At 62.8% G+C, this 52,076-nt stretch carries 63 protein-coding genes, 1 tRNA gene and 1 pseudogene; 35 read left to right on the top strand and 30 right to left on the bottom strand.

Annotation, left to right across the window (positions count from 1 at the left end):
• Window positions 1–223: 223 nt before the first annotated feature.
• From AC0L2P_RS27160 to AC0L2P_RS27150, 3 genes are all read right to left on the bottom strand, one after another.
• A tRNA-Glu gene (locus tag AC0L2P_RS27160) sits at window positions 224–298 on the bottom strand.
• A gap of 90 nt (window positions 299–388) precedes the next feature.
• Window positions 389–796 carry a VOC family protein gene (locus tag AC0L2P_RS27155; RefSeq protein WP_473505688.1) on the bottom strand — a complete coding sequence of 136 codons (408 nt, stop codon included), beginning with the start codon at window positions 794–796 and terminating at the stop codon, window positions 389–391.
• The gene (locus AC0L2P_RS27150) at window positions 793–1,170 is read right to left on the bottom strand and encodes a fimbrial protein (protein ID WP_473505686.1); all 378 of its coding nucleotides are present in this window, start codon (window positions 1,168–1,170) and stop codon (window positions 793–795) included. The genes AC0L2P_RS27155 and AC0L2P_RS27150 overlap by 4 nt, the downstream gene beginning before the upstream one ends.
• Before the next feature lie 25 nt (window positions 1,171–1,195).
• Between AC0L2P_RS27150 and AC0L2P_RS27145 the strand changes: the two genes are divergently transcribed.
• The 3 genes from AC0L2P_RS27145 to AC0L2P_RS27135 all read left to right on the top strand — a co-directional run bounded on the left by AC0L2P_RS27145 (window position 1,196) and on the right by AC0L2P_RS27135 (window position 4,338).
• Window positions 1,196–2,281: an RluA family pseudouridine synthase gene (locus tag AC0L2P_RS27145; protein ID WP_473505684.1), complete on the top strand. Its 1,086-nt coding sequence runs from the start codon at window positions 1,196–1,198 to the stop codon at window positions 2,279–2,281.
• A 187-nt stretch (window positions 2,282–2,468) separates the two neighbouring features.
• Window positions 2,469–3,380, top strand: a complete 912-nt coding sequence (gene rpoH, locus AC0L2P_RS27140; protein ID WP_352613498.1) for an RNA polymerase sigma factor RpoH — start codon at window positions 2,469–2,471, stop codon at window positions 3,378–3,380.
• 424 nt (window positions 3,381–3,804) lie between these two features.
• Window positions 3,805–4,338: a hypothetical protein gene (locus AC0L2P_RS27135; protein WP_473505682.1), complete on the top strand. Its 534-nt coding sequence runs from the start codon at window positions 3,805–3,807 to the stop codon at window positions 4,336–4,338.
• Between the two features lie 180 nt (window positions 4,339–4,518).
• Here AC0L2P_RS27135 and AC0L2P_RS27130 read toward each other — a convergent pair.
• The 4 genes and pseudogenes from AC0L2P_RS27130 to AC0L2P_RS27115 form a co-directional block, all read right to left on the bottom strand.
• Window positions 4,519–5,456: pseudogene (locus tag AC0L2P_RS27130) on the bottom strand (MBL fold metallo-hydrolase).
• 84 nt (window positions 5,457–5,540) lie between these two features.
• Window positions 5,541–6,200, bottom strand: coding sequence for a peroxiredoxin (locus AC0L2P_RS27125; protein WP_473505681.1), 660 nt, complete (start codon window positions 6,198–6,200; stop codon window positions 5,541–5,543).
• A gap of 283 nt (window positions 6,201–6,483) precedes the next feature.
• Window positions 6,484–6,849: a cell division protein ZapA gene (locus AC0L2P_RS27120; protein WP_473505679.1), complete on the bottom strand. Its 366-nt coding sequence runs from the start codon at window positions 6,847–6,849 to the stop codon at window positions 6,484–6,486.
• A 4-nt stretch (window positions 6,850–6,853) separates the two neighbouring features.
• Window positions 6,854–7,126 (bottom strand): DUF4164 domain-containing protein, encoded by a 273-nt coding sequence (locus tag AC0L2P_RS27115; RefSeq protein WP_006200774.1) that lies wholly within the window; start codon window positions 7,124–7,126, stop codon window positions 6,854–6,856.
• Between the two features lie 259 nt (window positions 7,127–7,385).
• Between AC0L2P_RS27115 and tkt the strand changes: the two genes are divergently transcribed.
• From tkt to AC0L2P_RS27100, 3 genes are all read left to right on the top strand, one after another.
• On the top strand, window positions 7,386–9,377 hold the full coding sequence (tkt, locus tag AC0L2P_RS27110; protein WP_473505677.1) for a transketolase: 1,992 nt from the start codon (window positions 7,386–7,388) through the stop codon (window positions 9,375–9,377).
• 158 nt (window positions 9,378–9,535) lie between these two features.
• Entirely contained in the window at window positions 9,536–10,546 is a 1,011-nt protein-coding gene (gene gap, locus AC0L2P_RS27105) for a type I glyceraldehyde-3-phosphate dehydrogenase (RefSeq protein WP_473505675.1), read from the top strand.
• 217 nt (window positions 10,547–10,763) lie between these two features.
• Window positions 10,764–12,653, top strand: a complete 1,890-nt coding sequence (locus AC0L2P_RS27100) for a potassium/proton antiporter (RefSeq protein WP_473505673.1) — start codon at window positions 10,764–10,766, stop codon at window positions 12,651–12,653.
• A gap of 172 nt (window positions 12,654–12,825) precedes the next feature.
• Here the strand turns inward: AC0L2P_RS27100 and AC0L2P_RS27095 are convergent, their stop codons facing one another.
• The gene (locus AC0L2P_RS27095; RefSeq protein WP_473505671.1) at window positions 12,826–13,743 is read right to left on the bottom strand and encodes a polyprenyl synthetase family protein; all 918 of its coding nucleotides are present in this window, start codon (window positions 13,741–13,743) and stop codon (window positions 12,826–12,828) included.
• 79 nt (window positions 13,744–13,822) lie between these two features.
• On the opposite strand from AC0L2P_RS27095, the gene AC0L2P_RS27090 reads away from it, so the two are divergent.
• The 3 genes from AC0L2P_RS27090 (at window position 13,823) to AC0L2P_RS27080 (ending at window position 15,505) form a co-directional block, all read left to right on the top strand.
• Window positions 13,823–14,581, top strand: coding sequence for a transglycosylase domain-containing protein (locus tag AC0L2P_RS27090; protein WP_473505743.1), 759 nt, complete (start codon window positions 13,823–13,825; stop codon window positions 14,579–14,581).
• A 139-nt stretch (window positions 14,582–14,720) separates the two neighbouring features.
• Entirely contained in the window at window positions 14,721–14,903 is a 183-nt protein-coding gene (gene rpmF / locus AC0L2P_RS27085) for a 50S ribosomal protein L32 (protein ID WP_006203806.1), read from the top strand.
• A gap of 200 nt (window positions 14,904–15,103) precedes the next feature.
• Window positions 15,104–15,505: a hypothetical protein gene (locus AC0L2P_RS27080; RefSeq protein WP_473505669.1), complete on the top strand. Its 402-nt coding sequence runs from the start codon at window positions 15,104–15,106 to the stop codon at window positions 15,503–15,505.
• A gap of 10 nt (window positions 15,506–15,515) precedes the next feature.
• Here AC0L2P_RS27080 and AC0L2P_RS27075 read toward each other — a convergent pair whose 3' ends face one another.
• From AC0L2P_RS27075 to AC0L2P_RS27065, 3 genes are all read right to left on the bottom strand, one after another.
• On the bottom strand, window positions 15,516–15,947 hold the full coding sequence (locus tag AC0L2P_RS27075) for a GlcG/HbpS family heme-binding protein (RefSeq protein WP_473505668.1): 432 nt from the start codon (window positions 15,945–15,947) through the stop codon (window positions 15,516–15,518).
• Between the two features lie 95 nt (window positions 15,948–16,042).
• Window positions 16,043–16,273: a hypothetical protein gene (locus AC0L2P_RS27070; protein WP_023678501.1), complete on the bottom strand. Its 231-nt coding sequence runs from the start codon at window positions 16,271–16,273 to the stop codon at window positions 16,043–16,045.
• Window positions 16,274–16,349: 76 nt separating this feature from the next.
• A complete protein-coding gene (locus tag AC0L2P_RS27065) occupies window positions 16,350–16,874 on the bottom strand; it encodes a winged helix-turn-helix transcriptional regulator (protein WP_473505666.1) in 525 nt (174 codons plus the stop codon).
• Between the two features lie 97 nt (window positions 16,875–16,971).
• Between AC0L2P_RS27065 and AC0L2P_RS27060 the strand changes: the two genes are divergently transcribed.
• Both AC0L2P_RS27060 and AC0L2P_RS27055 read left to right on the top strand, forming a co-directional pair.
• The gene (locus tag AC0L2P_RS27060; RefSeq protein WP_473505664.1) at window positions 16,972–17,823 is read left to right on the top strand and encodes an alpha/beta fold hydrolase; all 852 of its coding nucleotides are present in this window, start codon (window positions 16,972–16,974) and stop codon (window positions 17,821–17,823) included.
• A gap of 62 nt (window positions 17,824–17,885) precedes the next feature.
• Window positions 17,886–18,542 (top strand): glutathione S-transferase family protein, encoded by a 657-nt coding sequence (locus AC0L2P_RS27055; RefSeq protein WP_473505662.1) that lies wholly within the window; start codon window positions 17,886–17,888, stop codon window positions 18,540–18,542.
• A 146-nt stretch (window positions 18,543–18,688) separates the two neighbouring features.
• On the opposite strand, the gene AC0L2P_RS27050 is transcribed toward AC0L2P_RS27055, so the two are convergent.
• The 3 genes from AC0L2P_RS27050 to AC0L2P_RS27040 form a co-directional block, all read right to left on the bottom strand.
• A complete protein-coding gene (locus AC0L2P_RS27050) occupies window positions 18,689–18,976 on the bottom strand; it encodes an ArsR/SmtB family transcription factor (RefSeq protein ID WP_473505660.1) in 288 nt (95 codons plus the stop codon).
• A gap of 31 nt (window positions 18,977–19,007) precedes the next feature.
• Window positions 19,008–20,255 (bottom strand): MFS transporter, encoded by a 1,248-nt coding sequence (locus AC0L2P_RS27045; protein ID WP_473505658.1) that lies wholly within the window; start codon window positions 20,253–20,255, stop codon window positions 19,008–19,010.
• A 95-nt stretch (window positions 20,256–20,350) separates the two neighbouring features.
• Window positions 20,351–20,545, bottom strand: a complete 195-nt coding sequence (locus AC0L2P_RS27040; protein WP_473505656.1) for a DUF1192 domain-containing protein — start codon at window positions 20,543–20,545, stop codon at window positions 20,351–20,353.
• Window positions 20,546–20,669: 124 nt separating this feature from the next.
• On the opposite strand from AC0L2P_RS27040, the gene AC0L2P_RS27035 reads away from it, so the two are divergent.
• From AC0L2P_RS27035 to AC0L2P_RS27025, 3 genes are all read left to right on the top strand, one after another.
• Window positions 20,670–21,680 carry an NAD(P)H-quinone oxidoreductase gene (locus tag AC0L2P_RS27035; RefSeq protein WP_473505654.1) on the top strand — a complete coding sequence of 337 codons (1,011 nt, stop codon included), beginning with the start codon at window positions 20,670–20,672 and terminating at the stop codon, window positions 21,678–21,680.
• 131 nt (window positions 21,681–21,811) lie between these two features.
• A complete protein-coding gene (locus AC0L2P_RS27030) occupies window positions 21,812–21,952 on the top strand; it encodes a DUF1127 domain-containing protein (protein ID WP_473505652.1) in 141 nt (46 codons plus the stop codon).
• Between the two features lie 340 nt (window positions 21,953–22,292).
• The gene (locus tag AC0L2P_RS27025; RefSeq protein ID WP_473505650.1) at window positions 22,293–22,988 is read left to right on the top strand and encodes a DUF1013 domain-containing protein; all 696 of its coding nucleotides are present in this window, start codon (window positions 22,293–22,295) and stop codon (window positions 22,986–22,988) included.
• A 61-nt stretch (window positions 22,989–23,049) separates the two neighbouring features.
• Here AC0L2P_RS27025 and AC0L2P_RS27020 read toward each other — a convergent pair whose 3' ends face one another.
• From AC0L2P_RS27020 to AC0L2P_RS27010, 3 genes are all read right to left on the bottom strand, one after another.
• Window positions 23,050–23,769 (bottom strand): helix-turn-helix transcriptional regulator, encoded by a 720-nt coding sequence (locus tag AC0L2P_RS27020; RefSeq protein ID WP_473505648.1) that lies wholly within the window; start codon window positions 23,767–23,769, stop codon window positions 23,050–23,052.
• Window positions 23,770–23,787: 18 nt separating this feature from the next.
• Window positions 23,788–24,192, bottom strand: a complete 405-nt coding sequence (locus tag AC0L2P_RS27015; RefSeq protein ID WP_473505646.1) for a hypothetical protein — start codon at window positions 24,190–24,192, stop codon at window positions 23,788–23,790.
• 140 nt (window positions 24,193–24,332) lie between these two features.
• Complete coding sequence (locus AC0L2P_RS27010; protein ID WP_473505644.1) at window positions 24,333–24,500, bottom strand: hypothetical protein; 168 nt, start codon at window positions 24,498–24,500, stop codon at window positions 24,333–24,335.
• Between the two features lie 203 nt (window positions 24,501–24,703).
• On the opposite strand from AC0L2P_RS27010, the gene AC0L2P_RS27005 reads away from it, so the two are divergent.
• Window positions 24,704–24,865: a hypothetical protein gene (locus AC0L2P_RS27005; protein ID WP_473505642.1), complete on the top strand. Its 162-nt coding sequence runs from the start codon at window positions 24,704–24,706 to the stop codon at window positions 24,863–24,865.
• A gap of 43 nt (window positions 24,866–24,908) precedes the next feature.
• Here the strand turns inward: AC0L2P_RS27005 and AC0L2P_RS27000 are convergent, their stop codons facing one another.
• From AC0L2P_RS27000 to AC0L2P_RS26970, 7 genes are all read right to left on the bottom strand, one after another.
• Window positions 24,909–25,640 carry an SGNH/GDSL hydrolase family protein gene (locus AC0L2P_RS27000; protein ID WP_473505640.1) on the bottom strand — a complete coding sequence of 244 codons (732 nt, stop codon included), beginning with the start codon at window positions 25,638–25,640 and terminating at the stop codon, window positions 24,909–24,911.
• 87 nt (window positions 25,641–25,727) lie between these two features.
• Entirely contained in the window at window positions 25,728–26,468 is a 741-nt protein-coding gene (locus AC0L2P_RS26995) for a DUF899 domain-containing protein (RefSeq protein WP_473505638.1), read from the bottom strand.
• Between the two features lie 150 nt (window positions 26,469–26,618).
• Window positions 26,619–27,644, bottom strand: a complete 1,026-nt coding sequence (locus tag AC0L2P_RS26990; RefSeq protein WP_473505636.1) for a class I fructose-bisphosphate aldolase — start codon at window positions 27,642–27,644, stop codon at window positions 26,619–26,621.
• A 140-nt stretch (window positions 27,645–27,784) separates the two neighbouring features.
• Window positions 27,785–28,981 (bottom strand): phosphoglycerate kinase, encoded by a 1,197-nt coding sequence (locus AC0L2P_RS26985; RefSeq protein WP_473505741.1) that lies wholly within the window; start codon window positions 28,979–28,981, stop codon window positions 27,785–27,787.
• 160 nt (window positions 28,982–29,141) lie between these two features.
• Window positions 29,142–29,996, bottom strand: a complete 855-nt coding sequence (locus tag AC0L2P_RS26980) for a lytic transglycosylase domain-containing protein (RefSeq protein ID WP_473505634.1) — start codon at window positions 29,994–29,996, stop codon at window positions 29,142–29,144.
• 4 nt (window positions 29,997–30,000) lie between these two features.
• Window positions 30,001–31,254 (bottom strand): flavodoxin-dependent (E)-4-hydroxy-3-methylbut-2-enyl-diphosphate synthase, encoded by a 1,254-nt coding sequence (gene ispG, locus AC0L2P_RS26975; RefSeq protein ID WP_473505632.1) that lies wholly within the window; start codon window positions 31,252–31,254, stop codon window positions 30,001–30,003.
• A gap of 201 nt (window positions 31,255–31,455) precedes the next feature.
• The gene (locus tag AC0L2P_RS26970) at window positions 31,456–31,635 is read right to left on the bottom strand and encodes a YdcH family protein (RefSeq protein WP_023678481.1); all 180 of its coding nucleotides are present in this window, start codon (window positions 31,633–31,635) and stop codon (window positions 31,456–31,458) included.
• Window positions 31,636–31,873: 238 nt separating this feature from the next.
• On the opposite strand from AC0L2P_RS26970, the gene AC0L2P_RS26965 reads away from it, so the two are divergent.
• Window positions 31,874–32,077: a YdcH family protein gene (locus AC0L2P_RS26965; RefSeq protein ID WP_023678480.1), complete on the top strand. Its 204-nt coding sequence runs from the start codon at window positions 31,874–31,876 to the stop codon at window positions 32,075–32,077.
• Between the two features lie 32 nt (window positions 32,078–32,109).
• On the opposite strand, the gene AC0L2P_RS26960 is transcribed toward AC0L2P_RS26965, so the two are convergent.
• Window positions 32,110–32,913 (bottom strand): IclR family transcriptional regulator, encoded by an 804-nt coding sequence (locus tag AC0L2P_RS26960; RefSeq protein ID WP_473505630.1) that lies wholly within the window; start codon window positions 32,911–32,913, stop codon window positions 32,110–32,112.
• A 128-nt stretch (window positions 32,914–33,041) separates the two neighbouring features.
• On the opposite strand from AC0L2P_RS26960, the gene AC0L2P_RS26955 reads away from it, so the two are divergent.
• The 14 genes from AC0L2P_RS26955 (at window position 33,042) to AC0L2P_RS26890 (ending at window position 43,471) form a co-directional block, all read left to right on the top strand.
• Window positions 33,042–33,923, top strand: coding sequence for a transporter substrate-binding domain-containing protein (locus tag AC0L2P_RS26955; protein WP_473505628.1), 882 nt, complete (start codon window positions 33,042–33,044; stop codon window positions 33,921–33,923).
• Between the two features lie 67 nt (window positions 33,924–33,990).
• Complete coding sequence (locus AC0L2P_RS26950; RefSeq protein ID WP_473505627.1) at window positions 33,991–34,656, top strand: amino acid ABC transporter permease; 666 nt, start codon at window positions 33,991–33,993, stop codon at window positions 34,654–34,656.
• A 1-nt stretch (window position 34,657) separates the two neighbouring features.
• On the top strand, window positions 34,658–35,308 hold the full coding sequence (locus AC0L2P_RS26945; protein WP_292655692.1) for an amino acid ABC transporter permease: 651 nt from the start codon (window positions 34,658–34,660) through the stop codon (window positions 35,306–35,308).
• 4 nt (window positions 35,309–35,312) lie between these two features.
• Window positions 35,313–36,107 carry an amino acid ABC transporter ATP-binding protein gene (locus AC0L2P_RS26940; RefSeq protein WP_473505625.1) on the top strand — a complete coding sequence of 265 codons (795 nt, stop codon included), beginning with the start codon at window positions 35,313–35,315 and terminating at the stop codon, window positions 36,105–36,107.
• Between the two features lie 34 nt (window positions 36,108–36,141).
• Window positions 36,142–36,603, top strand: coding sequence for a RidA family protein (locus AC0L2P_RS26935; RefSeq protein ID WP_473505623.1), 462 nt, complete (start codon window positions 36,142–36,144; stop codon window positions 36,601–36,603).
• Window positions 36,604–36,629: 26 nt separating this feature from the next.
• Window positions 36,630–37,835 (top strand): aminotransferase class V-fold PLP-dependent enzyme, encoded by a 1,206-nt coding sequence (locus tag AC0L2P_RS26930; protein WP_473505621.1) that lies wholly within the window; start codon window positions 36,630–36,632, stop codon window positions 37,833–37,835.
• 162 nt (window positions 37,836–37,997) lie between these two features.
• Window positions 37,998–38,945, top strand: a complete 948-nt coding sequence (locus AC0L2P_RS26925) for a metallophosphoesterase family protein (RefSeq protein ID WP_473505619.1) — start codon at window positions 37,998–38,000, stop codon at window positions 38,943–38,945.
• A 116-nt stretch (window positions 38,946–39,061) separates the two neighbouring features.
• Window positions 39,062–39,304 carry a cupredoxin domain-containing protein gene (locus AC0L2P_RS26920; RefSeq protein ID WP_473505617.1) on the top strand — a complete coding sequence of 81 codons (243 nt, stop codon included), beginning with the start codon at window positions 39,062–39,064 and terminating at the stop codon, window positions 39,302–39,304.
• A gap of 25 nt (window positions 39,305–39,329) precedes the next feature.
• Entirely contained in the window at window positions 39,330–39,890 is a 561-nt protein-coding gene (locus AC0L2P_RS26915; RefSeq protein ID WP_473505615.1) for a sigma-70 family RNA polymerase sigma factor, read from the top strand.
• Window positions 39,887–40,720, top strand: a complete 834-nt coding sequence (locus tag AC0L2P_RS26910) for an anti-sigma factor family protein (RefSeq protein ID WP_473505613.1) — start codon at window positions 39,887–39,889, stop codon at window positions 40,718–40,720. The genes AC0L2P_RS26915 and AC0L2P_RS26910 overlap by 4 nt, the downstream gene beginning before the upstream one ends.
• Before the next feature lie 122 nt (window positions 40,721–40,842).
• Window positions 40,843–41,340, top strand: a complete 498-nt coding sequence (purE, locus tag AC0L2P_RS26905; protein ID WP_473505611.1) for a 5-(carboxyamino)imidazole ribonucleotide mutase — start codon at window positions 40,843–40,845, stop codon at window positions 41,338–41,340.
• The gene (locus AC0L2P_RS26900; protein ID WP_473505609.1) at window positions 41,337–42,413 is read left to right on the top strand and encodes a 5-(carboxyamino)imidazole ribonucleotide synthase; all 1,077 of its coding nucleotides are present in this window, start codon (window positions 41,337–41,339) and stop codon (window positions 42,411–42,413) included. Before purE ends, AC0L2P_RS26900 begins: the two co-directional genes overlap by 4 nt.
• Window positions 42,414–42,650: 237 nt before the next feature.
• Window positions 42,651–42,776, top strand: coding sequence for a type B 50S ribosomal protein L36 (ykgO, locus tag AC0L2P_RS26895; RefSeq protein WP_006203764.1), 126 nt, complete (start codon window positions 42,651–42,653; stop codon window positions 42,774–42,776).
• A 95-nt stretch (window positions 42,777–42,871) separates the two neighbouring features.
• On the top strand, window positions 42,872–43,471 hold the full coding sequence (locus AC0L2P_RS26890) for a tetratricopeptide repeat protein (RefSeq protein WP_473505607.1): 600 nt from the start codon (window positions 42,872–42,874) through the stop codon (window positions 43,469–43,471).
• Between the two features lie 135 nt (window positions 43,472–43,606).
• Here the strand turns inward: AC0L2P_RS26890 and pyk are convergent, their stop codons facing one another.
• Window positions 43,607–45,037: a pyruvate kinase gene (pyk, locus tag AC0L2P_RS26885; protein ID WP_473505605.1), complete on the bottom strand. Its 1,431-nt coding sequence runs from the start codon at window positions 45,035–45,037 to the stop codon at window positions 43,607–43,609.
• Window positions 45,034–45,480 carry a DUF1036 domain-containing protein gene (locus AC0L2P_RS26880; RefSeq protein ID WP_473505739.1) on the bottom strand — a complete coding sequence of 149 codons (447 nt, stop codon included), beginning with the start codon at window positions 45,478–45,480 and terminating at the stop codon, window positions 45,034–45,036. Before AC0L2P_RS26880 ends, pyk begins: the two co-directional genes overlap by 4 nt.
• A gap of 285 nt (window positions 45,481–45,765) precedes the next feature.
• On the opposite strand from AC0L2P_RS26880, the gene AC0L2P_RS26875 reads away from it, so the two are divergent.
• From AC0L2P_RS26875 to AC0L2P_RS26860, 4 genes are all read left to right on the top strand, one after another.
• Window positions 45,766–46,563, top strand: coding sequence for an N-formylglutamate amidohydrolase (locus AC0L2P_RS26875; RefSeq protein ID WP_473505603.1), 798 nt, complete (start codon window positions 45,766–45,768; stop codon window positions 46,561–46,563).
• Between the two features lie 26 nt (window positions 46,564–46,589).
• Complete coding sequence (locus AC0L2P_RS26870; RefSeq protein WP_473505601.1) at window positions 46,590–46,898, top strand: DUF1244 domain-containing protein; 309 nt, start codon at window positions 46,590–46,592, stop codon at window positions 46,896–46,898.
• Between the two features lie 12 nt (window positions 46,899–46,910).
• Entirely contained in the window at window positions 46,911–47,372 is a 462-nt protein-coding gene (locus AC0L2P_RS26865) for a cupin domain-containing protein (RefSeq protein WP_473505600.1), read from the top strand.
• Between the two features lie 168 nt (window positions 47,373–47,540).
• Complete coding sequence (locus tag AC0L2P_RS26860) at window positions 47,541–48,722, top strand: MFS transporter (RefSeq protein WP_473505598.1); 1,182 nt, start codon at window positions 47,541–47,543, stop codon at window positions 48,720–48,722.
• Here AC0L2P_RS26860 and AC0L2P_RS26855 read toward each other — a convergent pair.
• Window positions 48,680–49,591, bottom strand: coding sequence for a LysR family transcriptional regulator (locus AC0L2P_RS26855; RefSeq protein WP_473505596.1), 912 nt, complete (start codon window positions 49,589–49,591; stop codon window positions 48,680–48,682). The two genes, AC0L2P_RS26860 and AC0L2P_RS26855, sit on opposite strands and share 43 nt — an antisense overlap.
• Before the next feature lie 93 nt (window positions 49,592–49,684).
• On the opposite strand from AC0L2P_RS26855, the gene AC0L2P_RS26850 reads away from it, so the two are divergent.
• Window positions 49,685–50,647, top strand: a complete 963-nt coding sequence (locus AC0L2P_RS26850; protein WP_473505594.1) for an SDR family oxidoreductase — start codon at window positions 49,685–49,687, stop codon at window positions 50,645–50,647.
• 61 nt (window positions 50,648–50,708) lie between these two features.
• On the opposite strand, the gene AC0L2P_RS26845 is transcribed toward AC0L2P_RS26850, so the two are convergent.
• The gene (locus AC0L2P_RS26845; RefSeq protein WP_352564626.1) at window positions 50,709–50,867 is read right to left on the bottom strand and encodes a DUF3309 family protein; all 159 of its coding nucleotides are present in this window, start codon (window positions 50,865–50,867) and stop codon (window positions 50,709–50,711) included.
• Between the two features lie 99 nt (window positions 50,868–50,966).
• Window positions 50,967–52,076 (bottom strand): efflux RND transporter permease subunit (locus AC0L2P_RS26840; RefSeq protein ID WP_473505592.1); only part of this gene is annotated, 1,110 nt, incomplete at its 5' end.

Below are 52,076 nucleotides of genomic sequence, written 5' to 3'. Positions count from 1 at the left end.
ATGGACGCCTTGCGATTGTAGTTTCTGTATCTGGCCCCCCCGCGCGGCATCGACTGCCCTGTTCAGCGCGACGTTCTGCGCGGCGCTAAAGCGGTGCCTCAAGACCCATGATGCAATGCTAATGCAATCGGCTCCGCTGTGCCCAGAAGCGGCAATCAGCCAAACCCGCCGCGACCCAAGGCGATGGATCGGATTGATGGTTTGCCGAGAGCTTGGAGAGACTTGGTACGCCCAAGGGGAATCGAACCCCTGTTCCCGCCGTGAGAGGGCGGTGTCCTGACCGCTAGACGATGGGCGCGTTCAAGAACCGGCGATATAGGCTGACGGCTGGGAAAAAGCAACTAGGCTTAGGGCTGCCTGTCGCACCGGCGAAATATTCGCCGCAAGCCTAGCGTTTTGGCTCGATCAGGTCCCAGAGATTTCCATAGAGATCGGCGAAAACCGCCACCGTGCCATAGCCCTCATGGCGGGGCGCCTCACGGAATTCGACGCCCTTTTCGAGCATCAGCGCATGCTCACGGGCAAAATCGTCGGTTTCGAGGAACAAAAAGACCCGCCCGCCGGTCTGGTTGCCGATCGCGTCCCTTTGCGCATCGCCGGATGCTTCGGCCAGCAGCAGCCGCGCGCCCTGCCCTTTGCCCGGCGTGATGGTGACCCAGCGTTTGCCGCCGCCGAGATCGACATCTTCGGTGAGGACAAAGCCCAGCCGGTCGACGTACCACGAGATCGCTTCGTCATAGTTTCTGACGATAAGCGCGACCGTGGCAATGCTGCGGTGTTCGGCAAAACCGGTCATTTGTTCCTGATCGAAAAACGGCCGACGATGCGGCGCTCGGCAATATCATAGACGAAGATGGCGCGGCTGCCGTCCGCCAACTCGGCATCGATCGAGAGACGGTTGCCGGAGAGCGATTGGCTGATCACTCTGGCGCCGACCGGCAGCACGATGTCGCCGTTGATTGGCTCGCCGATCGGCACCTGGATATCACTGGTTAACGGCGGGACGGCAGGCGGTGCATTGCGGGCTTTGTAGACAAGCGCCCCGATCACCACCATAAGGGCAAGAAACAGCAGGCCGAGATTGATGGCGACGAAGCGGACGAGCTTCCTCCGCACCTTTTCGACCTCGGGGTCGAGCGGCTTTTCCTCGTCTTCGTCGGCAGCAGCCATGGCAAACATTCCGGAACGATTTTCGATGAGCGCTCATAACGAAGAGGTTCCCATATTGATAGAGGATGGATTGATAGGGGATGGATTGATGGAGGGCGGATCGCCAAATAGTGGACCGATTGTGCTGGAGGCGGGCGCCGATGCGGCCGGCCAGCGGCTCGACCAATGGCTGGCGGCCAAGCTCGGCCCCGACATGTCGCGCAGCCGGGTGCAGATGCTGATAAAGCAGGGCGCGGTCAGGATCGGCGGCAGGCCAGCCAGCGAAACGAAGCGCAAGATGGCACAAGGTGACAGCGTGTCGGTCGACATGCCGGAGCCGGAACCGGCGGAGCCGCTAGGCGAAGATATTGCGCTGGATGTCCTCTACGAGGACAGGGAGCTGATCGTCATCAACAAGCCGGCCGGGCTGGTCGTGCATCCTGGCGCCGGCAACTGGACCGGTACGCTGGTCAACGCCCTGATCCATCATTGCGGCGACAGCCTGTCGGGCATCGGCGGGGTGAGACGGCCGGGCATCGTCCATCGCCTCGACAAGGACACCAGTGGCGTCATGGTCGTTGCCAAGACCGATCGCGCCCACAAGGCGTTGTCGGAGGCCTTCGCCGACCACGGCCTGACCGGCGATCTCGAGCGCGCTTATCTGGCGTTGGTCTGGGGCATACCGGCAAGGCCCACCGGGACGGTCGACGCGGCGCTCGGCCGAGCCGCCGACCGGATACGCCGTGCGGTAGTGCCGCAGGGCCGCGACGATGCCCGCCACGCCGTCACGCGTTTCACCGTGGTCGAGCGCTTTGGCGAACAGCAGCAGGAATTCGCCATGGCGAGCCTGGTCGAATGCCGGCTGGAAACCGGCCGCACCCACCAGATACGCGTCCACATGGCCCATATCGGCCACCCGGTGATCGGCGATCCCGAATACGGCCAGGCTTTCCGGACCAAGGCCAATCGGTTGCCCGAGCCGCTAAGGAGCAAGGTAAAGGCGTTTCCGCGACAAGCTTTGCACGCCCGCCTCCTTGCATTTCGGCATCCGGATACCCATCTAACGATGAGGTTCGAAGCACCGATACCGTGGGACATGGAGGAACTCGTCGACGGCTTCCGCAAGCTCTGAACCAACCACCTGAAAACCTGACCGGCCTTGTTCACTTCACCGTGACACACTGTTTCGTGTTGAACAAATGCCTGTCTTTCTGGTTTTGTTCCTATATATGTCGGTTGGCGCGAATGTGCCTTTGGCGTTCGCGCCACATGCCCGCCGCGTTTCGGGGGCATCACTCCAATAGAGAGGGGGCGCTATCATGGCCCAGTCATTACCCAGTATCGTTTCCGGCGAAGGCGGCCTCAGCCGCTACCTGGAAGAAATCCGCCGCTTTCCGATGCTTCAGCCGCAGGAAGAGTACATGCTCGCCAAGCGCTACGCCGAGCATGAGGACACCACGGCTGCGCACAAGCTCGTCACCAGCCACCTTCGGCTCGTCGCCAAGATCGCCATGGGCTATCGCGGCTACGGCCTGCCGATCGGCGAGGTGATCTCGGAAGGCAATGTCGGCCTGATGCAGGCCGTCAAGAAATTCGAACCGGAGCGCGGCTTCCGTCTCGCCACCTATGCGATGTGGTGGATCAAGGCCTCGATCCAGGAATACATCCTGCGCTCGTGGAGCCTGGTCAAGATGGGCACCACCGCCAACCAGAAGCGCCTGTTCTTCAACCTGCGTAAGGTGAAGGGCAAGATCCAGGCGCTCGACGAAGGCGATTTGAAACCCGACCAGATCACCGAGATTGCCACCCGGCTGAATGTCTCGGAAGCGGAAGTCGTGTCGATGAACCGCCGTCTGTCGGGCGACGCCTCGCTCAATGCGCCCATCCGGGCCAGCGAAGGCGAAGCCGGCGAATGGCAGGACTGGCTAGTCGACGACCACGAAAGCCAGGAAGAGATGCTAATCGAGCAGGACGAGCTGGAAAACCGGCGCGGCATGCTGTCCGGCGCTCTTGCCGTGCTCAACGACCGCGAACGCCGCATCTTCGAGGCGCGCCGCCTCGCCGATGAGCCGTTGACCCTGGAAGAGCTGTCGGCCGAGTTCGATATCAGCCGCGAGCGCGTACGTCAGATCGAGGTGCGCGCCTTCGAGAAGGTGCAGGACGCGGTCAAGGCCGCGGCCAAGCGCCAGACGCAGGCGCTGCGCACCATCGAGGCGCAGCCGGCGGCGTAAGGCCTTCCGGTAGAAACAAATAACGGCGGCGTCAGGTAACTGGCGCCGCCGTTTTTTTCTAAAGCGCGTCGCGTTCGACCGGCCTCATGCGACGCGCTTTAGATTCTTGCTTTTATGCATGTCGTTATCGCAAAACCGCTGCACAGTTTTGCGCGACATGCATTAGCCGGGTTGCCGGTTCCGCGGTGCCTTCGCGGATGTCCGATCCGCCCCCATAACTGCTCGATAGCCTTGCCATAGCATCCGCAGACGATCTCATTGATAGCGGCATTACCGCAATTTTCCCCAAGCCCTGAAAACCGTAACGTTGCAAGCTGTGGCGGCAATGTTCCGGCGCCGACCGCGGCATTCCACAACCCGGCGCTCGCGGCAGGCGGCGCGAAAGCTAGCCGGCGGGGCTGCGCCGGGCAGTTGAGTTCGTCTATTGGAAACGAAAGGCAGTGTGACGATGACGACTTCTGCGTTTCTGACCGCTCTCGGATCCGAGGGTCCGCCAGCCGATCGGGCGAAAGACATGGCCCTGTATGGATGGCTAGTTGGAAGCTGGGAAATGGACTCGGTCCACTACCTCGACGACGGCACAATCCAGAAATGGGATGGCGAATGCCATTTTGGCTGGGTGCTCGAAGGCCGCACGATTCAGGACGTTTGGATCAGGCCCAAGCGGCCTGCGCCGTCGACGATGTATGGCACGACCTTGCGCATCTTCGACCCTGGGATCGATGGCTGGCATATCATATGGAACGACCCGCTCAACCGGGATCACTCGCGTCAGATCGGCCGGGCCGAGGGTAAGGACATTGTCCAGCTCGGCAATGACTCGCGCGGTCTGCAAACTCGATGGTGTTTCACTGAGATCACTGCCAACAGCTTCCATTGGATCGGCGAGGAAAGATCTTCCGAGAGCGACCCTTGGCAAATCACCTATGAACATTTAGCCCGCCGAACAAAGCCCTGACGCTGAACTAAACACTTAGCTGGGGTCTGCGCCGCTCCTCGTCCGGCTGCCCCCACATTCTCCCGTATGGTGGCCGGCCACACATCGCAAAAATCGAATCAAGATCAATAACTTGGATGACCTTGAACGATGAGCGGGCGCCGAGTTTGAATGGCACTGTAGTGCCAGCGACCCATCTCCTCACAGGCAATCCAGCGGAAATTTCAAATACCGCCGCCCGTTGGATTCCGGTTCCGGCAGGCGTCCGCCGTTCATGTTGACCTGCAGCGCGTGCAGGATCAGCCGCGGCATCGGCAACGTCCTGTCGCGGGCCTCGCGGAGCGCGACGAAGTCGGCTTCCGTCTTGCAGCCGGCAATGTGGATGTTGCCGGCTTTCTGCTCCGCGACCGTGCTTTCCCAGCGCGCTTCGCGGCCGCCCGGCTCGTAGTCGTGACCGACGAACAGACGGGTCTCGTCCGGCAGCGCCAGGATGTCCTCGATCGAACGCCACAGCCGCTCGGCACTGCCGCCGGGAAAGTCCGTCCTCGCGGTGCCGCTGTCCGGCATGAACAGCGTGTCGTGGATAAAGGCGGCGTCGCCGATGACGTAAGTTATCGAGGCCAGTGTGTGGCCCGGCGAAAACAGCACTCTTGCCGGAAGGCCGCCGACCGAAAAAGTCGCGCCGTCGGCGAACAGCCTGTCCCATTGCGAACCGTCGGCGGGAAACTCCGGCCAGTTGTAGATCACCTTCCACAATCTCTGGACGTCGATGACCTTTTCGCCGATTGCCCTCGGCGCTCCGGTTCTCCCCCTTAGATAATGGGCGGCGGAGAAATGATCGGCATGCGGATGCGTGTCGAGGATCCACTCGACCTCCAGCCTGCTTTCCCTGACGAAATCGAGCAGGGTGTCGGCGTTTTTCGTTGCGTTGCACCGGACCTTTCATCGAAGTCGAGCACCGGATCGATGATGGCGCATTTGCGGGTCGCCATGTCGGCGACCACATACTGTACGGACCCGCTCGGCTTGTCATAGAAGCCGGTGACCTGCGACCTGGCCGATAATGCGTCCAATCCCAGCCTCCTTCGTGCCTCACCATGGAAGGAACGATTTTCTCTGCCACGGCAAATTAAAGGCATGGTTGTCCGTCAACCAGGCATCGTCAAGCACCCCATGCTCACACGGCCAGGAAACCCAAAGATTCTCCGTGCCGCCTCTCCTGCTCAGGCGGAAGGCTGCTTGGTCTTCCTGAGATATGGCAGGATCGTCTCATAGGCGCCGAAGCGCTTGATGGCATCCTCATTGGAGACGGCAGCGGTGATGATGACGTCCTCGCCCTGCTTCCAGTTCGCCGGCGTCGCCACCTGGTGCTTGGCGGTCAGCTGCATGGAATCGATGGCGCGCAGGATTTCGTCGAAGTTGCGGCCGGTCGTCATTGGATAGGTGAGAACCAGCTTGATCTTCTTGTCGGGCCCGATGACGTAGACCGAACGCACCGTGGCATTGTCGGCCGGCGTGCGGCCTTCCGAGCTCTCGCCGGCACCCGCCGGCAGCATCTCGTAAAGCTTGGCGACCTTGAGGTCCTTGTCGCCGATCAGCGGGTAGTTCACCGAATGGCCCGTCGCGGTCTTGATGTCGTTCTGCCACTTTGCATGGCTTTCGACGGGATCGACCGAGATGCCGATGATCTTGACGTTACGCTTCCTGAACTCGCCTTCGAGCCCGGCCATCGTGCCGAGTTCGGTCGTGCAAACCGGCGTAAAGTTCTTCGGATGGCTGAACAATACCGCCCAGCCGTCGCCGATCCATTCATGGAAGCTGATCGGTCCTTGCGTGGTCTCAGCGGTGAAGTCCGGTGCGATGTCGTTGATACGAAGGCTCATGGCGTGTCCCTACCTGTTTGGCTTGCCCGCCGGCATTGAACGCCCCACCGGCGTTGCTTGCCTTTCTAACACTGCGGCGTCATCCTTCAAGTGGCTGTTGACGTTAGGATAGTGGCCGGCCTCAAAAAATCTTTTTCACTTAGGCGAGAAATACAGCAGCGATTTCCGCGCTGGCGAAAAAGCACCGGAGGGGTTGGTTAAACGCGCGGGCATTTCCGACGAGTGTTCGGCTCAGACGCTGCCCGTTCCGCCGTCAAATGGCGCCGCTCGATGAGGCGACGCCCTACGCTTTGCTCACTGCCAGCGTCGTCGCCAGGTCTTCCATGCGCTGGGCCAGCGCGCCGAGCGCCCCGGTCAGCACGGAATCGTTCTTGTCGGCCTTGGTCAGTGCTTCGTCGCGCGTCTTGCGCAGCGTCAGCACTTCGCTTTCCATGCCCTTGACCCGCTTTTGCAGTTCCGAAAGCTCGTCCATGACCATGATGCCGGCCATCACGGTCAGCCGCTGATCGCCGATCTCGCCAAAAGAATCCTTCAGATGCGAGACATAGCGGTCGAAGCGCTCGGCAAGATCGATCAGATGCTCTTCCTGGCCCTCGTCGCAGGCCATCCGATACTGCTTGCCGTCGATGGAAACCGTGACTTGTGCCATTGGCCTACCTATCCAGCACCGCGCGGATGGTTTCCATAGCTGTCACCAGCCTTCGCGATACTTCCTTGTTGGCATCTTCCAGCCGTTCGGCGCGGGCTTCGGAGTTGTCGAGTTCCTGCGCCAGCCGCGAGCGGTCGGCGTTCATCCGCTGCACTTCTGCCTCGGCTTCCGAATAGTCCCGCTCGTGCTCGAGCTTGGCCGCGACGGCGTTTTCCAGCCCTTCGATGGCCTTACCCAGCCTGGCAATGACTTCCTTGAGGGTCGTTTCCCCGGTCATGGCTTTCGTCCTGCGCCCTGCCCATCACCGAATCATTCACGTTCAGAACGCGTTATCCCTGAAACATTACGCGTCGTGTGAACCGCCCGTCAATAAAGCTATCGCGACTGTCCCCTGCTAACGCTAATGTAAGTGCTACATGGCCATCACAGGACCGGCAAAAGCACACCGATTTATTGACTCAAAGGCCGCGCCTGCTATGTGTCGCGCACCCTTTTCAAGGGCTCTCCCAAGGCCCAAACCCGATTTTGGAGGAAGCATGACCTCGCGCGAACAACATGACCGGATGGCCAATGCGATCCGTTTTCTCGCCATGGACGCCGTCGAGAAGGCAAATTCCGGCCACCCCGGACTGCCCATGGGCTGCGCCGACATCGCCACGGTGCTGTTCACCCGCTTTCTCAAATACGATCCGAAAAAGCCGCATTGGCCGGACCGCGACCGCTTTATCCTGTCGGCCGGTCACGGCTCGATGCTGCTTTACTCGCTGCTATATCTGACGGGCTACGAAGACATCACCATCGACCAGATCAAGCAGTTCCGCCAATTGGGGTCGAGGACAGCGGGCCACCCGGAATACGGCCACGCCGCCGGCATCGAGACGACGACAGGCCCACTCGGCCAGGGTCTTGCGAATTCGGTCGGCTTCGCGCTCGGCGAGCGCATCATGAATGCCGCTTTCGGCAACGATCTCGTCAACCACTACACCTATGTGCTGGCCGGTGACGGCTGCCTGATGGAAGGCGTATCCCAGGAAGCCATTGCGCTTGCCGGACATCTGAAGCTGAACAAGCTGATCGTCTTCTGGGACAACAACAACATCTCGATCGACGGCCCGGTGTCGCTCGCCGACAACACCGATCAGGTCGCCCGCTTCCAGGCGTCCGGCTGGAATGCCAGCCATATCGACGGCCAGGACCCGGAAGCGATCTCCTATGCCATCGAAGCGGCCCGCCACTCCGACAAGCCGACGATGATTGCGTGCAAGACGACGATCGGTTTTGGCGCACCGACCAAGGCCGGCACCAACAAGGCGCATGGCTCGCCGCTCGGCGCCGAGGAAATCGCCGGCGCCAGAAAATTCTTCGGCTGGGATTCGCCGCCCTTCGAGGTCCCGGCCGACATCCTCGACTCATGGCGTACCGCCGGGCGGACCGGCGTCAAGGCGGGCACCGACTGGGAAAGCCGCCTTGCCAAGGCCGACGCCAAATTGCGCGCAGAATTTGAACGTCGCATCGGTGGCACGCTGCCGGCCAACTTCGACGCCGTCATTGGCGATTACAAGAAGAAGCTCGCCGCCGACAAGCCGAAGGTCGCCACCCGTAAATCATCGGAAATGGCGCTGGAGGTCATCAACGGCGCCGTGCCGGAAACCATCGGCGGCTCGGCCGATTTGACCGGCTCCAACAACACCAAGACCAGCCAGACCAAGAACATCACCGCCGACGATTACGGCCAGCGCTACGTCCACTACGGCATTCGCGAGCACGGCATGGCGGCAGCGCTCAACGGGCTGACACTGCATGGCGGCATTATCGCCTATGGCGGCACTTTCATGTGCTTTTCCGATTATGCCCGTCCGGCGATGCGGCTTGCTTCGCTGATGGGCATCCGCTCGATATTCGTCATGACCCATGATTCCATCGGCCTTGGCGAAGACGGCCCGACCCATCAACCGGTCGAACATCTGGCAGCACTTCGCGCCATTCCGAACCACAACGTCTTCCGCCCGGCCGACGCGGTGGAAACCGCGGAATGCTGGCAGTTGGCCATAGAATCGGAAAAGACACCTTCGACATTGGCGCTGACCCGGCAGAACCTACCGACGGTACGCAACGACTTCGTTGCGGAAAACCTCTCCAGCCGCGGCGCCTATGAACTTGCCGCCGCCAGTGGCGAGGCGGCGGTGACGATCTTCGCTTCGGGCTCCGAGGTCGAGATCGCGCTGGCCGCCCGCGAGGCCTTGGAAAAGCACGGCCACGCGACCCGCGTCGTCTCGGTGCCGTGCTTCGAATTGTTCGACAAGCAGAGCGCCGACTATCGCAGCAGAACGATCGGCAATGCACCGCTCAAAATTGCCATCGAAGCCGGCATCCGTCAGGGCTGGGATCACTTTATCGGCACCGACGGCATTTTTGTCGGCATGACCGGCTTCGGCGCCTCCGGCACCATCGAACAGCTCTACCGGCATTTCGGCATCACCGCCGAAGCAACCGTGAAGGCGGCGGAAGCCCGTCTGCATGGCAAATGAAAATGAGCCCCGCCCGGCAAAGGCTGGCATAGCGGTTTTGCCGGCCGGTGGAGTACTAATCGATTTAAATCCGTGCCTCGGCGGCTGGATTCTTTGCCCGTCCGCCGTTATGAAGCTGCGAACTTGATCTTCGGCCTCCAACTCCCAGGGAGAGAACAATGACCGTCAGAGTTGCCATCAACGGATTCGGCCGCATCGGCCGCAACATCCTGCGCGCCATCCATGAATCCGGCCGCAAGGATATCGACGTCGTCGCGGTCAACGATCTCGGCCCGGTCGAGACCAACGCGCATCTGCTGCGCTTCGACAGCGTGCATGGCCGCTTTCCGCATGAGGTGACGGTTGACGGCGACCAGATCATCGTGGGCGACGAAAAATTCAAGGTCACCGCGATCAAGGATCCGACGCAACTGCCGTGGAAGGAGCTCGGCATCGACATCGCGCTCGAATGCACCGGCATCTTCACTGCCCGCGACAAGGCCGCCGCCCATCTGACCGCCGGTGCCAAGCGCGTTCTCGTCTCCGCTCCGGCAGAGGGCGCCGACCTCACCGTCGTCTATGGCATCAACCACGACAAGCTAACCAAGGACCACATCGTCATCTCGAACGCCTCCTGCACCACCAACTGCCTGGCGCCGCTGGCGGCCGTGCTGAACGAGGCCGTCGGCATCGAGAAGGGCATGATGACGACGATCCATTCCTACACCGGCGACCAGCCGACCCTGGACACCATGCACAAGGACCTTTACCGCGCCCGTGCCGCGGCGCTGTCGCAGATTCCGACCTCAACCGGTGCCGCCAAGGCCATCGGTCTGGTACTGCCCGAGCTCAAGGGCAAGCTCGACGGCATCTCCATCCGCGTGCCGACCCCGAACGTCTCGCTCGTCGATTTCAAGTTCATCGCCAAGCGGCCGACCACCGTCCAGGAAATCAACGACGCGGTGATCGCCGCCTCGAACGGCAAGCTGAAGGGCATCCTCGCCGTTACCCGTCACCCCAATGTTTCGATCGACTTCAACCACGATCCGCATTCCTCGATCGTGGCGCTCGACCAGACCAAGGTCATGGACGGCAACTTCGTTTCGGTGCTGTCGTGGTACGACAATGAATGGGGCTTCTCCAACCGCATGGGCGATACCGCCGTCGCCTTCGGCAAGACTATCGCCTGATCGCAGAACCATCTTCTCGACCTGGAAAACGCCCGGCTCAGTCCGGGCGTTTTTCGTTGCGGCACCAACCGCCGAGGCGCGCTCGGCTGCTCGGCATGCCGAAACTTTCGACGATCGGCAGCGTGGGGCAAAAAGCCACGCTGCTGCCTTGCAGCGGCCATGTCTTCGCCCCACTCTCCCGTGATGCCGGAGCATATCGACTAGGGACGACCAGCGAATGGAGCATGGGATCTATCTGGTGACGCTCGTTGGCGCAGCACTTGTCGTTGCCGCCGCGTTTTCGAGCCTGATCGCCTTCCGTTTCGGCGCCCCTCTCCTGCTGCTGTTTCTCTGCATCGGTCTCGCCACCGGAACCGACGGTCTCGGCATCCATTTCGACAATGCCCGATTTGCTTATTTTGCCGGCTCATTGGCGCTGGCGATCATCCTTTTCGATTCCGGCTTCGGCACGCCGCTTAACGCCTTGCGGCAGGCGGCCGGGCCGGCGCTGTCGCTGGCGACCTTCGGCGTCCTTTTGACCACCGGCCTGTTCGGCGCCGCCGCCTACTATCTGCTCGACCTGACCTGGCTGGAATCCTTCCTGCTCGGTGCCGCCGTCGCCTCGACCGACGCTGCGGCGGTGTTCTTCCTGCTGCGCGCCGGCGAGATCAATTTGCGCGAGCGCGTGCGGTCGACGCTCGAGGTGGAATCCGGCACCAATGACCCGATCGCCATCTTCCTGACCATCACGCTGGTCGAGGTCATCGCCGCCAACACCCACCCCGAGGCCAAGGTGCTGGTTACCGATCTTGCCGTCGGCTTCCTTGTCAACATGGGGCTCGGCGCAGTCATCGGCATTCTCGGCGGCATGGCCATCGTGCGCCTCGTCGATCGCCTCAATCTCGATCACGGCCTGCTGCCGATCTTCGTGCTGACGCTGTCGCTGATGGTGTTCGCTGCCGCCGGCGCTGTCGGCGGCTCCGGTTTCCTGGCGGTTTATCTCGCAGGGCTGATTGCCGGCAATTCCGATATCCGCGCCGTCACCATCCTCAAACGCTTCCAGGACGGCATGTCGTGGCTGGCGCAGATCATCATGTTCCTGATCCTCGGCCTGTTCGCGACGCCTTCGCAATTTCCGGCAATTGTGGTTCCGGCGGTGCTGCTCGGCCTGTTCCTGATATTTGTGGCGCGGCCAATCGCCGTCTGGCTCTGCCTGATGCCGTTCCGTCTGCCGCGCCCGGAAGTCGCCTTCGTCTCATGGGTGGGCCTGCGTGGCGCCGTGTCGATCCTGCTTGCCATCACGCCGCTGCTCGGCCGCCTGGAGAACGGCCGCCTCATCTTCAACTCTGCCTTCATCATCGTGCTGGTCTCGCTGATCATCCAGGGATGGACCGTCGGGCCGCTGGCGCGCCGCCTCGGCCTTATCGTGCCGGCCCGGCTGGGACCGCTCGACAAGGTCGAATTGGAACTGCCGGGCTCCGCCCATCATGAGCTTCTCGCCTACCGCGTGGCACCCGGCAGCCCGGTGGCGCGCGGCGAACGCATTCCGCGCTGGGCGCGGCCGTCGCTTGTGTTGCGCGACGGACGCTCGATGCGCTTCCAGGATATGGGCCGGCTGACGGCCGGCGACCATGTCTACATCTTCGTGCCGGACCGCTATCCGCGCCTGCTCGACAAGCTGTTCGCCAGCCGTGCCGTGGTCGATCCCGAGGATGCGGACTTTTTCGGCGCCTTCGCCGTCGATCCGTCACGCTCCGCCGAGGAACTGGAGACCGCCTACGCGCCCGGCCTGACCGAAGCGGAACGCAAGCTCAGCATTGGCGACCTGGTCACTACGCGGCTCGGCGGCCACGCCGAATATGCCGACCGCGTGCTGCTCGGTCCGATCGAGCTGATCGTCCGCGACGTCGACGACAAGGGCAGGATCACCGGCCTTGGCCTGTCCTTTGAGCCGACCGCGCCGGTGGCGCGCGTTCCGGTGTTCCTCAGCGCTGGCGAAATCCGCGACCGCATCGCCGCCTTCATCCGCAACCGGCGCAAGCCGGCCGAAGCGCAGGCGGTCGAGGCGGCGGCCGAGCTGGAACCGGTTCGGCCGCCCGCGGTGGAAACGACAACTGGCGAAGGCTGACCGTTGCCGACGCGCGGAACCCTGCCGCGGGGCTGAAGAATGGCTCGGCAACTGGCGTGGCGAGCCATATGGTCCGTCATCGCCGGAATCCCGATCGCCCGGGCTGCGCTAACGCATCTGGCCGAACAGTCGCCAATCTCCGTGACTGCACGGCGCGCCATAGGATGCAGCTTTAGTTATTGCGGGCCGCGACAAACTGCGCCGCTTGTTTGAGAAGCGCGGCTTGTTCGCCATAGGGCTCGAGCAGCGCATGAGCCTGGTCGACGAGCCCCTGGAGCTGGTCCCGCGCCCAGCCCGGTCCGTGCAGCGCGACCAGCGTCGCCTTGCCGGCCGCGGCATCCTTGCCGGTCGCCTTGCCCATCTGATGCGCGTCGGCGGTCAGGTCGAGCAGATCGTCGGCAAGTTGAAAGGCAAGCCCGATCGCCGAGCCGAACTCGGCCAGCCTTTCACGGTCGCCCGACGGCGCGCCGGCAAGGATAGCGCCCGCTTCGCAGGCAAAGCGGATCAGCGCACCGGTTTTCATCGCCTGAAGCCGGATGATGCCGGCCTCGTCCGGCTGGCTTTGTTCGGCCTCGAGATCGAGCATCTGGCCGCCGACCATGCTTCCCGCCCCGGCGGCGCGGGCCAGTGCCAGCACCAGCGCTGCCCTGCGCTCGGCCGGCAGCATTGTCGCATCGTCGGCAAGGATGTCGAAGGCAAGCGTCAGCAAGGCATCGCCCGAAAGAATGGCGGTCGCCTCATCGAAAGCCCTGTGCACGGTCGGCTGGCCGCGGCGCAAATCGTCGTCGTCCATGGCCGGCAGATCGTCATGGATGAGCGAATAGCAGTGCACGCATTCGAGCGCCGCCGCGACGCGCAGCGCCGCCTCGCCATCGGCTGAAAACAGTGCAGCACTTTCCATGACCAGGAAGGGACGCAGTCGCTTGCCGCCGTTAAGCACGCCATGTCGCATTGCCGCCATCAGGCGTTCGGGCCGCGCGACCTCGCCTGAAAGCGTGCGTCCGTCGAGCAACCGCCTCAGCAGCGCCTCGAGCGGAACTGCCCGGGCAATAAGTGCGGCTTCGAACGCCATTTCGTCGTCTTTCGTCATGGTCGGGAGCGGTAGCCGACACTCAGACGTTGCGCAAGAAGCCAAGCGCCATTATGCCGGGGGCAGGGAGTAGCGCGGACTGGGTGGCTTGGCGGAACCGATTGTCGATCACGAAACCGAAGGGTTGGACATGGCGAGACCGAGACGCGGCAGCCGCATCGGTCTTCAACGCTGGGTCCGGCGCGGCATCGCCGTCGCCATCGTGCTGGCGCTGGTGCCTGTGGTGCTGACCTTGCTGTACCTGCCGTCATTCGTGCATCCGGTGTCGACATTGATGCTGAAGGACCTTGCGACGTTTTCCGGCTACGATCGGCGCTGGGTTTCCATCGACGATGTCGCGCCGGTGCTGGCATATTCGGTCATCATGTCGGAGGACGGGCAGTTCTGTTTCCATCGCGGCGTCGATCTGGGCGAGTTGCGCGGCGTCGTCGACGATGCGCTCGCCGGCGAGATGACACGTGGCGCCTCGACCATCACCATGCAGACGGTAAAGAACCTTTACCTATGGTCGCGGCCGCTGGGCTCGGTCCGTAAGGTCGTCGAACTGCCGCTGGCCGTCTATTTCGATGCGGTGCTGTCGAAACGGCGGATCATGGAGATCTACCTCAACATCGCCGAATGGGGACCGGGCATCTACGGCATCGAGGCCGCCGCCCAGCACCATTTCGGCGTCTCGGCAAGGCAGCTGTCGCGCCGGCAGGCAGCGCTGCTTGCCGTCACTTTGCCGAACCCGATCGCGCGCAATCCGGCGAAGCCGGGGCCGGGACTGAGGCGGCTTGCCGCGTTGATCGAACGGCGCGCGGGCCGCGCCGGCGCCTATGTCGGTTGCCTGCGATAGTGTCAAAAAAAAACACGGCGACGCTGGCCAAAACGCCGTCGGGCGTGTATAGGCACCCGACTTTCTCAGATTCCGGCCCCTGATGTGGCCCTTTCACGAGGGCCGCCGGGGCGTTTTGACCATGTAGTGGAGCATATCCATGGCCGTTCCGAAACGAAAAACCTCTCCGTCGAAGCGCGGCATGCGCCGTTCTGCCGACGCACTGAAGGCCCCGACCTATGTCGAGGACAAGAACTCCGGCGAGATGCGCCGTCCGCACCATATCGACCTGAAGACCGGCATGTATCGCGGTCGCCAGGTTCTGGAGCCGAAGGAAAGCTGAGAGAGCTTTCGACGGTTTTATGGGTTGCGAAACGACCGGCCATCGGCCGGTCTTTTTGCGTTTGCGACAACTGATCATATCAGCCGGGCCTGACATTGTTGTTTCACGCCGTCTTTGTCCGTGTTTGTCGGCCGCACGAAAATTCTTGACGGCGAACGCCGGGCGCACTCTACAAAGATCAGTCCAACCGGAGCCGCCACATGTTCGGTGCCATCCCGCTGCTGATCGTGCCTTTCATTCTCTATAATCTCGGGCTTCTGGGAATATTCGGCAGCGGCGACGATCCGTGGGCGACCGAGATGTTTTCGGTCCGGATGATGTCGGGTGGCGTGTTCTCGATGACCCTCGGCGATCTCATCGTGCTGATCGCACTGATCTTCTTGTTCGTCGAAGTGGTGAAGTCGACCCGCACGACAAGTGCCTCGATCATGGACCACCTTTTGTCGACCTTCGTCTTTGTGGCCTATCTGGTTGAGTTCCTGCTGGTAAAGGGCGCCGCCCATTCCGTTTTCTTCACACTGATGGTCATAGCGCTGATCGACGTGCTGGCCGGCTTTTCAGTGTCGATGCGGTCGGCCAGCCGCGACATCAACATGAATTAATGATCCCGGCTCAGCCCGGGTCGGCGCTAAAGCCAGCCGCCTCGATGCCGGCGATGGCTGCCGTTTCATCATTGTCTGACGTATCGCCGGAAATACCGACGGCGCCGATGATCGTGCCGGCCTCGTCGCGGATCAGCACGCCGCCGACGACCGGCAGGACGCGCCCGCCCGACACGTCGGAGACGCCGGCGATCAGATGCGGGCGCTCCTTGGCGAAGGCTTCCACCCGGCGCGAGCCCATGCCGATAGCGAGCGCGCCATAGGCCTTGCCGGCCGACATTTGCGGACGCAGGAACGAAGCGCCGTCCTGACGCTGGAACGCGACCAGATGGGCACCGGCATCGAGCACCGAGACGCCAAGCGGCCTGAGCTTGAGCTCGGCACCTTTGGCAAAGGCGGCGGCGATGATTTCAAGGGCTTTGTCGAGCATCAGTGCGGTCATGCCGGTCTCCTAAACGCGCCAGTTATCAACCGGCAGAACAGACTCCGGGTGAACTGTTTCGCATGAAAGGAAGCATGCGTTGTGGGAGCGCCGGCCTATTTCTTCTTCGCGCGAGGCTTCTTCACCGGCGCCGGAGGCGCATTGGCCAGGTCTTCCGCTTCCTTGGCGAGGCGCAGCGCCCGCAGCTTGTTGGTCTTGGCTTGGCGAGCGTCGCTCTCGGCGACATACTCCGCCATCGCCTTCTGGCGGACCGTGGCTGCCTCTTCCTGTTTCTTGAAACGCAAATCGGCCCGCGCACGGGCAGTGTCCTTAGAGTTCTCGACCAAGAGCGTTATCCAATCCCGTGAATTATCTTCAGCCCCTTGATAGCAGAGCCAGCCCGCAATTGGGAAAATAAGTTGGTCATGGCGCCGGATCGCAGCCGATGCCCCGCGCGTTGCGGGCGATCACCGCATCGTATCCGGCCTGCAAAGCCGCGCGGACGGTGGGCTCGGATGGAGCAGGAGACGCACCCAGATGCTCGTGGCGCAACTCGTTCATGAACTTGTCCCACATCGGCGGGCCGCCCTTTTCCAGAAGTTCGGCACGGATAGAGAGCTCTTCGCTGACCGGCAGCCAGACGCGGCCCCAGGCGCCGAGATGCGCCAGGATCGGCACCAGCGTGATCGCCATTTCGGTCAGGCTGTAGATCGCCTTCTGCTTGTGGGAGGGATCGTCCGCCTTGGTCAGCATGCCGAGCTCCATCAGCCGCTTCAGCCGGTCGGCGAGGATATTGGAGGCGATGCCCTCCATCGAGCCGTTGAGCAGTTCGCGAAAGTGGCGTCTGCCGCCAAAGATAATGTCGCGAAGGATGATCAGGCTCCACCGGTCGCCGAATACTTCGAGCGACAGGTTGATGGGGCATCCGGACCGACGATCGATGTTCATGCGAATCTCCAAAAACCGGTTGCATTATCGTATCGGTTTTAATATCGTGCAACTGATTGCAAATTGCAATCGGATTTGCAGCCCCAGGAGGAAGGCCATGAGAAACGCCGAACGCCCCGAAATAATATCCCAGACCTTCGGCAATCCCGCGCATCCGGCGATATTGTTGATCATGGGCGCCATGGCTTCCATGCTCTGGTGGCCCGAAGCGTTTTGCCGGAAACTGGGCGGCGAGGGTCGCTTCGTGATCCGCTATGACAATCGAGATACCGGCCGTTCGACCAAATACGCGCCGGGCGAGCCGCCTTACACATTCGACGACCTGGCGCACGATGCTATCCGCGTCCTTGATGACCATGGAATCCGAAAGGCGCATGTGGTCGGTATGTCGATGGGCGGCATGATCGCGCAGCTCGTTGCGTTGAAATACCCGTTGCGTGTCACTTCGCTGACGGTGATCAGCAGTTCGCTTCTGGGCATCGATACGTCGCATCTGCCCGGAACCACCGAGGCCTATAGGAAACATTCGGCCGAAGGCGCCAAGGTCGACTGGTCGGACCGTGGCCAAGCGGTCGATTTCATCGTCAAGGACGCGCATGCGCTCACCGGTGCCGCGCACTCTTTCGACGAGCAGCGAACGCGAGCTTTCGTCGAACAGGATTATGATCGGTCCGGCGGTTTTCTAATTGCGACCAATCATTTCATGCTCAAGAGTGGCGAAGATGGGAGCGGCGGAGACTGGACCGGTCTGTTGCGCGGCATGAAAACCCCGCTGCTCGTTATCCACGGCACCGGCGATCCCATCTTTCCAGTCGAGCACGGAGCCGCTCTTGCAGACGCGGTCGCCGGTGCAAGGCTGCTCTGGATCGAGGGCGGCGGCCACGAGCTGCATCCAGACGACTGGGCCGCGATCATCGATGCCATCGTCACCCACAGCCAGGCCAAATAGTACCGAGCCTGACCTAGACACCGAATTTCGTCGAGACGAACCACCTAAGGATCGAACAAACAATGTCCCTGACCATGCACCTTCATCCACTGGCCTCCTTCTGCTGGAAGCCGCTGATCGCGCTCTATGAGAACGGCACGCCATTCACATCCGTAGTCGTCGATCTCGGCAATGAGCAGTCGCGCGCGGCGTTTCTGAAATTGTGGCCGCTCGGCAAGATGCCGGTGCTGCGCGATGAAGCGCTGGACCGGACCGTGCCGGAATCGACGATCGTCATCGAATATCTCAACGCGTATTATCCTGGGCCGGTCGAACTGATCCCCGCCGATCTCGATCTCGCTCGGCAGACCCGGCTCGCCGATCGCTTCTATGACTTCTACGTCCAGGAACCGATGCAGAAGCTCGTCGGCGACCGGCTGCGGCCGAAGGGCAAGACCGATCCGTTCGGCGTCGAGCAGGCCCGCGCCCAGCTGCGCAGCTCCTATGCCATCGTCGAACAGGACATGCAGTCGAGGACATGGGCGGTGGGCGCGAGCTTCACCATGGCCGACTGCGCTGCCGCCCCCGCGCTGTTCTACGCCAACAAGGTCGAGCCGTTCGGAGACGAATATCCTGCGGTTAGACGCTATCACGACCGGTTGCTGCAACGCCCCTCGGTTGCCCGTGTGATCGAGGAAGCGCAGCCTTATTTCAAGCTCTTCCCCTACAACAATGGCTAGAGTGGTTCATCGTTTTCACGGAAACGCCGAACCGCTCTATCTCTTTGTTTTTGCGCAGTTCCGGATGGAAAAAACCGTTTCGCACTTTTCCTGGAATTGCTCTAGGCCCGATGCTGCATAGTTGCTTGACGCGCTGACGACGCCTCTCAGCTTCCGGGTGAGCCGAGTTGCTCCACATCCCAGAACTGGTCAAGCCAGATGTTGAGCTTCAGGAAGCCGGCATTGCTGACCGTATAGACGCGCCTGGTGCCTTCCGGCTTGGCGTTGACCAGCCCGGCATCAAGTAGCACCTTCAGGTGCTGCGAAACGGCCGGGCGGGACACCGGCAAGCCGGATGCCAATTCGTTGACGGTCTTCGGTCCGCGCCGGAGCTCTTCCAAGAGATGGCGCCGGTTGGGATCGGCAATCGCCATGAAGGCGTCGGAAAGCATCATGCCTTATTTGTGGGGCAAAGCGCCTCGAATCTCAACCGTCGGCTTCAGCTTTTCTGCGCGGGTCGAGCCGCAACGCTTCCGGCGTCACCGAGCGATCGGCCGGCTGGGTCTTGAAGGCATCGCGGCCTTCGATCGGCACCGGCGCACGACGGCTGATGCGCAGCAGCGTATAGCCGGCCAGGCTGAGATGCGCGAGCGAAGTAGCCAGGAACAGCCCCTCGGGACGCATCCAGCCCATCAGGCCGGCGGCCACCAGCGGACCGATCATCGTGCCGAAGCCATAAAGCAGCAGCAGGCCGCCCGACACTTTTACGAAATCCTCCGATCGCGCATGGTCATTGGCATGGGCCACCGCGATCGAATAGAGCGTGTAGGCGAAGGCGCCGTAGGCGGCGGTGCAGACGATGACGAAGACGCCGGAGCGCGGTTCGAACAGGAAGATGGCGATGGCGAACAGCGCAGCGCCGAAAGCCGCGCCCGCCAGCACAAAACGACGGTCGGTCGTGTCGGAGAGCCGCCCGGCCGGAAGCTGCATGGCGGCGCCGGCAATGACCACGAGGCTCATCATCAGCGCGATCTCGGCTGTCGAGATGCCGATGCGCGCTCCATAGACGGCACCAAGTGTACCCCAGGCGCCATTGGCGATGCCGATCAGCACGCAGGCGATCGCCGACACCGGCGAATTGATGTAGAGCCCTTTGACGTCGAGCGACACGTCCTGCAGCGGCTTAGGGTGAGACGCCGTCGAGACCGCCGTCGGGATCAGCGATAGGCAAAACAGAATGCCGGTGATCATAAACAGCGACGCCGATTTCACATCGCCGCCGGCAACGATCATCTGACCGCCCATGATCGAGGCATAGGTGACCATCATGTAGAGGCCAAAGACGGTGCCGCGGTTTTCGTTGGTGGCCTTCTCGTTCAGCCAGCTTTCGATGACCATGAACGCGCCTGCCATGGTGAAGCCGGTGAAGGCGCGCAGCAGGATCCAGGTATATTCGTCGATGATCAGGCCGGTGAGCAGTGCGACGATCGCTCCCGATGCGGCAAAGGCGCCGAAAGCCCTGACATGACCGGCGCGGCGCACGATGCGTGGCGCAAAGAAGCAGCCGGTGACGAAGCCGCCGGCCCAGGCCGTGCCCATCAGGCCGAGCGATGCCGTCGAGAAGCCCTCCACCTGGCCGCGCAGCGGCAACAGCAGCCCATGCAGCCCAGATGCCGCCAACAGGAACGCGGTGCCGCGCAGCAGCGAGAGGATCGGTCTGTAGCTTGCGAACATTTTTCAATCCGGCTGGGGTTTGGGGCACAAGTCTGGAGACAGCGGCATTCGGGCTTTTCAGCGGCGTGCCCGAGCTTTTGGAATTACCCGCAGCACTATCCGCGGCGAAACAGCGCCTCTGCCGCCGACTTGGTGGAGCCTTTGGTCTTGAGCTCGGCTTCCAGCCGGGCGATCTCATCGCGCAGGATGCCGATCCGCTCGGACAATTCATCGACGGAAAGCAGCGACAGATCCTGCCCGATCTCGTGCGGGCGCGCTTTCTTCTTGGCTTCGTCGTCGAAGACCGCCACCGTCGCTCCTCCGTGATTTGCCCATTTGCCTGATTTGCCAATGAGCATACATAGAGCGGGGGCATGGATGCAAATAGCGGCAACAGCTGGCACGAGAAACCGGCAAAGCACGACGGGAAAATTCATGGCGAGCGCACAGAAAATTCCGGCCAAGATGATGGCGATCGCCATCTCGGAACCAGGCGGGCCGCGGGTGCTGAAACCGGAAACCCGCGACGTGCCGGTACCCGGCTCTGGCGAGATCCTGATCCGGGTGCGTGCCGCCGGCGTCAACCGGCCGGACGTGCAGCAGCGCAGGGGCGCCTATCCGCCGCCGCCGGGTGCGTCGGATCTGCCCGGGCTGGAAGCGGCGGGCGAAGTCGCCGCCCTCGGCGACCAGATATCGCGCTGGCGCGTCGGCGACCGGGTCTGCGCACTGACGGCGGGCGGCGGCTATGCCGAATATGTCAAGGTCCATGCCGGCAGCGTGCTGCCGCTGCCCGCCGGCTTTACCTACACCGAAGCGGCGGCGCTGCCGGAAAACTACTTCACTGTTTGGCACAATGTCTTCGAGCGCGGCAGCCTGAAGAGCGGCGAGACGCTGCTCGTGCATGGAGGCTCGTCGGGTATCGGCACGACGGCGATCCAGCTTGCTGCCGCTTTCGGCGCCTATGTCATCACCACCGCCGGCAGCAAGGAGAAATGCGACGCCTGCCTCAAACTCGGCGCTGACCGGGCGATCAATTACCGCGAAGGGGACTTCGTCGCCGCGGTCAAGGAGGCGACCGGCGGCAAGGGCGCCAATGTCATCCTCGACATGGTCGGCGGCGACTATGTGGCGCGGAACTATGAGGCTGCAGCCATGGAAGGCCGCATCGTCCAGATCGCGACGCAGGCCGGCGCTGTGGCCAGCGCCGATTTCTCGAAGATCATGGTCAAGCGGCTTATCCATACGGGTTCGACGTTGCGGCCACGCACCGTCGAGTTCAAGGCGGCAATCGCCGCCGCGCTGGAAGCGCAGGTGTGGCCGCTGCTCGGCACGCGCAAGATTGCACCCGTGATGGACACGATCTTCCCGCTCAAGGAAGCCTGGCGGGCGCATGAGCGGATGGAGGAGGGTGAGCACATCGGCAAGATTGTGCTCGATGTCGCCTGACGCCAGCAAACAGGCTGAACGAAAGCCTAATGGTGCAATGCTACAAACGCATTGCGGCCATGCAAAAGCGTCTGTTCAATTTTTCATCGTCGATGCCTACTTACGCGGCATCGAAACGATGGAGGACTACCATGAACCCGATCCGCGCTTTCCGTAACTGGCGCATGTACAACGAAACCGTGCGTGAACTGAACCGGCTGAATGCTCGTCAGCTCAACGACCTCGGCATCAACCGCGGCGACATCGAGAGAATCGCCCGCCAAAGGCTTTGATCTCGAGCACGATCCCGCCCGAAGACCGGGCGCTGCATGTCCGCAACGCCGAGCCGCGGTTCGGGATCAAGCCTTAGAAGCCAGAGCCGCAGCAGACGGATTTCCGTCGCCGGTTCCGAGCCCGCCCGACCTTGGTCTGGCGGGCTTTGTCGTTTGAAGCTTTCGACTGCACGGCGTCAGCTGCCGACCCCTTCGCGGTCTGCCGGCGTCCTTGACGCGCGCCTGCCAAAAACATTGCGAAACGGCGAGCGAGCGGTTATATAGACCGCGATTTTCCCATTTTGGTGGCTCTAAACCACCGCCCGCGCGGGAACGCGGGCGAACGAGAAGGATTTTTGTAATGGCCAATACGCTGCTGATGCCCAAGGCGACCGCCGTCTGGCTGGTTGACAACACAGCGCTCTCCTTTGAGCAGATCGCGCAGTTCTGCGGATTGCATCCGCTTGAGGTCAAGGCGATCGCCGACGGCGAATCGGCGCAAGGCATCAAGGGCATGGACCCGATCATGACCGGCCAGCTCACTCGCGACGAGATCGCGCGCGCCGAGAAGGACCCGAACCACCGGCTGAAGCTCTCCGATCCCAAGGTGCGGGTGCCGGAATCCAAGCGCAAGGGTCCGCGCTACACGCCGCTGTCGAAGCGCCAGGACCGGCCCAACGCCATCCTCTGGCTGGTGCGCAACCATCCCGAGCTCAAGGATGCGCAGATTGCCCGCCTTGTCGGCACGACGAAGTCGACGATCGACCAGATCCGCGACAGAAAGCACTGGAACTCCGCCAATCTCCAGCCGATGGATCCGGTGACGCTCGGCCTGACGTCGCAGATCGACCTCGACATGGAAATCAACCGCGCCTCGCGCGGCCGCGAGCAGGCGCAGCCGGTCGGCGATACGCTGCTGCCGGCCGCCTTGACCGAACGGCTGGTGCCCGCGCCGGAAAAGCCGAAGGACGAGGAGCGCGAACTCGACGCCAACGCCGTCTTCGCCAAGCTTTCGGCGCTGAAGTCGAAGGACAAGGACGCCGACGAAGAGGAGTAGAGGTCTCGCATCTATGACAAAAAAGCCCGCTTTCAAGCGGGCTTTTTTGTGACCTTCCGTGTCAGCTTCGCGCCGCCCGGTCCGGCGCCATGCCGTAGTCCTCGCTGCGTTCCACCGCGCGGTAGAAATCGGCGAGCTGCTTGCCGCGCTCCGGCTTGAAGGTGCGGCCGGCGATCACCACCGAGGCGATGCGGTCGATGCGGAAAGCGCGGAAATCGCCGCGCATCTCGCACCAGGCGACCAGCGTCCACACCTTGCCCCAGAACCACAAACCGAGCGGGCGGATATCGCGCGCGGTGCTGCGGCCGGCCTCATCCGAATAGTCGATGGTCAGCACCTGGCGTTTCTCGATGGACCGCTCGATCAGGTCGATGGCTTCGCGGGCGGCATCGCTTACCACCCACATCGGCGTGTGGATCTCGGTACGGGAGATGCGGTCCTTTTCGGCGTCGGGCAACACGGCGCCTATCTTGACCAGCGCCTCGTCGGCGGCTCGTGCCATGGCCGCGCCGCCAAAGGCGCGCACCATGCGGGCGCCGGCGACGAGCGCGACGATCTCGTCACGCGTGAACATCAGTGGCGGAAGGTCGAAACCCTCCCTCATCATGTAGCCGACACCGGCTTCGCCGTCGATCGGCACGCCGGTCGATTGCAGGTCGGCGATGTCGCGATAGATCGTCCGCTCGGAAACCTCGAGCCACGTACCCAGCTTCTGGGCAGTGACCAGACGGCCACCACGCAGATGCTGTACGATCTGGAAGAGCCTGTCGGCGCGGCGCATCGTATGGTCCCTCGGCGTCTATCGCTCCAGCCCTTCGCGCTTGCGCTGCGCGGCGACGAAGGCCGCGCCGAAGGACAGTTTCCTCGTTGTCGGCGTGCTTGCGTCGAGCACCCGCCAGAACGGCGCAACCTCGCTCAGCGCCATGCCACGCTCAATATCCTTGTTGACGGCCTCGGCGACGGTGCGCAGATAATAGCCGATGGTGGCCGGACATGTCACCTCGGCACCGTCCTCGATGGCGAGAGCGGTGCGCAAAGCGCGGATATCCATGTCCGTGCCTTCGGGGATGAAGCGGATGAAAGCATCGACCTGGCGAGCTTTAGGAACCAGCGTCGGCCGGCCTTCGACGACGTCGCCGATGGTGCATGGCAGTTTCATGCCGTGGATATCAGGCGTATTCAGCCTGCCGTTCCAGCTTTTCATCAATCGTCCTCTCGGCCATCCGTCTCCGGCGGCCATCGCACTATGGCACGAGCCTCCTGACACCATACTGTCAGGAGGCTTCAGCATGCCCATTGAGCTCGTCGCAAGGTCGCATCCAAACGCCACCCAGAAAGCTTGCCTCAATTGCCGCCATTGCGGCGGTCGCCATACATATCCGGCCAACCAATATCCTTGCGGATGTCTGTCGGCAGGGTGTTCATGAAACGCTGGGTGCGGATCTCGTTGCGCATCGTCCGGATCTTGCCGACATAGTGCTGCACGCGACGCAGAATGGTAAAACCGTTCATGGCTGGTCTCCTCTCTTTCGATGCAGACACTATCGCACACCCCTGCTGACAGCAGTCTGTCAGGAGGGTGCAGCTCTCGTGACCGGCGTTCCGATTTATCGACCGAGGTGACCAGCCAGTGCCGAAAAGAGGGCTGCCGCAGTGGAAAGACGGCGATCGCGGAGCCGCTTTGACAGCCAGCCGCGATGCTGATCAAAGGCTGCATGTCGAAACTTCTCGCACTGGTCATCATCGCCATGATGGTCATCCAGCTCATCAAGCCGCTCGGCTGGCCCGGGCTGAAGCGGCGCGGCGATTTCTGGAAGCTGGCGCTGCTGGCGATGGCGGCGATTTCGATCACGGCGGTGCTCGGGCACTGGACGTAATGTATGTCGCGCAAAATGTGCAGCGGTTTAGCGCGGCGGCCCGCTACGCGAGGCCCGGTTCGTTGGCGAGCACCAAGCTGACCAGATGTTCCGCCCAGGCTCGGTAGCCGGCTTCCGAAGCATGAAATCCATCCGACGCAAAGCCGGCCTCGGCATCGGTGATCGGCAGGCGGGGCGCCGGTATGGCGCCGCGCTCGAGGCAAAGGCGCTCGCCCATCCGGTTCATTTCGACGGCGCGGATCTCGAGGATCTTGCCGAGCAGCAGCGGCATTGCCGGCGCCCGGGTGAACTCCAGCACTGGCGACCACACGACGCGCGCCTCCGGCCATTTGGCGCGCAGCGCGTAGAGCAGGCCGCCAAATTCGCGCTTGAAGCGCGGTACCGAATGAAAGTTCTTGGTGTCGTTGGTGCCGATGGCCAGCACGATATGCGTCCACGGATCGGCCGATAGATTGGGCAGCACATGATCGCGGATCTGGCCAGAGGTTGCCGAGTTGAAGCCGGCCGCCCGCCAGCGCACGGTGCGGCCGGTGCGTTGCGCAATCAGAACGGCCAGCTGCGCGGCCAATCCGTTTTCGGAATTGCCGATGCCTACCGAGGCGGCGGAGGAATCGCCAAGCACCAGAACCGAGATTGCTGGCGCCAGGCCAGATATCTCGTGCATGACCGGACCTTGTGCCGGCAGCATGCGGGTGGTGCGGCGACGCACGCCAAGTCCTTGCCAGACATAGACCGGAAAGGCGAGCCAGGTGAGAAGGGTCGGGAAGCGCCGCATAGCAAGTCCCCTTTTTGGACATAGCGAACAGCACTTACCGCATGTTGCATTGGAGGTGAACGACCTTGCCGCGACATCCCGGTCGCCTCAATGGCAGCAGCTGTCCTGCATCTCGAGCGCGTCCGCATATTCGTCGTGCAGCCGTACCCAGTCCATTAGGCTATGGTAGGGACCGGTTTCGTTGCGACCCTTCGGCGTCAGGTCGAGATAGTGATAGGCGCCGATCAGCGGATCGCCGCCTCGGGAGCGCGAGATAAAAGTCAGGAAGATGTCGCCTTTCTCGTCGCGATAGAACACGCTGATGCCGGGAAGGTCTTTCGATCTCCGCGCACGCCGCTCGAAATTGTATGTCGTGTCGCCGGCTGCGATCTGCTTGTCGGTGAATGACACCTGCATGTCGAAGTTGAAGTCCGAGGCGTAGGACGACACCCAGTCGAAGTTCCAGCCCATGCGCTGCTTGTAGGGCAGCAATTCGGCCAATGGCGCTCGCGCGACCACGACAAGTGAGACATCGTGATGCCTGACATGCTGGTTGGCGCCGTCGATGTGGTCGGCAAGGAACGAGCAGCCCTCGCAGCGATAATCGGCGCCCGGCCCGAACATGAAATGGTAGACGATCAGCTGGCTATTGCCGCCAAACAGGTCGGGCAGCTTCTTTGGCCCTTGCTCGGTCTCGAAGACGTAGTCCTTGCGGATCTTCAGCCACGGCAGTTCGCGGCGTTCGGCGGCGACACGATCGCGAAAGCGCGTCAATTCCTTTTCGCGCGCCAGATGCGCCTTGTGCGCCTGAAACCACTCTTCCTGCGAAACGGTCTTGTTGTTTGGCATCGGTCTGCTCCTCTTTTCACGGAGGACGTTCGGCAGCGAGGAATGCCGACACCGAGCTGCATTTTAGTTGCAGGAATTGCAACCCTTGCTGCTTTCAAGCAAAACTCGGGCACGTGGCCCGGGTTCTGAAGAAACGCAAGATGTTTTCGGTCAGGCAGCTTGCTCCAGCGTCGGCTGCCATTGTCCAAGCGCTGCCAGATGGTTCATGTGGGCGCGATGGGCGAAGGCAGCCTGCGCGGCGGCGACATTTGCCGCCTTGCCACTCCAGGCCTTCTGCGGAGCGGCCTGCAAGGCGCGGCCGTAGGAGAAGGTCAGCTTCCACGGATGCGGGCCGATGGCGTTGATGGCATTAAGGTTGGCGGTCGCCTCCTCGTCCGATTGTCCGCCCGAAAGGAAGGCGATGCCTCCGATCGCGGCCGGCACCGTCTCGCGGAACAGTTTTATGGTCTTTTCGGCGACTTCGTCGGGGCTGCTGACCTTGCCCGATTTCTTGCCGGCGAGGACCATGTTCGGTTTCAGGATAGTGCCTTCGAGCACGACGCGGGCCGCATAGAGCTCGGTGTACAGCTTCGTCAGTGTCGCCTTGCTGATCTCGTAGCAAGTGTCGATGTCATGAGCGCCGTCCATCAGCACCTCCGGCTCGACGATTGGCACGATGCCGGCTTCCTGGCAAAGCGCGGCGTAACGGGCGAGCGCATGGGCGTTCGAGCCGATCGAGGTGGCGGAAGGCACGCCCTTGGCAACATCGATGTCGATCACCGCGCGCCATTTGGCAAAGCGGGCGCCGAGCTTGTAATAGTCGGCGAGGCGTTCGCGCAGGCCGTCCAGGCCTTCGGTGATGGTGTCGCCGGGAAAGCCGGCCAGCGGCTTGGCGCCGGCGTCGACCTTGATGCCGGGGATCGCGCCTGATGCCTTGATGATGTCGACCAACGGTGTGCCGTCGGCGGCCTTCTGGTGAATGGTCTCGTCATAGAGGATGACGCCGGAAATGTACTTGGTCATTGCCTCGCTGGCGCGGAACATCATCTCGCGGTAGTCGCGGCGGCTGTCGGCGGTCGACTCGACGCCGATGACGTCGAAGCGCTTCTTGATGGTGCCGGAGCTCTCGTCGGCAGCCAGCAGGCCCTTGCCATTGGCCACCATCGCGGCGGCAATGTCCTCGAGACGTTCGCTCATCGTGCTTCTCCTGAAACAATTGATCCGCGCCCAGCAGACCACCAGAGCAACGCCGGTTCAAGTCGAACCATTTCGTCAAACAAGCGCGAATCGATTGAAAGTCGCGGGCGCACTCCTCCGCACTGCTATTGCTGCCGCAGTTAGCGCTTTAAGACGTCGACGCCGGGCAAGGGCTTGCCTTCCATCCATTCGAGGAAAGCGCCGCCGGCCGTCGAGACATAAGTGAAATCATCGCTGACGCCGGCATGGTTGAGCGCCGCCACCGTGTCGCCGCCACCGGCGACCGAGACCAGTCTGCCGGCCTTGGTGCGCGCTGCCGCGTGCCTGGCCGTCGCCACCGTTGCATGGTCGAACGGCTCGATCTCGAAGGCGCCGAGCGGCCCGTTCCAGACCAGCGTCGCGGCACGGTCGATCCATTCGGCAATAGTTTTCACTGTCTTTGCGCCGACGTCGAGGATCATGCCGTCGGCCGGCACGTCTGCTATGGCGACGGTCTCGTTGGCGGCGCCGGCCTTGAACTCCCTGGCGATGACGCCGTCGGCGGGCAGGATGATGGCGCAGCCGGCCTCGGCCGCCTCGATCATGATCTGCTTGGCGGTGGTCGCGAGATCATGCTCGCACAAGGATTTCCCGACGTCGGTGCCCCGTGCCGCGAGAAACGTGTTGGCCATGCCGCCGCCGATGACCAGCGCGTCGACCTTCTTCACCAGGTTCATCAACAGGTCGATCTTGGTCGAGACCTTGGCCCCGCCGACGATGGCGACAACCGGACGGACGGGATTGCCAAGACCCTTTTCCAATGCGTCGAGCTCGGCCTGCATGGTGCGGCCGGCGAAGGCCGGCAGCACATGCGCCAGCCCTTCCGTCGACGAATGGGCGCGGTGCGCAGCGGAGAAGGCGTCGTTGACGAAAATGTCGCCGTTGGTGGCGAGCTTTTCGGTGAAGGCCGGGTCGTTCTTCTCCTCGGCCTTGTAGAAGCGGGTGTTCTCGAGCAGCAGTACGTCGCCGCTGTCCATGGCGGCGATGGCGCTCGCCGCCTTGTCGCCGATGCAGTCGGCGGCAAAGTGAACCGGTCGGCCGAGCACGTCCGCCGTCGCCTTGGCGATCGGTTCGAGCGAGAATTCCGGCGCCGGTCCATCCTTGGGCCGGCCGAAATGGGCGAGCAGGATGACCTTGGCGCCCTTGCCGGAGAGCTCGGCGACGGTCGGCGCAATGCGCTCCATACGGGTGGTGTCGGTGACCTTGCCCTCGGTGACGGGAACGTTGAGGTCGACACGCACCAGCACACGCTTGCCGCTGATATTGCCGATGTCGTCCAGTGTCTTGAAGCCGGCCATGCTGATCCCTTTCACGAAAAATCGCGGGGACCTTACCCCGCATCGACGACGATGCAAGACCTGGGTAACGGTTCACGGCAAATATGATTCACGTGTCGAGGACGAAGTGCCTACGGGGAGCGAGATGGCAGCAATGGCGCGAAACGCGCCGACAAGTGGCTTACCGATTGCGCACCACAATGCATGCGCCGCCTACGCTGTGCAGTTTCTGGCAAATATCGTCGGCCTTGGTTTTGGTGTCGGCGCCGATCCGCACCGCATAGATGCCGCGCCTGCCGATCGGTGTGCGCACCCGGCTGACAACCGGATCGCGACCGCTGAGCAAGGCTGGAAACCGGCGCTTCACGTTGCTCCACTGATTGAGCGCCGCACCGCGGCGGAAATTGCCGGCCACCTGCACGCCCCACGGCTTGATGTTGATCGACGACATCGGCACGGTTCTGGACATGATCACCGGCAGCTCGCGGCAAGCGGCAGCGAAACTCGCCTTCTTGTCGAGCGGCCGGATAACGCCGGCGTAGGCGGCATTGGCGAACTTGTCGGCCGGCTCGCCCATGACGTCCAAAACGTAGCTTTCGGTCTCCATCGGCAAGAAGCCGCCGGAATTCAGCCAGCGCGTCACCCGGCTCTCGCCGGCATTGTAGGCTGCGGCGGCGAGGCCGAGATTGCCGAAACCGGACTTCATTTCGGCGAGGTATTTTGCCGAGGCCGGGATCGCCTGTTCGATGTCGAAGGAATTGGCCAGCCCGCGCATCTTGGCGGTACCCGGCATGAATTGAGCGATACCCTCCGCGCCGACGGGGCTGACCGCATTGGGATCGAAGCGGCTCTCTTTCCAGATCAGCCGGGCAAAGAAATCCCGGGGCAGGCCGTTCTGGTCGGCATGCGTCTCGATAAGATCGCAAACTCGGTCGATCAGCTTCTGCTTGGCGGGCCGCGGCGGATCGGCCTGGACGGCTGTCGTCCAGCCCAGCCCGCAAATGACCACCAGCGTCGCCCCAAGCAAACGCGGCATCGAACTACTCCGCCGCGGCTTTGCCGTGTTGCCCAAACCGCCCTTCGATGTAGTCGGAAAGCATTTTCTCGAAATCCGCGGCGATCGATGTGCCGCGCAGCGTCGCCGCCTTCTTGCCGTCGACGAACACCGGGGCGGTCGGCGTCTCACCGGTGCCGGGCAGCGAAATGCCGATATCGGCATGTTTGGATTCGCCCGGACCGTTGACGATGCAACCCATCACCGCGACTTTGAGGTTCTCGACGCCGGGATATTGTTCGCGCCACGCCGGCATGTTCTTGCGCAGGTCGGCCTGGATGTTCTGGGCAAGCTCCTGGAACACAGTCGAGGTCGTGCGGCCGCAGCCCGGGCAGGCGGCGACGATCGGCACGAACTGCCGGAAGCCCATGGTTTGCAGCAGTTCTTGCGACACCTGCACCTCGCGCGTGCGGTCGCCGTTCGGCTCCGGCGTCAGCGAGATGCGGATTGTGTCGCCGATGCCTTGCTGGAGCAGGATGCCCATGGCCGCGGACGAGGCGACAATCCCTTTCGAGCCCATGCCCGCCTCCGTCAGGCCGAGGTGCAGCGCATGGTTGGAACGGGTGGCAAGCTCGGTGTAGACGGCGATCAGATCCTGCACGCCGCTGACCTTGGCCGACAGGATGATTTTCTCGCGGGCGAGGCCGATCTCTTCGGCCATTTCGGCCGACAGGATCGCCGACTGCACGATCGCCTCGCGCGTCACTTCCTGCGCGGTCAGCGGAAAGCCCTGGGCCTGGTTGTCGTCCATCAGCCGGGTCAGCAGCTCCTGGTCGAGCGAGCCCCAGTTTACGCCGATGCGCACCGGTTTGTCGTATTTGATCGCCATCTCGACGATCGCCGCGAACTGCCGGTCTTTCTTGTCCTTGAAACCGACATTGCCGGGATTGATGCGGTATTTGGCAAGTGCCCTGGCGCAGGCCGGATGATCGGCCAGGAGCTTGTGGCCGATATAATGGAAATCGCCGACCAGCGGCACGTCGATGCCGAGCCGTTCCAGCCGTTCGCGGATGGCCGGTACGGCGGCAGCGCTTTCGTCGCGATCGACGGTTATGCGCACGATCTCAGAGCCGGCGCGATGCAGCGCCGCCACCTGTGCGACCGTCTGGTCGACATCGGCCGTATCGGTGTTGGTCATCGACTGGACGACCACCGGCGTGCCGCCGCCGACCATCACGCCGCCGACATCGACACCGACCGACCTGCGGCGCGGGAAGGGTGAGGAAAAATATCCGGTCATGCCGGCTGCCTTTAATCTTGAAGGTCCGGGCATGAGGTGGAGGAGCAAAGATGGCTTGTCAATGGCGACTGGCGTGCAGGCTGGCAAATCGGTAATGACAAGACGGCAGCTTGCCGCAAATCCACGACTATTTCCGGCAGCATAGCGATGCCACCGGAAAGAGATCGCGCGCCGGGCGGCGCTGTTAGTCCTGGAGAGGCTTCAGTGCGTCGTCGGTTTCGCCTTCAGTTTTTCAATCTCGTCCTTGAGCGCCAGCTTGCGCCGCTTGAGATTCACGATTTCGAGGTCGTCTACCGATGGGTGGGTCATCGCATCGTCGATTTCCCGTTCGATGTCGCCGTGTTTCCGCTGCAGCTCATCAAGATGGGATGCAAGAGACATGATTGGTTCTCCCTTTCATGGTTTCCTCGATTGCAGCCGCCAAGGCACGTCCACCGCAGGCTCGCTTCTGTGACGGCATAACGACACTGTGCCACCATCGAGCACCGATGTCGAATGCTGCGTGGTAGCATTTCACGACAATATGAAATGTGGTATGGGCTGCGCGCCGGTGCAAAAAGACCCGGTCCCGCCCAATCAGGCCCATAGTTTGGGCGCCGCAGACGTGCAGACGGTAAAAATGTCCGATCAGGAACAGGCAGATATCCGCCTCGAATATTCCCGGCTGAAGCAGGAACACGCCGATTTCGACGCGGCCATCAACGCGATGATCGCCATGAATTGCGACCCGCTGCAGATCCAGCGCATGAAGAAAAAGAAGCTTTTCCTGAAGGACAGGCTGATGGCGCTGGAAGACAAGATCATTCCAGACATAATCGCTTGAACCAACGCCGGCGCCGGCCTGCTGGAAAGCCGCTATGCCGCGATCGAAAGCCGTGCGGCGCGCTCGCGCAACAAGGCTATCAGGTCGTCGGTCTTTTCGGTCGAGGTATCGATCGGAACCACCAGGCACATCGTCGCCTCGACCCTACCCGGCGCTGAAAAGACCGGTGCGGCGAGGCATTTCGTGTAGGCATCGACAAGGCCGGAGGTGACGCAGTAGCCGGCCGACTTGGCGACGGCGATGTCGGCTATAAAATCGTCGAGCCGCAACCTGCGGCCGTCCGGCAGTACGAGATCGTCTTCCGAGACCATATCTTCGATCGCCGCCCTGTCGAAGCCGGCGAGGAGCAGCCGCCCGGACGCTGTCCAGGGGAGCGGTATTTGCAGACCCGTCGCCGAGCTGATTCGGAATGGCCTCGTTCCCGGGCTTGAATGGACGATGGTGTAGCGGCCGCTTTGCAGCATGCATAGCTCCGAGGTCTCGCCGGTCTCGCGCGACAAATGGTCGACTTCCTGGCGCCCTCGCCTGAGCAGGTCGTTACCCCGCACATAGTCCATTCCGTAGAGATAAAGCTTCTTCCCGAAGTAGACGCGATTGCCGTCTCCGGCCATTTCCAGCAGGCCCGCGTCGACCAGTGAGCGCACAAGCGTGTAGGTCGTCGAACGCGGCGCGTTCACCCCCTTCGCAAGATCGCCAATGCTGATCGCGCGCTGGGTCGTGTGGAGAAACTCCAGAATCTGGAGGACCCGGTTGAGACCTTTCTCCCGAGAACCCGAATTCTTGTCCTCGTCCAGACCGACGTCCGATCGAGCGGCCAAGGCATTGCCTTCTTGCATTATCGATTCCTGATGTTAATCTGTCTTGTACAGGGTACAGGCGTCTCTTGTAAGGGACAATGATGTCAGTTGCAACCGATGCCTGTATTGCTGGTCTAAAGGGGAACACAACACGAAAGGAGGTCGTCGTGAACGACACATCCAAAAGGCGTGAATTTCTGAAACTGGGAATGGCCGGGCTTGCAACGGCCGGGGTGATGAGCGCCGCCGCAGCGGTCGATGTTCAGAAAGCGGCGGCCCAGGCAACGCCCGACAGCCTGCTGCGAACCGTCCTCGAGCGCGGCAAGGTGATCGTCGGCACCGGCAGTACCAATGCGCCCTGGCATTTCGAGAACGACGCTGGCGAACTGGTCGGCATGGATATCACCATGGGTCGCATTCTCGCCAAAGGGCTTTTCGACGATCCGACCAAAGTCGAATTCGTCATGCAGGATCCGGCCCAGCGCATTCCGAACGTGACCACCAACAAGGTCGACATTACCATCCAGTTCATGACCATGACGGCCCAGCGCTCGCAGCTGATCCACTTCTCCCGACCCTACTACGTCGAAGGCGTCGCCTTGCTGACCCTTCCCAGTGCCGAGAACAAGACATTCGACAAGCTGCTTGCCGGCGGTTCGGCAACCCGGATTTCCATCCTGCAAAACGTGGACGCGGAGGCTAACGTGCATATCGTCCTGCCGGAGTCGCAGGTGATGCAGATAGACACGCAGGCCAATGTGCTGCAGGCCCTGGAATCGAAGCGAGTCGACGCCGCCGCCGTCGATCTGTCAACGGTGCGCTGGCTCGCCTCGCGCAATCCGGACAAGTACTTCGATGCAGGCAAGAGCTGGTTCTCGATGCTTTACGGCGCCGCGCTGCGGCAGGGCGACCTCGACTGGCTGACCTTCGTCAACCAGACCTTCACCATCGCCATGTTCGGCCATGAAACGGCACTCTACGACGCTGCGTTCAAGGATTATTTCGGACAGGAGCCGCCGGCGCGCCATCCCGGTTTCCCGGTCATCTGATGCAAGCAGGCGGAAGGGCAACGTCCTTCCGCCTCCCTCTCATCACAGCCCTCTATGACGGGGATGCATGGGTTACACCCTCAACTTCAACCTGATCTGGCGGCATTTCGACAAGCTCTGGAGCGGACTGCTGCTAAGCCTCGAGCTGGCTGTGATCTCCATCGCGATCGGCATCGTCATCGGGCTCGTTCTGGCGGTCTGGTACGTGTCGGCCGGACGTGCGGTGCGGACCATCATCGCTGCCTATGTCGAGTTCATCCGCAACGTACCGCTGATCCTGCTCGTCTATCTCGTCTTCTACGGCCTGCCCACAGTAGTCGACATCGCCTACAGCGCCCAAACCTCATTCATTGCCACGCTGTCGCTCTACAGCGGCGCCTACCTGGTCGAGGTGTTTCGCTCGGGGCTCGAGGCGGTGCCGCGCGGGCAGCTCGACGCCGGCAAGGCGATCGGCCTGACGCCATGGCAAAGGCTGCTCCATGTGCGCTTGCCGACGATGCTGCGCATAACCCTGCCGGCGCTTTCCAACACATTCATATCGCTCTTCAAGGATACGTCCGTGGCGTCGGTCATTTCGGTGCCAGAGCTCACCTATGGCGCCCAGTGGATCAACTTCAACACATTCCGCATTGTCGAGGTCTATCTTGTGGTGACGGCGATGTACCTGTTGACCGGCTATGCGCTCCTTTTCGCGCTGCGACTGGTCGAGCGCCGGTTCAAGGCGGCGCGCTGACATGCTGAGCCAGATCATCTACGCCTTGCCGTTCCTCGCCGAAGGCTTTGCCGTAACCTTGTGGGTGTCGCTGCTGGTCGTGGTGTTGTCGCTCATCGCCGGCGTGCTGATGGGCGTCGGCCTTGTCTACGGTCCGGCTCCGCTGCGCTGGGCAGTGCGCATCTTCAGCGACACCATACGCGGCATTCCGATCCTGGTGCTGATCTTCTTCGTCTACTACGGCCTGCCCGCGGTGGGGCTGCATCTGGAATCCTTTTGGGCGGCCGTACTCGCCCTCACCCTGTTCAAGACTGCACAAGTCGTCGAATATCTCAGGGGCGCCGTGGGCTCGATCCCCAAGGGTCAGTCCGAGGCGGCGATGGCGATCGGACTGACCTTTCGCCAGCGGCTGGCCTACGTCATTTTTCCGCAGGCGTTCAGGCGCTTCCTGCCACCCTGGATCAATGGCGTCACCGACGCGGTGAAGGGCAGCGCGCTGGTCTCGCTGCTCGGCATCACCGACCTCATGCAGGCGATCAACCAGGTCATCGGCCGTACCTATGAGGCAATGCCGCTCTACATCCTCGGCGCGCTCGTCTACTTCGCCGTCAACTACGCCCTCTCCTTGGCCAGCCGGCGCCTGGAGCGGCGTTTCTCCTTCATCCGGGAATAGCAAGATGTCCAACGCCTCGCCCGCAAATCCGGCGCTTCTCGATGTCTCCGACGTGTCCAAAGCCTTCGGATCCGTCGAGGTCCTGCGTTCCGTCAGCCTCAAGGTGACACGCGGCGAGGTGGTGACTGTCATCGGCCCCTCCGGCAGCGGCAAGACCACGCTGCTGCGCTGCGTCAACTTCCTGGAGAGCTACGACAGCGGCTCGATCCGCATCGACGGCAAGGAGGTCGGCTATCGCGAGACGGGAACACGCCAGCGACGCAGCGAGCGCGACCTGGCGGCGATGCGAGCCGAGACCGGAATGGTGTTCCAGAGCTTCAATCTGTTTCCGCATTTGACTGCGGCCGGCAACATCATGCTTGGCCTGCGCAAGGTGCGCGGCAAGAGCAATGCCGAGGCCCGCACCATTGCCGAGCACTGGCTCGGCCGGGTCGGCCTCGCCCACAAGGCCGACAGTCTGCCGGCCGAGCTGTCCGGCGGCCAGCAGCAGCGCGTCGGCATCGCCCGCGCCGTCGCGATGGAGCCGAAGATATTGCTTCTCGACGAGATAACCTCGGCGCTCGATCCCGAACTGGTTGGCGAGGTGCTCGAGGTCGTGCGCAGCCTCGCCGAAGATGGCATGACGATGCTGATGGTCACGCATGAAATGGCTTTTGCGCGCGACGCATCGAGCCGCATCGTTTTCATGGCGGATGGCGGCGTCAGCGCCGTCGGACCACCCGCCGAGATCCTGGCGGCCGGGTTCGACAACGAACGCCTTCGCAGCTTCCTGGCGCGGTTTCGCGCCTCGCATTTTTGACATCGGACGGCGAAAGCTGTCGCAAGGAGCTTTTATGACGCCTTACATCCGGCTCGCGGAATTGGGCCTGACACTGCCCGAGCCGCCGAAGCCCATCGCCAACTTCGTCACCTATGCCGAGAGCGGACGGCTGATCTTCCTCTCCGGCCAGGGGCCGTTGCGCGCCGATGGCGCGCTCTGCACCGGCAAGGTCGGCGAGGATGTCAGCGTTGAACAAGCCTATGATCATGCGCGTCTGACCGGCCTAAACCTGCTCGCCGTCATGCATGCGGCGGCCGGCGACCTCGGCCGCATCGTGCGCGTCGTCAAGCTGCTTGGCTTTGTCAATGCGACGCCGACATTCAGCGAGCACCCCAAGGTGGTGAATGGCTGTTCCGATCTTTTCGCCGCCGTCTTTGATACACTTGGCGGACATGCCCGTTCCGCGATCGGTGTCGGCTCGCTGCCGGGCAACATCACAGTTGAAATCGAGGCGGTCGTCGAGATCGCCGCCTGAAATCTTTCGAAACAGGATCTATAGAGATGACGACCTATGCCGCTGACCGTTCCAACACGACAATCCGCGAACGGCTCGGCCTTCGCCCGATCATTAATGTTTCCGGTACGATGACGGCGCTCGGCGCTTCGATCATCGTTCCCGAAGCGATTGCCGCAATGTCGGAAATCGCCTCGCAATGGGTCGAGATGGACGATCTGCAGCGCGCCGCAAGTACGGTGATTGCACGCCTCACCGGCGGCGAGGCCGGCTTTATCACCGCATGCTGCGCCAGCGGCATAACCATGGCGATTGCCGGCGCGATGACCGGAACCAGCCTTCTTGCGGTCGAGCGGCTGCCGGACGACACCGAGGGCCTCAAATCGGAGGTCATCGTTCAGCTTGGCCACATCGTCAATTATGGCGCGCCGATCGACCAGTCGATCCGGCTTGCCGGAGCCAAGGCTGTGCCTGCCGGCACTGTCAGCGTTACGCAGGACTATCATGTTGCCGAAGCGATCCGGGACCGGACGGCGGCAGCCCTCTACGTCGTCGCGCACCACACCGTGCAATACGGCATGCTCTCGCTCGAGGAATTCTGCGAGATCTGCCACGCCAAGGGCGTGCCGGTGATCGTTGACGCCGCCTCGGAATACGATTTGCGCGGCTTTCTGGCGCGCGGTGCCGACATTGTCGTCTACAGCGGCCACAAATTTCTCTCAGGGCCGACAAGCGGCATCGTCGCGGGCCGCAAGGGCCTGGTGCGGGCGGCCTATCTCCAGAACCGCGGCGTTGCGCGCGCCATGAAGGTCGGCAAGGAGAGCATTGCCGGCACCATGGCGGCATTGGAAGCCTGGGAACAGCGCGACCATGCCGGCATCCGCCAGCGGGAAGAAGCAGCACTGCATCTGTGGCAAGGCGCATTGCAGGGCCTGCCCGGCATCGAGGCACGTATCATTCCAGATCCGACCGGAAATCCTCTCGACCGTCTGCAGGTGTTTGTTGCGCCCGAAAGCCGCTTCACCGCCGCCGGGCTGGCCTCGGCGCTTGCCGCGGGTTCGCCGCCTGTGATCGTGCGCAATCACGAGGTCGAGCGCGGCCATTTCTTCCTTGATCCGTGCAATCTCCATTCCGGCGAGGCGGAAATCGTTGCCGAACGCCTGCGGGCGGTGTTGAGCGCTGCCGACCTGCCCACGGAGGCGATGAAATCCGCTCGCAAGCAGTCCGCCGGGGCTTTGCGCTGGCCGGACTAGCCACGACGGCTGAACCAACCTGCCTTCTCCAGTCGGGCTTCGCCAACCACCGCTGTCCCATCACAACACTGTGAATGACTGCCTTGTCCTCGAACGGGAATAAACCACCTCCTTCGCAGGTCTCCCAAGCAGACGCCATTTCCGGCGTTGCAGGAGACCGGTATGACCCACCACCACGACAATGAAGCTGACGGCATCAGCCGCCGTCATGCACTGGAATGCATGATCTGGGCCGGCACGGGAGTGCTGTGGACGATTTCGGCCGGCGTGCCGGTTTCGCTCAGTCTGCTCGGCGCGGCGCAGGCGGCAGAGGCCTTGGCCAGCGGCTTCACTTTCCTCCAGATTTCCGACAGCCACATCGGCTTCGACAAGGTTGCCAACCCGCACGCCATCGATACGCTGAAGGAGGCCATGGGCAAAATCCAGGCGCTGCCGCAAAAGCCCGCTTTCATGATCCACACCGGCGACATCACCCATTTGTCGAAAGCCGCGCAGTTCGACAACGCTGCCCAGATCATCGGCGGCGCAGGCTTCGACGTGCATTATGTGCCCGGTGAGCACGACCTGATCGATGACGGCAACGGCCAGGCCTATCTCGACCGCTACGGCAAGGGCACCAAGGGCGCCGGCTGGTATTCGTTCGACCAGAACGGCGTCCATTTCATCGGGCTGGTCAACGTCGTCAACCTGAAGGCTGGCGGGCTCGGCAATCTTGGCGCCGAACAGTTGGCATGGTTGGCCGATGATCTGAAGGCGGTCACCGCCTCGACGCCAATCGTCGTCTTTGCCCACATCCCGCTGTGGGCAGTTTATCCCGAATGGGGCTGGGGCACCGACGACGCGGCGCAGGCCTTGGCCCTGCTCAAGCGCTTCGGCTCGGTCACCGTACTCAACGGCCATATCCATCAGATCATGCAGAAGGTCGAAGGCAACGTTACCTTCCATACCGCGCGCTCGACCGCTTTTCCGCAACCGGCGCCGGGCACAGCAGCCTCACCCGGGCCGATGACGGTACCTGCCGGCCAGTTGCGAAGCCTGCTCGGCACGAGCAACGTGACGGTCAAGCAAGGCGGGCAGGACCTCGCCATCATCGACAGCACGCTGGCCTGAGGGGAAATGCGATGATCCGCTTCCTATCCCGCCTCTTGGTCGTATCCTCTGTCACATTCGGTTTGGCGGCAATCCTGACAATGATTTCCATGCCACTGAACGCGGCAGACCAGCCAATGGTCAAGATTGAGAACTTTGCCTTCACACCGGCGGTGCTGACGGTAAAGCCGGGCACCACCGTGACCTTCGAGAATGACGACGACATCCCGCATCTGGTGGTCGCCAACGATGCCTCGTTTCGCTCCAAGGCGCTTGACACCGGTGACACATATGCCTTCACCTTCAACAAAGTGGGCGACTATGCCTATTTCTGCGGGCTTCACCCGCACATGCAGGGCAGGATCACCGTCGCCCCGTGAGGATGTTCGGAAGGTTCTGCCCGGGATGCCGGGCGATGCGACGGTGTTGAACCAAGAGGCCGCGGCCGAGCGCTTTCGCGAGGTGGTTCTGCCCCATCTCGCGGATGCGCTTGTGCTTGCCCGCTGGCTGACCGGCAACGCCGCCGACGCCGAGGATGTGGTGCAGGAGGCGTGTCTGAAGGCGCATGCGGGCATCGCCGGCTATGCCGGCGGCAATGCGCGCGCCTGGTTGCTGGCGATCGTGCGCAACGCCTCTTACTCCTGGCTGGCGCGCAACCGGCCGCGCAGTATCGTCGCGGTCGGCGACCTGAGCGACCTCGATGACATGACGGCAGCATATGGCGCCGGCCTGCCGGATACGGATAGTCCTGAGGCAAACCTGATCGCCAAGGCCGACACAGCGGCACTCGAGACGGCGATCGCCGCGCTGCCGCAGCAATTTCGCGAGACCGTGGTGCTGCGCGACATCAACGGCCTCAGCTATCGCGAGATCGCGACACTGCTTGCTGTCCCGCTAGGCACGGTGATGTCGCGGCTGGCGAGGGCGCGCGGCCTGCTGATATCCCAACTTGGGAGGGCGCCATGAGTGCGCACAACGATGGACTGCCCGATGACCCGGCGGGCATGGAGCTGATGATCCATGCCTTGGTCGATGGCGAGCTCGACGCAGCAGCGGCATTGGCCCTCGAGCGACGCATTGCGGCCGATCCGGCGCTCGCCGCCGAGCATGCCCGCATCATTGCGCTGCAGACCGTTGTCGGAGGGCTGCCGAGGCCCGATGTCCGTGAGGATTTCAAGGCTCGCATCGCTGCAATCGGGACAGCCGGTACGGCGAAAGTGCTGTCGGCGCCGGCACCCGCCGCTCGAGTGCTGCCGGCGCACAGAGCGGTGCACCGATTTGGCGCGTTCGACTGGCGCGCGCTGGCGGCGTCGATCATCGTTACCGCCGTGCTGGCCAGCGGCGCGACGCAGTGGATGATGCTGAGCAGGGCGCCCGACAGCTTTGCCGCCGCGGTCGCCCGCGGCCACCGCCGCAGCCTGCTGGCCGCCAGCCCGGTGGACGTCGTCTCGTCGGACCGTCACACGGTAAAACCCTGGCTGGATGGCAGGGTCGGCCTGTCGCCGCCGGCACCTGACCTTGCCAATGACGGCTTCGCATTGCTCGGCGGCCGGGTCGAGGTGATCGCCGACCAGCCAGTGCCGGCACTGGTCTACAGGCACCGCGAGCACCTGATCACCCTCGTCGCCGCGCCCGAGGAAACCGGCTCGACAGCCGGACCGGTCGATCTTTCTGCTGGTGGCTTCTCGCTGGTCCACTGGAGCGACGGTGGCTTTTCCTACTGGGCGATTTCCGATACCGAACGGCCTGAACTTGACGACTTCGTCAACCGCTTCCGAGCAGCGGCCGCCCGATGACCACCGCCGCTATCCATTTGTGTAGCGACGGAAACGGCACAAGCGGCTTTCGCTCTCCCGCCGTCCTTGCGGCTCCCCTCGATTTCCGCTAATGCGCGCCTTTGTCGCCGGGGAGCAGAAGCTTGAACGATCAACGCGCCGACGTCGCCATCATCATGGGCAGCCAGTCCGACTGGGCGACGATGCGCCACGCCGCCGAAACGCTTGAGGCGCTTGGCATCCCGCACAAGCGGCTGATCGTCTCGGCCCACCGCACTCCCGACCGGCTCTATGAGTTCGCCAAGGGCGCCAAGGCGGCCGGCTACAAGGTGATCATCGCCGGTGCCGGCGGCGCGGCGCATCTGCCCGGCATGACGGCGGCGATGACGCCGCTGCCGGTGTTGGGCGTGCCGGTGGAATCGAAGACGCTGTCGGGCCAGGATTCGCTGCTATCAATCGTGCAGATGCCGGCCGGCATTCCGGTCGGCACTTTGGCCATCGGCAAAGCCGGCGCTGCCAACGCTGCCCTTCTGGCCGCGGCGGTGCTGGCGCTGAGCGACGAAAAGCTCGCCGCCCGGCTGGATAGCTGGCGCGCCGCGCAGACCGCCAAGGTGGCCGCCGAGCCCACGGACGCGCCGTGAGCCTGCCGGCGGGATCGAGCATCGGCATCATCGGCGGCGGGCAGCTCGGCCGCATGCTGGCGATGGCCGCCGCCCGCCTCGGCTACCGCATCGTCGTGCTGGAGCCGCAGCCGGATTGCCCGGCGGCACAGGTCGCCAACCGGCAGATCGTCGCCGCCTATGACGACGCGGCCGCGCTTAGCGAGTTGGCTGCGGCCTGTGCCGTCGTTACTTATGAATTCGAGAACGTTCCGGTTGCGGCCGCCGCGGCACTTGCCTCTACGGTGCCGGTCTATCCGCCGGCACGCGCACTGGAAGTGGCGCAGGACCGGCTGGCGGAAAAGAAATTCCTCAACGGTATCGGCATACCGACCGCGGATTTCAGCCCCGTCGACAATGACGACGAACTGACGGCTGCGCTGCAAAAGTTCGACGGCAACGGCATGTTGAAGACGCGCCGCATGGGCTACGACGGCAAGGGCCAGCGTGTCTTCCGCAATGTGGAGACGGGCGGGTCTGCCGGCACCTGCGAGGCGATGGGCAACGTGCCGTTGATCCTGGAATCGTTCGTCGCCTTCGACCGCGAGATTTCGGTGATCGCCGCGCGCGGCATCGACGGCTCGCTCGCCGCCTACGATCCGGCGTGGAATGTCCATCGCAACGGTATTCTTCACAGTTCGACGCTGCCGGCCGGAGTAAAGTCCGAGACGGCGGCTGCGGCTCAAACGGCGGCGGCAGAAATCCTGGCAGCGCTCGACTATGTTGGCGTCATCGGCGTCGAATTCTTTGTCCTTGCCGACGGTTCGCTGCTGGCCAACGAGATGGCGCCGCGCGTCCACAATTCCGGCCACTGGACGGAGGCCGCCTGCACCATCTCGCAATTCGAGCAGCACATCCGCGCCGTCGCTGGCCTGCCGCTGGGAAATCCCGCCCGGCAGTTCGACTGCATCATGGAAAACCTGATCGGCGACGATGTCCGGCGCGTTCCTGAGCTGCTCGCCGAGCCCGATCTGATGCTGCACCTCTATGGCAAGGCCGAGGCGCGGCCCGGCCGCAAGATGGGCCATTTTACCCGCGTCAGCCGCCGCAGCTAGAGCATGATCCCGAACCGAACGTCCGCGCTAGCGAAAAGCGGATCCGGTTTTCGAAGATCAAGCCGCAGGCGCGAGCGGGGATATCTGATGATACGAAACGATCCGTATCGTTTAGCCAACGCGCTTGCGGTTGACACGAGCAATGCTCCTCGTCTATGAGCCACGCACAGTTCAAAGGCGCGTCTGTGCGCCTTAATAATTCGGCCCGTGACCGGGCCCAGACCGACGGGCAAGACCATGAAGATCAAGAATTCGCTCAAGGCGTTGAAGGCGCGTCATCGCGACAACCAGCTGGTTCGTCGCAAAGGCCGTATCTACATCATCAACAAGACCGCGCCGCGCTACAAGGCGCGCCAGGGTTGAGTTTTCGGCCGGAGGCTGCGCGCCTCCGTTCGCATGATACGCATCTCACGCTAAATTCAGTTTGACGATCCGGCGTCGGGGGCTAGATTCCCGCGATGCGGATTCTTTTTGCATTTTTCACGGCTTTCCTCGTTTCCGGCGCTGTCTCGCTGCCGGCTTGGGCTGAAGATGCGGCAGCAACTGCGCCGACAGGACATCCGGTCGCCAAGACGAAACAGGCGCGGCTCGATCAGCTGTTTGCCGATCTCAAGCGCGAACGCAATGAAAAGGCCGCCGAGCGCATCGCCGGGCGCATTGCGAACGAGTGGTCCCAGTCGGGCAGCGCCTCGATCGACCTGATGATGCAATGGTCGCAAAAGGCGATCGAAAACCAGAAATTCGATGTCGCGCTCGATTTCCTCGATCAGGTGGTGACTTTGCAGCCGATCTATGCGGAAGGGTGGAACCGGCGGGCGACCGTCCATTTCATGATGAAGAACTACGGGAAGTCGATGGCGGACATCGACCGCACGTTGCAGCTCGAACCACGCCATTTCGGCGCGCTTTCCGGCCTGGCCCAGATCATGGCCGAGACCGGCCACAAGCAGTCGGCGCTTGAGGCCTGGCAGCGCGTTCTCGGCATCTACCCGATGATGCGCAGCGCCCAGGACCAGGTCGCCGCACTTTCCGAGGAGCTTGCCGGCGAAGGCATTTGAAACCAGTAAGGGAGTAGGGGAATAGGGGAGTAAGGCAGTATGTGAGTGGTCTAGATTGCACTGTGGAACGCCCTCTGGAACACATGCCACCTACTCCCCTACTCCCGCCGGCCTATCCGGCAGCCGCCGCCGACATTAGCGGCCGACTTCCGACCCGACATAGGCGATGCGCAGCATGTTGGTCGATCCCGGCGTCCTCAGCGGGACGCCGGCGGTGATGATGACGCGGTCGCCCGGCTTGCCGAAACCTTCGTCGAAGGCGATACGGCAGGCGCGGTTGACCATGTCGTCCAAGTCGCTGGCATCGGGGGAAACGACGCAATGCGTGCCCCACAATAGCGACAGCCGCCGCGCCGTGTTGAGGATCGGCGACAGCGCCACGATCGGCACCTGCGGCCGTTCGCGCGCGGCGCGCAAGCCGGTTGTGCCGGACGCGGTATAGGTGATGATCGCCGACAGCTTCAGCGTCTCGGCTATTTCGCGGGCGGCGAGCGAGATCGCGTCGGCTCCGGTCGCTTCCGGCTCCGAGCGTTGCGCGTTGATAATGCCGGCATAAGTCGGGTCGGTTTCGACCTTGGTGGCGATCCGGTTCATCATCGCCACCGCCTCCACCGGATAGGCGCCGGCGGCGGACTCGGCCGAAAGCATGATGGCGTCGGCGCCTTCAAACACCGCGATCGACACGTCCGACACCTCGGCGCGCGTCGGCACCGGCGCGGTGATCATCGATTCCAGCATTTGCGTGGCGACCACCACCGGCTTGCCGGCACGGCGCGCGGCGCGGGTGATCTGCTTCTGGATGCCTGGCACGGCTTCGAGCGGCATCTCGACGCCGAGATCGCCGCGGGCGACCATCAGCGCATCCGAAAGCTCGATGATCTCGGCCAGCCGGGCGACCGCCTGCGGCTTTTCGATCTTGGCCATGATCAGTGCCCGGCCGCGTGCGATCTTGCGCGCCTCGGCCAGGTCCTCGGGCCGCTGCACGAAGGACAGCGCCACCCAGTCGACGCCGGTCGCCAGAACCGCGTCGAGATCCCGGCGGTCCTTCTCCGTCAGCGCGCCGACGGGAAGGTCGGTGTCGGGCAGGCTGACGCCCTTCTTGTCGGAAATGGTCGTGCCGGCCACAACGGTGCAGACGATCGCCTTGCCGTTGCTGCGGACCGCCTTGAGCTCGAGCTTGCCGTCGTCGATCAGCAGGCGATGACCAGCCTCGACCGAACGCAGGATTTCGGGATGCGGCAGGTAGACCCTCGTCGAATTGCCGGGCTCGGGATTGTCGTCGAGCGTGAAGCTCTGCCCGACGGTCAGCACTTCTTTGCCGTTGGCGAACTTGCCGACGCGCAGCTTCGGCCCTTGCAGGTCTGCGAGAACGCCGATCGGCCGCCCGACCGCCTCTTCGACGGCACGAATGCGGCCGACAAGCGTCCGCATCAATTCATGGTCGGTGTGGCTCATATTGATGCGGAACACGTCGGCGCCGGCTTCGAACAGCTTCTTCAGCATCTCCTCGGACGAGGAGGCCGGACCGATGGTGGCGAGGATCTTGACCTTGCGGCTGCGTCTCATTGACTGTTTGTTCCCGGGGCGGCTGGAGCGCCATCCGTTGCGGGCTCGTCCGTCAGCTGGACCATCCAGCTTGCCTGCTCGCCCGTGTCATATTCCTGGAATCCGGCGCGCTGAAAGCCGCGGGCGACGCAATCGGTAACACCGGCGATCTTGAACTCTTTTTCGGCCACGCACATGTTGATCGGGCCATCCCAGCGTCCGCCGCGCTCGGCGTCTTCTGCATAAAGATAGTAAAACCTTGATGACAACGGTCCCTCGATCAGCGTCTTGCAGCTCGATCCTTCGATGTGCCACCAGCCTTCGGTGATCCAACCGGCTTTGGCGCGATAGCCGATGCCGACACCGACCAGGTTCTGCGTGGCGTTGCAGACCCTGAAATCGGCCCGTGCCGGCGAGGCCGAAATCACCGCGAAGAGGCCCATGGCCGGTATCAGGAGCGGCATGGCCAAGGCATGGCGCACAGGCGGCCTGCCGGCGAAACCCATCCCGAAACCCCTCAAGAACCACATTTGCATCTCTCAACGCCCCTTTTCGGAAAAGTCCGTACGCATGTCAACGCGCCGATCTGTCCATTCCAATCGATTTAGAAGGCTCTGGCGCGCTTGCGGTCGCCCCTGCTCAGTTTTTTGGCAGAAACCGTGGCGAAACAACGGCATTGCGCAAGCGTTCTCTTCGTGGAATGACGATACCACCCTCCCCGGAAGCCAGCGAACAGACCTTTCCCGCCAATGACCCGATCCACAGTTTTCGCGCCTTTCGACATCGTCGAAGGCGATCGCAAGCGCGGCATGGTGCTTCTGGCCGATCACGCCCGCCGCGACCTGCCGGAGGAGTATGGCAGCCTTGGCCTGCCGGCGGCGGAGTTCGACCGCCACATCGCTTACGACATCGGCGTCGAGACTGTAACCCGCGAACTCGCAAGTCTGCTCGGCGTTCCGGCGGTGCTTGCCAATTTTTCGCGACTGCTGATCGACCCCAATCGCGGCGAAGACGATCCAACGCTGATTCGCCAGCTCTATGACGGCACCGTCATCCCGGGAAATTATCCCATGGCGCTGGAGGAGCGCGAAAGACGGCTGGACCGCTTTTACCGCCCCTATCATGATGCCGTCGGCGCCATGATCGCGTCAGTGGCGCAAGCGTCGGCGCAAGCACCTTTCATCTTTTCGGTACATTCCTTCACACCGACCATGCAGGGCTTTGTGCGGCCGTGGCACGCCGGCATATTGTGGGACCTCGACGACCGCGTGGCGCGGCCGCTGATCGACATGCTCGCCGAGGACAACAGCCTCATCGTCGGCGATAACGAACCCTATGACGGCGCACTGCGCGGCGATACCATGTTCAGGCACGCCATCGTCAACGGCTTTGCCCATGCGCTGCTTGAGATCCGCCAGGACCTGATCGCCGACCGCAAGGGTGCCCTCGCCTGGGCCGAACGGCTGGCGCCGATCGTTGACGCGATAGATCGACGTGCTGATATACATGCGGTGAAAATATTCGGCTCGCGCACCGGGCCGGTATGATGGAGGCCCAAGGAGGCCAACAGGACATGACCGAACTCAGCGACGAACAGAAGCGCGATTTCGAAGCCGCTGCCTTCCGCCGGCTCGTCGCGCATCTGCGCGAGCGTTCCGAGGTACAGAACATCGACCTGATGAACCTCGCCGGCTTCTGCCGCAATTGCCTGTCCAACTGGTACCGCGACGCGGCGCAAGCCGAGGGTGTCGAACTCAGCAAGGAACAGTCGCGCGAGATCATCTACGGCATGCCCTATGCCGAGTGGCAGGCACTGAACCAGATCGAAGCCTCCGATGCCAAGAAGGCCGAATTCGAGGCAAGACGCCCCAGGGATCACTAGGGGAGGACTGCCGTGCCTAAGATCGATGTTGCCGACGTGCCCGGACGCAAGGGCTCATCCTATCCACCGCCGTTCGATGCACCCTGTGCCGAACGGGTGCGGCAGCGGCTGGGCAACGCCGGCGGGATCACCGACTTCGGCATCAATCTCATGCGCCTGCCGCCGGGCAACTGGTCGAGCCAGCGCCACTGGCATTCGCACGAAGACGAATTCGTCTACGTGCTTGAAGGCGAGTTGACGCTCGTCGAAGATGCCGGCGAGACGGTGCTGCGAGCGGGTGATTGCGCGGCCTTTCCGAAAGGCTCCGGCAACGGCCATCACATGATCAACAAATCGGGCGCAGTTGCGATCTATCTTGAAGTCGGTTCGCGCTGGCCCGACGACGTCACCACCTGCTCCGACATCGACATGATGAGCACCAACGCCGACGGCCGGTTTGTGCACAAGGATGGCGTGCCTTATCCCGAGCCGTAGGGATTTCGGAGCGGACCGCCGAGATGGTTGGCGACGCGAGAGGACGTAGCGCCGTACCGGCACATCACGCGCCGTCTGGTCCAAGCACTTTCGGCGAAGAGCGCTTGACTGCAAATTGAATCGATCTAATTTGCCGCGTAAAGCCATTTCCGGACCGGATTCTACCCGATGGGCGCGCAGAAAATAACGCAGATCGCGCTTCGTGGACGCTGGGCAGTGGCCGGCATCTTCCTCGCCAACGGCTTCTTGACCGGCAGCTGGGCGCCGCAGATCCCGGTGTTCCTGACCCGGCTGGACATCAGCAAGTTCACGCTCGGCCTGCTGATTCTGTTGTTCGGTGCCGGCGCCGTCACTGCCATGACCTGGTGCGGCCATCTGATCTCGAAGCATGGCTCGCGCACGGTGCTGCGCTGGTTCGGACTTGTCGGCAGCTTCGGCCTTTTGGTCGTGGCTCTGGCCCCCAACGTGCCCCTTGCAGCCGTCGCCATGTTCCTCTTCGGCGGTTCGATCGGCGGCATGGACGTCGCCATGAATGCCAATGCAGTGGCAGTCGAACGGCGGCTGTCCCGCGCGATCATGTCGTCCTCGCACGGCTTCTGGAGCCTTGGCGGTTTTGCGGGCGGCGCGCTCGGCGGGTTCGCCATCCAGAACTACGGTCACCTCACCCATGCGACAGTGGTCACGGCTCTTGCCTTTGCCGTCATCGCTATGGCGATCCGCTACCTGATCGCCGAGGACAAGCACCCGGTCGCCGAGCATCACAAATTCGCGCTGCCGGCAAACCCGCTGGTCTATCTCGTCGGGCTGATGGCGCTGCTGACGATGATCTCCGAAGGCGCGGTGCTCGATTGGGCGGCGCTGTATCTCAAGCAGGAGCTCGGCGCCGATCTTGCCATTGCTGGCCTGGCCTACGCCGCCTTTTCCGGGGTTATGGCCGTTATGCGCTTCCTTGGCGACGGCGTCCGTAACCGTTTCGGTGCCGTTACGACGTTGCGTGTCTCTGCCCTTGCCGCCGCAGCCGGCATGCTGGTGGCGGGGCTGGCGCCCTCGCCATGGCTCGCCATCGCGGCTTTTGCCTTTTGCGGCCTGGGTATTGCCAATATGGTGCCGATCATTTTCTCGGCCGGCGGCAACCAGGAAGGCATGTCGTCCGGCACCGGCATGAGCGTCGTCACCACAATGGGTTACTCAGGCATTCTGGTGGCGCCCTCGGCGATCGGCTTCATCGCCGAGCATTCGAGCTTCGGCCCGATCTTCGTCGCCCTGTCGGGGCTGCTGGTCGTCGTGCTGGTGATGGCCGGCCTCGCTCACCGCGCCGAATTCGCTGCCGAGGCAGCACCGGCTGAATAGCGCTTCAACTCCTCGTAGAGGAAATCCGCGACGCGGCGGATGCGCACACTGGTGCGCACGTCGCGGTGCATGGCCAGCCACACCGGCAGCGTCGGCAGCGGGAGGTCCGGCAGCACGGTTTCCACCAGCGCATCGCGCTCGGCGAGCGGCTGCTGGCCAAAGCCGATCCCGTTTCCCGCCCGCACCGCTTCCCAAAGCACGATCTGATTGTCGGTCCTGAAGCGGAAGGAATCGCGGGTGAGCGCGACGCCGAATTGGGCGAAGCCGCGAATGATCCCATCGCTGCGGTCGAAACCGACCAGATCGTGGTCGGCCAGATCGCGGACCTCGCGCGGACGGCCACGCCGGTCGAGATAGGATTTTGTCGCGCAGGCGCGGAGCGGAATGTCGGTCACCTTGCGGGCGACCAGTTCATTCTGCGCCGGCTTGACCATGCGGATGGCAACGTCGGCGTCGCGACGCAAGAGGTTCTCGACCTGGTTCGACGCGACGATCTCGACCTCGATGCCCGGCTCCTCGATCCCAAGCCTCGCCGTCATTTCCGGCAGCACATAGGCGGCCACCACTTCGCTGGCGGCGATGCGCACCGTGCCCTCGATCGCTTCGACCGATCCCAGCGCCAGCAGCGAAAAGGCGCTCGCTTGTTCGCTTACCGCGCGACCCCGCTCAAAGAGCGTGCTGCCTGCTTCCGTGAGCGCATAGCCGCGCCGCCCGCGCCGGAAGAGCGTGACACCGAGCGCCTGTTCCAGCTCGGCGATATGGCGGCCGAGCGTCGGCTGGCTTGCGGCAAGTTTTCTCGCCGCGGCCGACAAGCTGCCGGTCTCCGCCACGGTGACGAAACTCTTGATCAGGTTCCAATCGATATCCATTCAAAATTGAATATCAGATCGCCATCTCTAGTCAATTTTCATTCGTTTGCGAAGAGATCACAACAGGTCGTAACGCAAACACGGAGACGAACAATGACCAAGATCGCAATTCTCGGGGCAAATGGCCGGCTCGGCCGCGCGGTGGCCAAGGCCTTCCTCGATGCCGGCTACGATGTCCGCCCCGTTACTCGCAGCGGCAAGGTGCCGTCGGAGCTCAAAGGCGGCATGACGATCGCCGGCGACGCGCTCGACCGTGATGCGCTGATCCGCGCCACCGAAGGCGTCGATATCATTTTCAATGGCCTCAACCCGCTCTACACCGACTGGAGCAAATGCCTGCCGATGGCCGAGAATGTGATGGCTGCCTGCCGGGCGAACGGCGCGCTGCATCTCTTCCCGGGCACCGTCTACAATTACGGCTCGCCGATGCCGGCGGTGATCACTGAAGCCACGCCGTTTCACCCGACGACGGAAAAGGGCCGCATCCGCGTCGCGATGGAAGACCTGTTTCGCCGCGAAGCAGACGCAGGTCGGGTACCCACGATCCTGCTGCGGGCCGGTGATTTCTTCGGCGGTACCGGCAGCGGATCGTGGTTCGATCTGGTTGTTGCCGCCAAGATGACCAAGGGCGTCTATACCGCCCCAGGGCCGGTCGATCTCGTGCATGAATGGGCCTATCTGCCCGACCTGGCCAAGGCTTTCGTCAGGCTGGCGGACAATCTCGGCAAGCTCGGCTCCTACGAGGCGCTGAACTTTCCTGGCCATCCGGTAACCGATCTGCGGATCAAGGCAGCCGCGGAGAAGGCGCTCGGGCGCACGCTGAAACTGACGAAGATGCCGTGGTGGGTGCTGCGCGCCGGCAGCCCGTTCGTGGCCATGTGGCGCGAGATCGTTTCGATGTCCTATCTCCGCTTCGAGCCGCACCGGTTGGTTTCAGGCAGGCTGGAAAACGTTATCGGTTCGATCCCGCACACACCGCTGGAAGATGCAGTATCGGAAGCGCTTGAGGATATCGGCATCGCCACGATCAAGACCGCGCGGGAAGCTGCCCAATAGGAAGTTGAAAAAAGCGGATGGCCTGAGAGTCAGCCGCGGCTTGTCCGGACCAATGATGCGCTCAGATCCGGCCCATCAACAGCAGCACCAGGACAACGATCAGGATAACGCCGACGATGCCGGATGGCCCGTAGCCCCAGGACCGCGAATGCGGCCACGCCGGAACCGCGCCGATCAGGATAAGAATAAGGATAATGACAAGAATGGTGCTGATCGTCATCAGAAAATCCTCGCTTTGAGGTTGCAATGACGGAACAATGCAGAAGGCCGCCCATTGTTCCCGGGCGGCCTTTGCTTGATCAAGACGGCGATTCAGACTTTATTCGGCCGCCTTCGAGAAGGCGATCGCCGGTTCGGGGCCCAAATCGGCGTCCAGGCCTCCCGAGGACACCTCGGCCTTGCCACGCCCCAACAGGCGACTGAACCAGCCACGACGCGCACTGGGTTTGACCTTGGCGCGAGTGAACACCATCAGCATCGACGGCGTCACCACCAGCGTCAGCACGGTGGCGAAGGACAGCCCGAAGACGATCGCCGAGGACAGCGAAATCCACCATTGCGTCGACGGCGCGTTGATCGTCGTCTCGTGATGGAAGATTTCGAGGCCGAGGCCGAAGGCGATCGGAAGCACGCCCAGGATCGCCGACACTGCCGTCAGCACCACCGGGCGGGCACGTTCGCGGCAGGTCTGCAGAACGGCTTCGTATTTGTCCCAACCCTCTTCGCGCAACCGGTCGTAGGTGTCGATCAGCACGATGTTGTTGTTCACCACCACACCGGCCAGCGCGATGACACCGATGCCCGACATGACGATACCGAATGCCTCTCCCGTCAGCAGCAGCCCGAGGAACACGCCGATCGTCGCCATGACCACGCAGGACAGCACCAGCCAGACGCTGGTGAACTTGTTGAACTGCGCCAGAAGCACCAGGAAGATCAGGAAGATCGCGGCGCCGAAGGCTTTGCTGAGGAACGCGCTGGCCTCGGCGCTGTCCTCGTTCGAACCGGCGAGCTTCCAGCGAATGCCGCTGCCGAGGTTCATGTCTGCGACAGCTTTGGTGACCTCCTGCTGAACGGCAGCCACCTGGGCGCCGGCAGCGACATTGGCCTGGACGACCACCGTTCGCGCACCGTCGATGCGGTTGAGGATGCCGACCGTCGGCTCCGGCTTGCGCATGACGAAGTTCGAGATCGGCACCGAGCCTTGCGCGGTCTGCACCCGCAGCTCGTCCAGCGTGGACAGCGTGCGCCGATCCTCGAGCAGGCGCAGTCTGATGTCGACCGCATCATCGGCGCCGGCGGGCCGGTACTCGCTGAGTTTCAGCCCATTGGTCACCAGTTGCACGACCGTCCCGACCGCGGTCGGGCTGATGCCGTACTGCGCCGCCTTGGCGCGATCGACCTCGAGCGCCCAGTCGACGCCGGGCGG

The organism is Mesorhizobium sp. WSM4836 (assembly GCF_055811815.1).
The sequence above is the reverse complement of the archived record's forward strand: the minus strand, read 5'-3'. Positions and strand labels throughout refer to the sequence as shown.

What these genes read in the sequence shown, in the direction of transcription:
- AC0L2P_RS27050 (WP_473505660.1), bottom strand. Translation starts at nt 18,976, where the DNA reads ATGATGCTTTCCGACGCCTTCATGGCGATTGCCGATCCCAACCGGCGC.
- tkt (WP_473505677.1), top strand. Translation starts at nt 7,386, where the DNA reads ATGACCTCGCGCGAACAACATGACCGGATGGCCAATGCGATCCGTTTT.
- AC0L2P_RS26845 (WP_352564626.1), bottom strand. Translation starts at nt 50,867, where the DNA reads ATGACGATCAGCACCATTCTTGTCATTATCCTTATTCTTATCCTGATC.
- AC0L2P_RS26910 (WP_473505613.1), top strand. Translation starts at nt 39,887, where the DNA reads ATGAGTGCGCACAACGATGGACTGCCCGATGACCCGGCGGGCATGGAG.
- AC0L2P_RS27010 (WP_473505644.1), bottom strand. Translation starts at nt 24,500, where the DNA reads ATGAACGGTTTTACCATTCTGCGTCGCGTGCAGCACTATGTCGGCAAG.
- AC0L2P_RS27035 (WP_473505654.1), top strand. Translation starts at nt 20,670, where the DNA reads ATGGCGAGCGCACAGAAAATTCCGGCCAAGATGATGGCGATCGCCATC.
- AC0L2P_RS27045 (WP_473505658.1), bottom strand. Translation starts at nt 20,255, where the DNA reads ATGTTCGCAAGCTACAGACCGATCCTCTCGCTGCTGCGCGGCACCGCG.
- AC0L2P_RS27005 (WP_473505642.1), top strand. Translation starts at nt 24,704, where the DNA reads ATGTCGAAACTTCTCGCACTGGTCATCATCGCCATGATGGTCATCCAG.
- AC0L2P_RS26890 (WP_473505607.1), top strand. Translation starts at nt 42,872, where the DNA reads ATGCGGATTCTTTTTGCATTTTTCACGGCTTTCCTCGTTTCCGGCGCT.
- AC0L2P_RS26915 (WP_473505615.1), top strand. Translation starts at nt 39,330, where the DNA reads ATGCCGGGCGATGCGACGGTGTTGAACCAAGAGGCCGCGGCCGAGCGC.
- AC0L2P_RS26875 (WP_473505603.1), top strand. Translation starts at nt 45,766, where the DNA reads ATGACCCGATCCACAGTTTTCGCGCCTTTCGACATCGTCGAAGGCGAT.
- rpoH (WP_352613498.1), top strand. Translation starts at nt 2,469, where the DNA reads ATGGCCCAGTCATTACCCAGTATCGTTTCCGGCGAAGGCGGCCTCAGC.
- AC0L2P_RS26960 (WP_473505630.1), bottom strand. Translation starts at nt 32,913, where the DNA reads ATGCAAGAAGGCAATGCCTTGGCCGCTCGATCGGACGTCGGTCTGGAC.
- AC0L2P_RS27030 (WP_473505652.1), top strand. Translation starts at nt 21,812, where the DNA reads ATGAACCCGATCCGCGCTTTCCGTAACTGGCGCATGTACAACGAAACC.
- AC0L2P_RS27015 (WP_473505646.1), bottom strand. Translation starts at nt 24,192, where the DNA reads ATGAAAAGCTGGAACGGCAGGCTGAATACGCCTGATATCCACGGCATG.
- AC0L2P_RS27120 (WP_473505679.1), bottom strand. Translation starts at nt 6,849, where the DNA reads ATGGCACAAGTCACGGTTTCCATCGACGGCAAGCAGTATCGGATGGCC.
- AC0L2P_RS26935 (WP_473505623.1), top strand. Translation starts at nt 36,142, where the DNA reads ATGACGCCTTACATCCGGCTCGCGGAATTGGGCCTGACACTGCCCGAG.
- AC0L2P_RS26855 (WP_473505596.1), bottom strand. Translation starts at nt 49,591, where the DNA reads ATGGATATCGATTGGAACCTGATCAAGAGTTTCGTCACCGTGGCGGAG.
- AC0L2P_RS27025 (WP_473505650.1), top strand. Translation starts at nt 22,293, where the DNA reads ATGGCCAATACGCTGCTGATGCCCAAGGCGACCGCCGTCTGGCTGGTT.
- AC0L2P_RS26880 (WP_473505739.1), bottom strand. Translation starts at nt 45,480, where the DNA reads ATGCCGCTCCTGATACCGGCCATGGGCCTCTTCGCGGTGATTTCGGCC.
- AC0L2P_RS26945 (WP_292655692.1), top strand. Translation starts at nt 34,658, where the DNA reads ATGCTGAGCCAGATCATCTACGCCTTGCCGTTCCTCGCCGAAGGCTTT.
- AC0L2P_RS27065 (WP_473505666.1), bottom strand. Translation starts at nt 16,874, where the DNA reads ATGAACATCGATCGTCGGTCCGGATGCCCCATCAACCTGTCGCTCGAA.
- AC0L2P_RS27060 (WP_473505664.1), top strand. Translation starts at nt 16,972, where the DNA reads ATGAGAAACGCCGAACGCCCCGAAATAATATCCCAGACCTTCGGCAAT.
- pyk (WP_473505605.1), bottom strand. Translation starts at nt 45,037, where the DNA reads ATGAGACGCAGCCGCAAGGTCAAGATCCTCGCCACCATCGGTCCGGCC.
- AC0L2P_RS27145 (WP_473505684.1), top strand. Translation starts at nt 1,196, where the DNA reads ATGAGCGCTCATAACGAAGAGGTTCCCATATTGATAGAGGATGGATTG.
- AC0L2P_RS26985 (WP_473505741.1), bottom strand. Translation starts at nt 28,981, where the DNA reads ATGGCCGGCTTCAAGACACTGGACGACATCGGCAATATCAGCGGCAAG.
- gap (WP_473505675.1), top strand. Translation starts at nt 9,536, where the DNA reads ATGACCGTCAGAGTTGCCATCAACGGATTCGGCCGCATCGGCCGCAAC.
- AC0L2P_RS27115 (WP_006200774.1), bottom strand. Translation starts at nt 7,126, where the DNA reads ATGACCGGGGAAACGACCCTCAAGGAAGTCATTGCCAGGCTGGGTAAG.
- AC0L2P_RS26870 (WP_473505601.1), top strand. Translation starts at nt 46,590, where the DNA reads ATGACCGAACTCAGCGACGAACAGAAGCGCGATTTCGAAGCCGCTGCC.
- AC0L2P_RS27055 (WP_473505662.1), top strand. Translation starts at nt 17,886, where the DNA reads ATGTCCCTGACCATGCACCTTCATCCACTGGCCTCCTTCTGCTGGAAG.
- AC0L2P_RS26860 (WP_473505598.1), top strand. Translation starts at nt 47,541, where the DNA reads ATGGGCGCGCAGAAAATAACGCAGATCGCGCTTCGTGGACGCTGGGCA.
- AC0L2P_RS26980 (WP_473505634.1), bottom strand. Translation starts at nt 29,996, where the DNA reads ATGCCGCGTTTGCTTGGGGCGACGCTGGTGGTCATTTGCGGGCTGGGC.
- AC0L2P_RS27100 (WP_473505673.1), top strand. Translation starts at nt 10,764, where the DNA reads ATGGAGCATGGGATCTATCTGGTGACGCTCGTTGGCGCAGCACTTGTC.
- AC0L2P_RS26920 (WP_473505617.1), top strand. Translation starts at nt 39,062, where the DNA reads ATGGTCAAGATTGAGAACTTTGCCTTCACACCGGCGGTGCTGACGGTA.
- AC0L2P_RS26990 (WP_473505636.1), bottom strand. Translation starts at nt 27,644, where the DNA reads ATGAGCGAACGTCTCGAGGACATTGCCGCCGCGATGGTGGCCAATGGC.
- AC0L2P_RS27020 (WP_473505648.1), bottom strand. Translation starts at nt 23,769, where the DNA reads ATGCGCCGCGCCGACAGGCTCTTCCAGATCGTACAGCATCTGCGTGGT.
- AC0L2P_RS27150 (WP_473505686.1), bottom strand. Translation starts at nt 1,170, where the DNA reads ATGGCTGCTGCCGACGAAGACGAGGAAAAGCCGCTCGACCCCGAGGTC.
- AC0L2P_RS27075 (WP_473505668.1), bottom strand. Translation starts at nt 15,947, where the DNA reads ATGACCGCACTGATGCTCGACAAAGCCCTTGAAATCATCGCCGCCGCC.
- AC0L2P_RS26970 (WP_023678481.1), bottom strand. Translation starts at nt 31,635, where the DNA reads ATGTCTCTTGCATCCCATCTTGATGAGCTGCAGCGGAAACACGGCGAC.
- AC0L2P_RS27155 (WP_473505688.1), bottom strand. Translation starts at nt 796, where the DNA reads ATGACCGGTTTTGCCGAACACCGCAGCATTGCCACGGTCGCGCTTATC.
- AC0L2P_RS27080 (WP_473505669.1), top strand. Translation starts at nt 15,104, where the DNA reads ATGTTCGGTGCCATCCCGCTGCTGATCGTGCCTTTCATTCTCTATAAT.
- ispG (WP_473505632.1), bottom strand. Translation starts at nt 31,254, where the DNA reads ATGACCGGATATTTTTCCTCACCCTTCCCGCGCCGCAGGTCGGTCGGT.
- rpmF (WP_006203806.1), top strand. Translation starts at nt 14,721, where the DNA reads ATGGCCGTTCCGAAACGAAAAACCTCTCCGTCGAAGCGCGGCATGCGC.
- AC0L2P_RS27000 (WP_473505640.1), bottom strand. Translation starts at nt 25,640, where the DNA reads ATGCGGCGCTTCCCGACCCTTCTCACCTGGCTCGCCTTTCCGGTCTAT.
- AC0L2P_RS26930 (WP_473505621.1), top strand. Translation starts at nt 36,630, where the DNA reads ATGACGACCTATGCCGCTGACCGTTCCAACACGACAATCCGCGAACGG.
- AC0L2P_RS26965 (WP_023678480.1), top strand. Translation starts at nt 31,874, where the DNA reads ATGTCCGATCAGGAACAGGCAGATATCCGCCTCGAATATTCCCGGCTG.
- AC0L2P_RS26950 (WP_473505627.1), top strand. Translation starts at nt 33,991, where the DNA reads ATGGGTTACACCCTCAACTTCAACCTGATCTGGCGGCATTTCGACAAG.
- ykgO (WP_006203764.1), top strand. Translation starts at nt 42,651, where the DNA reads ATGAAGATCAAGAATTCGCTCAAGGCGTTGAAGGCGCGTCATCGCGAC.
- AC0L2P_RS26925 (WP_473505619.1), top strand. Translation starts at nt 37,998, where the DNA reads ATGACCCACCACCACGACAATGAAGCTGACGGCATCAGCCGCCGTCAT.
- AC0L2P_RS27125 (WP_473505681.1), bottom strand. Translation starts at nt 6,200, where the DNA reads ATGAGCCTTCGTATCAACGACATCGCACCGGACTTCACCGCTGAGACC.
- AC0L2P_RS26940 (WP_473505625.1), top strand. Translation starts at nt 35,313, where the DNA reads ATGTCCAACGCCTCGCCCGCAAATCCGGCGCTTCTCGATGTCTCCGAC.
- AC0L2P_RS26850 (WP_473505594.1), top strand. Translation starts at nt 49,685, where the DNA reads ATGACCAAGATCGCAATTCTCGGGGCAAATGGCCGGCTCGGCCGCGCG.
- AC0L2P_RS26995 (WP_473505638.1), bottom strand. Translation starts at nt 26,468, where the DNA reads ATGCCAAACAACAAGACCGTTTCGCAGGAAGAGTGGTTTCAGGCGCAC.
- AC0L2P_RS27095 (WP_473505671.1), bottom strand. Translation starts at nt 13,743, where the DNA reads ATGACGAAAGACGACGAAATGGCGTTCGAAGCCGCACTTATTGCCCGG.